Annotated in this window: 53 protein-coding genes and 1 other RNA gene (2 of these 54 running past the window's edge); 30 read left to right on the top strand and 24 right to left on the bottom strand. The window is 40.2% G+C overall.

All coding sequences use genetic code 11. The annotated features are described in order from the left end of the window. A protein-coding gene (locus R2Q80_RS17540) for a MoxR family ATPase (protein ID WP_316800851.1) crosses the window boundary here: on the bottom strand, positions 1–825 show its 5' portion. The gene continues 222 nt to the left of window position 1, outside the view; the window shows 825 of its 1,047 coding nt (coding positions 1–825); the start codon lies at positions 823–825; its stop codon lies beyond the left edge, outside the window. Positions 826–926: 101 nt separating this feature from the next. Between R2Q80_RS17540 and R2Q80_RS17545 the strand changes: the two genes are divergently transcribed. The 7 genes from R2Q80_RS17545 to R2Q80_RS17575 all read left to right on the top strand — a co-directional run bounded on the left by R2Q80_RS17545 (position 927) and on the right by R2Q80_RS17575 (position 11,826). After that, positions 927–1,556: a DUF4159 domain-containing protein gene (locus R2Q80_RS17545; RefSeq protein WP_316800852.1), complete on the top strand. Its 630-nt coding sequence runs from the start codon at positions 927–929 to the stop codon at positions 1,554–1,556. Positions 1,557–1,948: 392 nt separating this feature from the next. Further along, positions 1,949–2,551 carry an RNA polymerase sigma factor gene (locus tag R2Q80_RS17550; RefSeq protein ID WP_316800853.1) on the top strand — a complete coding sequence of 201 codons (603 nt, stop codon included), beginning with the start codon at positions 1,949–1,951 and terminating at the stop codon, positions 2,549–2,551. A 60-nt stretch (positions 2,552–2,611) separates the two neighbouring features. After that, entirely contained in the window at positions 2,612–3,757 is a 1,146-nt protein-coding gene (locus R2Q80_RS17555; protein WP_316800854.1) for a FecR family protein, read from the top strand. Positions 3,758–3,803: 46 nt separating this feature from the next. Continuing rightward, positions 3,804–7,409 carry a SusC/RagA family TonB-linked outer membrane protein gene (locus tag R2Q80_RS17560; RefSeq protein ID WP_316800855.1) on the top strand — a complete coding sequence of 1,202 codons (3,606 nt, stop codon included), beginning with the start codon at positions 3,804–3,806 and terminating at the stop codon, positions 7,407–7,409. 4 nt (positions 7,410–7,413) lie between these two features. Beyond that, on the top strand, positions 7,414–8,844 hold the full coding sequence (locus R2Q80_RS17565; protein ID WP_316800856.1) for a RagB/SusD family nutrient uptake outer membrane protein: 1,431 nt from the start codon (positions 7,414–7,416) through the stop codon (positions 8,842–8,844). A gap of 1 nt (position 8,845) precedes the next feature. Continuing rightward, the gene (locus R2Q80_RS17570) at positions 8,846–11,293 is read left to right on the top strand and encodes a zinc-dependent metalloprotease (RefSeq protein ID WP_316800857.1); all 2,448 of its coding nucleotides are present in this window, start codon (positions 8,846–8,848) and stop codon (positions 11,291–11,293) included. A gap of 2 nt (positions 11,294–11,295) precedes the next feature. Then, on the top strand, positions 11,296–11,826 hold the full coding sequence (locus R2Q80_RS17575) for a DUF3347 domain-containing protein (RefSeq protein WP_316800858.1): 531 nt from the start codon (positions 11,296–11,298) through the stop codon (positions 11,824–11,826). Positions 11,827–11,910: 84 nt separating this feature from the next. On the opposite strand, the gene R2Q80_RS17580 is transcribed toward R2Q80_RS17575, so the two are convergent. Further along, the gene (locus R2Q80_RS17580; RefSeq protein ID WP_316800859.1) at positions 11,911–12,984 is read right to left on the bottom strand and encodes an aminotransferase class V-fold PLP-dependent enzyme; all 1,074 of its coding nucleotides are present in this window, start codon (positions 12,982–12,984) and stop codon (positions 11,911–11,913) included. Between the two features lie 171 nt (positions 12,985–13,155). Here R2Q80_RS17580 and R2Q80_RS17585 point away from each other — a divergent pair, with 171 nt between their 5' ends. The 3 genes from R2Q80_RS17585 (at position 13,156) to R2Q80_RS17595 (ending at position 15,635) form a co-directional block, all read left to right on the top strand. Beyond that, positions 13,156–13,443, top strand: coding sequence for a hypothetical protein (locus R2Q80_RS17585; protein WP_316800860.1), 288 nt, complete (start codon positions 13,156–13,158; stop codon positions 13,441–13,443). Between the two features lie 350 nt (positions 13,444–13,793). Then, on the top strand, positions 13,794–14,438 hold the full coding sequence (locus R2Q80_RS17590) for a hypothetical protein (RefSeq protein WP_316800861.1): 645 nt from the start codon (positions 13,794–13,796) through the stop codon (positions 14,436–14,438). A gap of 933 nt (positions 14,439–15,371) precedes the next feature. Beyond that, positions 15,372–15,635, top strand: a complete 264-nt coding sequence (locus tag R2Q80_RS17595) for a helix-turn-helix domain-containing protein (RefSeq protein ID WP_316800862.1) — start codon at positions 15,372–15,374, stop codon at positions 15,633–15,635. Between the two features lie 111 nt (positions 15,636–15,746). Here R2Q80_RS17595 and R2Q80_RS17600 read toward each other — a convergent pair whose 3' ends face one another. Both R2Q80_RS17600 and R2Q80_RS17605 read right to left on the bottom strand, forming a co-directional pair. Next, positions 15,747–16,427 carry a DUF4397 domain-containing protein gene (locus tag R2Q80_RS17600; protein ID WP_316800863.1) on the bottom strand — a complete coding sequence of 227 codons (681 nt, stop codon included), beginning with the start codon at positions 16,425–16,427 and terminating at the stop codon, positions 15,747–15,749. A gap of 32 nt (positions 16,428–16,459) precedes the next feature. Then, positions 16,460–16,906, bottom strand: a complete 447-nt coding sequence (locus tag R2Q80_RS17605) for a DUF2141 domain-containing protein (RefSeq protein ID WP_316800864.1) — start codon at positions 16,904–16,906, stop codon at positions 16,460–16,462. A 254-nt stretch (positions 16,907–17,160) separates the two neighbouring features. On the opposite strand from R2Q80_RS17605, the gene R2Q80_RS17610 reads away from it, so the two are divergent. The 3 genes from R2Q80_RS17610 (at position 17,161) to R2Q80_RS17620 (ending at position 19,714) form a co-directional block, all read left to right on the top strand. Next, positions 17,161–18,219: a histidine kinase gene (locus R2Q80_RS17610; protein WP_316800865.1), complete on the top strand. Its 1,059-nt coding sequence runs from the start codon at positions 17,161–17,163 to the stop codon at positions 18,217–18,219. Further along, positions 18,200–18,964 carry a LytTR family DNA-binding domain-containing protein gene (locus tag R2Q80_RS17615; protein WP_316800866.1) on the top strand — a complete coding sequence of 255 codons (765 nt, stop codon included), beginning with the start codon at positions 18,200–18,202 and terminating at the stop codon, positions 18,962–18,964. Before R2Q80_RS17610 ends, R2Q80_RS17615 begins: the two co-directional genes overlap by 20 nt. 159 nt (positions 18,965–19,123) lie before the next feature. After that, positions 19,124–19,714, top strand: coding sequence for a porin family protein (locus tag R2Q80_RS17620; RefSeq protein ID WP_316800867.1), 591 nt, complete (start codon positions 19,124–19,126; stop codon positions 19,712–19,714). Positions 19,715–19,893: 179 nt separating this feature from the next. Here the strand turns inward: R2Q80_RS17620 and R2Q80_RS17625 are convergent, their stop codons facing one another. The 4 genes from R2Q80_RS17625 to R2Q80_RS17640 all read right to left on the bottom strand — a co-directional run bounded on the left by R2Q80_RS17625 (position 19,894) and on the right by R2Q80_RS17640 (position 21,938). Next, a complete protein-coding gene (locus tag R2Q80_RS17625; protein WP_316800868.1) occupies positions 19,894–20,601 on the bottom strand; it encodes a RibD family protein in 708 nt (235 codons plus the stop codon). 119 nt (positions 20,602–20,720) lie between these two features. Continuing rightward, positions 20,721–21,401, bottom strand: a complete 681-nt coding sequence (locus R2Q80_RS17630) for a type 1 glutamine amidotransferase domain-containing protein (protein WP_316800869.1) — start codon at positions 21,399–21,401, stop codon at positions 20,721–20,723. Between the two features lie 5 nt (positions 21,402–21,406). Next, the gene (locus R2Q80_RS17635) at positions 21,407–21,559 is read right to left on the bottom strand and encodes a hypothetical protein (protein WP_316800870.1); all 153 of its coding nucleotides are present in this window, start codon (positions 21,557–21,559) and stop codon (positions 21,407–21,409) included. A 190-nt stretch (positions 21,560–21,749) separates the two neighbouring features. After that, complete coding sequence (locus tag R2Q80_RS17640; protein ID WP_316800871.1) at positions 21,750–21,938, bottom strand: hypothetical protein; 189 nt, start codon at positions 21,936–21,938, stop codon at positions 21,750–21,752. 244 nt (positions 21,939–22,182) lie between these two features. Between R2Q80_RS17640 and R2Q80_RS17645 the strand changes: the two genes are divergently transcribed. From R2Q80_RS17645 to R2Q80_RS17660, 4 genes are all read left to right on the top strand, one after another. Next, on the top strand, positions 22,183–22,698 hold the full coding sequence (locus R2Q80_RS17645) for a glycoside hydrolase domain-containing protein (RefSeq protein WP_316800914.1): 516 nt from the start codon (positions 22,183–22,185) through the stop codon (positions 22,696–22,698). 28 nt (positions 22,699–22,726) lie between these two features. Beyond that, positions 22,727–22,882, top strand: coding sequence for a glycoside hydrolase domain-containing protein (locus tag R2Q80_RS17650; protein ID WP_316800872.1), 156 nt, complete (start codon positions 22,727–22,729; stop codon positions 22,880–22,882). Positions 22,883–23,173: 291 nt separating this feature from the next. Beyond that, positions 23,174–24,577, top strand: coding sequence for an MFS transporter (locus R2Q80_RS17655; RefSeq protein WP_316800873.1), 1,404 nt, complete (start codon positions 23,174–23,176; stop codon positions 24,575–24,577). A gap of 696 nt (positions 24,578–25,273) precedes the next feature. Beyond that, positions 25,274–25,852, top strand: coding sequence for a Crp/Fnr family transcriptional regulator (locus tag R2Q80_RS17660; RefSeq protein ID WP_316800874.1), 579 nt, complete (start codon positions 25,274–25,276; stop codon positions 25,850–25,852). Positions 25,853–25,988: 136 nt separating this feature from the next. Here R2Q80_RS17660 and R2Q80_RS17665 read toward each other — a convergent pair whose 3' ends face one another. Next, complete coding sequence (locus tag R2Q80_RS17665) at positions 25,989–27,416, bottom strand: amidase (protein WP_316800875.1); 1,428 nt, start codon at positions 27,414–27,416, stop codon at positions 25,989–25,991. Positions 27,417–27,812: 396 nt separating this feature from the next. Here R2Q80_RS17665 and R2Q80_RS17670 point away from each other — a divergent pair, with 396 nt between their 5' ends. The 7 genes from R2Q80_RS17670 to R2Q80_RS17700 all read left to right on the top strand — a co-directional run bounded on the left by R2Q80_RS17670 (position 27,813) and on the right by R2Q80_RS17700 (position 35,911). After that, a complete protein-coding gene (locus tag R2Q80_RS17670; RefSeq protein WP_316800876.1) occupies positions 27,813–28,325 on the top strand; it encodes a DUF2975 domain-containing protein in 513 nt (170 codons plus the stop codon). Positions 28,326–28,327: 2 nt separating this feature from the next. Next, a complete protein-coding gene (locus R2Q80_RS17675) occupies positions 28,328–28,534 on the top strand; it encodes a helix-turn-helix transcriptional regulator (protein WP_316800877.1) in 207 nt (68 codons plus the stop codon). A gap of 80 nt (positions 28,535–28,614) precedes the next feature. Further along, positions 28,615–29,490, top strand: coding sequence for an ABC transporter ATP-binding protein (locus tag R2Q80_RS17680; RefSeq protein WP_316800878.1), 876 nt, complete (start codon positions 28,615–28,617; stop codon positions 29,488–29,490). Between the two features lie 3 nt (positions 29,491–29,493). Further along, positions 29,494–32,664 (top strand): M1 family aminopeptidase, encoded by a 3,171-nt coding sequence (locus tag R2Q80_RS17685; RefSeq protein WP_316800879.1) that lies wholly within the window; start codon positions 29,494–29,496, stop codon positions 32,662–32,664. A 754-nt stretch (positions 32,665–33,418) separates the two neighbouring features. Continuing rightward, the gene (locus R2Q80_RS17690; RefSeq protein WP_316800880.1) at positions 33,419–33,988 is read left to right on the top strand and encodes a Crp/Fnr family transcriptional regulator; all 570 of its coding nucleotides are present in this window, start codon (positions 33,419–33,421) and stop codon (positions 33,986–33,988) included. A 77-nt stretch (positions 33,989–34,065) separates the two neighbouring features. Beyond that, on the top strand, positions 34,066–34,995 hold the full coding sequence (locus R2Q80_RS17695; RefSeq protein ID WP_316800881.1) for an alpha/beta hydrolase: 930 nt from the start codon (positions 34,066–34,068) through the stop codon (positions 34,993–34,995). A gap of 10 nt (positions 34,996–35,005) precedes the next feature. Then, complete coding sequence (locus tag R2Q80_RS17700; RefSeq protein ID WP_316800882.1) at positions 35,006–35,911, top strand: NmrA family NAD(P)-binding protein; 906 nt, start codon at positions 35,006–35,008, stop codon at positions 35,909–35,911. A gap of 60 nt (positions 35,912–35,971) precedes the next feature. On the opposite strand, the gene R2Q80_RS17705 is transcribed toward R2Q80_RS17700, so the two are convergent. The 3 genes from R2Q80_RS17705 to ssrA form a co-directional block, all read right to left on the bottom strand. Further along, the gene (locus tag R2Q80_RS17705) at positions 35,972–36,217 is read right to left on the bottom strand and encodes a phage integrase SAM-like domain-containing protein (RefSeq protein ID WP_316800883.1); all 246 of its coding nucleotides are present in this window, start codon (positions 36,215–36,217) and stop codon (positions 35,972–35,974) included. Further along, positions 36,214–36,705: an Arm DNA-binding domain-containing protein gene (locus tag R2Q80_RS17710; RefSeq protein WP_316800884.1), complete on the bottom strand. Its 492-nt coding sequence runs from the start codon at positions 36,703–36,705 to the stop codon at positions 36,214–36,216. The genes R2Q80_RS17705 and R2Q80_RS17710 overlap by 4 nt, the downstream gene beginning before the upstream one ends. Before the next feature lie 257 nt (positions 36,706–36,962). After that, positions 36,963–37,329: a transfer-messenger RNA gene (ssrA, locus tag R2Q80_RS17715) on the bottom strand. Between the two features lie 645 nt (positions 37,330–37,974). Here ssrA and R2Q80_RS17720 point away from each other — a divergent pair. Together R2Q80_RS17720 and R2Q80_RS17725 are read left to right on the top strand one after the other, a co-directional pair. Next, entirely contained in the window at positions 37,975–38,271 is a 297-nt protein-coding gene (locus R2Q80_RS17720; protein WP_316800885.1) for a metalloregulator ArsR/SmtB family transcription factor, read from the top strand. A gap of 31 nt (positions 38,272–38,302) precedes the next feature. Next, a complete protein-coding gene (locus R2Q80_RS17725; RefSeq protein WP_316800886.1) occupies positions 38,303–38,797 on the top strand; it encodes an SRPBCC domain-containing protein in 495 nt (164 codons plus the stop codon). A gap of 107 nt (positions 38,798–38,904) precedes the next feature. Here R2Q80_RS17725 and R2Q80_RS17730 read toward each other — a convergent pair whose 3' ends face one another. Continuing rightward, a complete protein-coding gene (locus R2Q80_RS17730; RefSeq protein ID WP_316800887.1) occupies positions 38,905–40,104 on the bottom strand; it encodes a pyridoxal phosphate-dependent aminotransferase in 1,200 nt (399 codons plus the stop codon). A gap of 62 nt (positions 40,105–40,166) precedes the next feature. Next, a complete protein-coding gene (locus tag R2Q80_RS17735) occupies positions 40,167–40,568 on the bottom strand; it encodes a DUF1573 domain-containing protein (protein WP_047799125.1) in 402 nt (133 codons plus the stop codon). A gap of 170 nt (positions 40,569–40,738) precedes the next feature. On the opposite strand from R2Q80_RS17735, the gene R2Q80_RS17740 reads away from it, so the two are divergent. Together R2Q80_RS17740 and R2Q80_RS17745 are read left to right on the top strand one after the other, a co-directional pair. Further along, positions 40,739–43,159: a thiamine pyrophosphate-dependent enzyme gene (locus tag R2Q80_RS17740; RefSeq protein ID WP_316800888.1), complete on the top strand. Its 2,421-nt coding sequence runs from the start codon at positions 40,739–40,741 to the stop codon at positions 43,157–43,159. A gap of 196 nt (positions 43,160–43,355) precedes the next feature. Next, positions 43,356–45,677, top strand: a complete 2,322-nt coding sequence (locus tag R2Q80_RS17745) for a tetratricopeptide repeat-containing sensor histidine kinase (protein ID WP_316800889.1) — start codon at positions 43,356–43,358, stop codon at positions 45,675–45,677. Here R2Q80_RS17745 and R2Q80_RS17750 read toward each other — a convergent pair whose 3' ends face one another. The 6 genes from R2Q80_RS17750 to R2Q80_RS17775 form a co-directional block, all read right to left on the bottom strand. Further along, complete coding sequence (locus R2Q80_RS17750; protein WP_316800890.1) at positions 45,678–46,430, bottom strand: LytTR family DNA-binding domain-containing protein; 753 nt, start codon at positions 46,428–46,430, stop codon at positions 45,678–45,680. Between the two features lie 116 nt (positions 46,431–46,546). After that, complete coding sequence (locus R2Q80_RS17755) at positions 46,547–47,155, bottom strand: DUF1684 domain-containing protein (RefSeq protein ID WP_316800891.1); 609 nt, start codon at positions 47,153–47,155, stop codon at positions 46,547–46,549. A 33-nt stretch (positions 47,156–47,188) separates the two neighbouring features. Next, complete coding sequence (aroC, locus tag R2Q80_RS17760; RefSeq protein WP_316800892.1) at positions 47,189–48,286, bottom strand: chorismate synthase; 1,098 nt, start codon at positions 48,284–48,286, stop codon at positions 47,189–47,191. A 62-nt stretch (positions 48,287–48,348) separates the two neighbouring features. Beyond that, positions 48,349–49,617, bottom strand: a complete 1,269-nt coding sequence (aroA, locus tag R2Q80_RS17765; protein ID WP_316800893.1) for a 3-phosphoshikimate 1-carboxyvinyltransferase — start codon at positions 49,615–49,617, stop codon at positions 48,349–48,351. A 72-nt stretch (positions 49,618–49,689) separates the two neighbouring features. Next, complete coding sequence (locus R2Q80_RS17770; RefSeq protein WP_316800894.1) at positions 49,690–50,829, bottom strand: chorismate mutase; 1,140 nt, start codon at positions 50,827–50,829, stop codon at positions 49,690–49,692. 30 nt (positions 50,830–50,859) lie between these two features. Beyond that, positions 50,860–51,693: a prephenate dehydratase gene (locus R2Q80_RS17775; RefSeq protein ID WP_316800895.1), complete on the bottom strand. Its 834-nt coding sequence runs from the start codon at positions 51,691–51,693 to the stop codon at positions 50,860–50,862. 518 nt (positions 51,694–52,211) lie between these two features. On the opposite strand from R2Q80_RS17775, the gene rplU reads away from it, so the two are divergent. Continuing rightward, positions 52,212–52,523, top strand: a complete 312-nt coding sequence (rplU, locus tag R2Q80_RS17780) for a 50S ribosomal protein L21 (protein WP_039476071.1) — start codon at positions 52,212–52,214, stop codon at positions 52,521–52,523. 54 nt (positions 52,524–52,577) lie between these two features. Beyond that, positions 52,578–52,991 carry a 50S ribosomal protein L27 gene (gene rpmA / locus R2Q80_RS17785; protein ID WP_316800896.1) on the top strand — a complete coding sequence of 138 codons (414 nt, stop codon included), beginning with the start codon at positions 52,578–52,580 and terminating at the stop codon, positions 52,989–52,991. A 326-nt stretch (positions 52,992–53,317) separates the two neighbouring features. Here the strand turns inward: rpmA and R2Q80_RS17790 are convergent, their stop codons facing one another. The 4 genes from R2Q80_RS17790 to R2Q80_RS17805 all read right to left on the bottom strand — a co-directional run. Continuing rightward, positions 53,318–54,292 (bottom strand): polyprenyl synthetase family protein, encoded by a 975-nt coding sequence (locus R2Q80_RS17790; protein WP_316800897.1) that lies wholly within the window; start codon positions 54,290–54,292, stop codon positions 53,318–53,320. Positions 54,293–54,336: 44 nt separating this feature from the next. Further along, positions 54,337–56,469, bottom strand: coding sequence for a ribonuclease R (gene rnr, locus R2Q80_RS17795; protein ID WP_316800898.1), 2,133 nt, complete (start codon positions 56,467–56,469; stop codon positions 54,337–54,339). Between the two features lie 96 nt (positions 56,470–56,565). After that, positions 56,566–57,438: a sialidase family protein gene (locus tag R2Q80_RS17800; RefSeq protein WP_316800899.1), complete on the bottom strand. Its 873-nt coding sequence runs from the start codon at positions 57,436–57,438 to the stop codon at positions 56,566–56,568. Between the two features lie 160 nt (positions 57,439–57,598). Further along, positions 57,599–57,671, bottom strand: the 3' end of a protein-coding gene (locus R2Q80_RS17805) for an ABC transporter ATP-binding protein (RefSeq protein WP_316800900.1). It continues 1,631 nt past the right edge of the window; 73 of the gene's 1,704 nt are visible here — the last part of the coding sequence; the start codon falls outside the window, past its right edge; the stop codon is at positions 57,599–57,601.

Raw genomic sequence — 57,671 nt, forward strand, 5'->3', positions numbered from 1 at the left:
TCCCCAACGCACCCACTCTTTAACAAAGGTTACAGCAGTGCTATCAGGCCTGGTGGCGCGGATCAGTTCACTGGTATAGCTAACCAGATCATCGCTGATGCTTACTTCTCTGGTTATGGCTTGTAATTCTTTTATTTCTTCAGCCCCGATAATGGGATTGATTACTGCTTTTTTACTTCCGGTTGTGCTGCTTAAAATTTGCGTTTCTTCGGCTGCCGTTGGATAGCCAATTTTAATATATAGCAGAAAACGGTCAAGCTGCGCTTCAGGCAAAGGATAGGTTCCAGCCTGCTCTATCGGGTTTTGGGTAGCCAGAATAAAGAATGGCCGGTCTAAGGGATATGTTTGTCCGCCATAGGTTACTTCAAACTCCTGCATTGCTTCCAGTAATGCCGACTGCGTTTTGGGGGGCGTTCTGTTTACCTCATCTGCCAGTACAATGTTTGCAAACAAAGGCCCTTTGTTAAATTTAAAGAACCGCTTGCCGGTAACATGGTCTTCTTCCAGAATTTCCGTACCCACAATGTCTGTAGGCATGAGGTCGGGTGTAAACTGGATTCTGCGGAACGATAAATCGAGCGCCTGCGACATGGTGCGTACCATTAAAGTTTTTGCCAAACCAGGTACGCCTTCCAGCAAACAGTGTCCACCGGCCATTAAGGCAATCAGCATTTCTTCAATAATTTCATCCTGCCCAACAATTACTTTCTGTATTTCGCTTTTTAACAGGGAGATTTTACCAATCAATAATTTTAAGTTACTTTCTGTACGCTCCAAAACTTTATTTTTTTTAATTGTGCGGTATTGTGCCTCAATATAGGTCATAAACACAACCTTTTTTTATCTTAATCTCAGAATATCAAAAAATTTACAAGATAATTCCTTCAAAAATCTGAATTAATAAAAATTGGCGGTAATTTAGAACAATGCAAAGAGCCAAGTTTACGTTTGCGAGATTGAAGTATAATTCAGGAGATTGGGATACCGACCAGCGTATGCCCTCCAATGTACTAAATTCACTTTTAGAATACACCACAATTCCTTTAGATGAGGAAGAGAAGATCATTGAGTTGAGCAGCCGCGATTTGTTTAAGTATCCGTTTTGTTATTTGAGCGGACATAAACTGGTTCAGTTTAGTCAGCAGGAGGCCGTAAATTTCAAAACTTACGTACATAACGGAGGTTTTGTTTTCGTTGATGATTGCAACCACGATATCGACGGTTTATTTGCCCGTTCTTTTGAAACACAAATGAGTAATTTATTCGGCGCTGCGGCTTTAAAAAAGATTCCCAACGATCATGGTCTTTACCATTCGTTTTTCAAGTTTGAAAAAGGCCCGCCCACTACATCTTTTGAATTGAATGGCTGGGGAGACGATCTGGTTCACGACTATTTAAAAGCAATCACCATCAACAACAGGATAGGGGTATTATATAGCAATAAAGATTACGGCTGTGAATGGGATTATGATTTTAGAAATAAACGTTTTCTGGCTGAAGATAATACGAAGTTCGCTGTGAACATCATTTTATATGCGATGGGTATCAATAGTTAATGACTCTACATGCTCATTATCAGGTTGATGAATGTGACGCTGTATCTGATTTCTTCCCTCGTCAATCTTCGGCTTAGTTAAATCTGTTCGTGATTATTCAGAAACTGTTCATTAAAACTTTTTTCTGTTCAGTTTATTCAACCCCCGAAAAATTAAAAGTCATTATATAGTTTTGTGACTCCTACTTATATAGGGATAGACGACTATAAAAAAGCCCTTTCAGGATTGAAGGGCTTTTTTACTTTTAAGCCGTAGAAAATGAAATTCTTCAGTTTCACCGCTGTTATCTATAGCGCTAAATCTGTTCTGTTTTTGGTCATTGACCAATCAAAAGCACTTCCGAGGCTGTTAAAATCTTCACTTTTAAGTGCTTAATTTGTAGCTTTGACAAAATGTCCCCTGACTACCCCAACCATAATGATGAATTGAAATTTCTTGAATACCTGAAAGATGGTAAGAGAGAAGGGTTCGATTTTATTTATGCGAAGTACAGTAAGTTGCTTCTGCCAAAAATGCAGCGCATGATTAAACTTACTGAAGTGGTAGATGAACTGATGCAGGACGTTTTTTTGAAGGTTTGGCTGAAGCGGGAAGAAATAGATACCTCACGATCATTCGCCGCCTGGATTTTTAAAATTGCGCAAAATACCATTTATGCCTACTACAGGCGCGTAGCCCTGGACGTAAAGATGCAGCGCTATCTGCTCGAAACGTTTGCTGAATTTTATGAACAAACTGAAGACTACCTTTTTAACAAAGAACGTGTCGAACTGCTCAATCAAGCCATCGAAAAGCTTCCTGCTCAGCGCAAGGAGATATTCAGGCTATGTAAAATAGAAGGTAAAAGTTATCAGGAAACTGCCGAAATCATGTCGCTCAGTGCTTCTACCGTAAGCAACCAACTGGTTAGCGCCACAAAGTACATCAAAAGGTATGTATTCTTCCATTCAAAGGAGTTTATTATGCTCTGCATAGCGGCCTATTTAAAAAAATAAAAAAAATTAAAGTGCGAATAGTGTGTTTGTCCATCTCGTGCATATTATATATTGACAACGATGGAAAAGAGACCTTTAAGAGAACAATTGTTTGAGCGATTTATTGCTAATGAAAGCAACGCTGATGAGCTGGAACGGCTTTTCAATTTCTTTGAGCATGCAGATCAATCTGAACTTGAAAGTTTAATTAAAGCAGAATTTGACAAGTCTGCCGCAGAATTTAACCAGGCGGATAGTCCACGGCTGGCCCTAATCCACAACGAATTAGCCCGTGAACTTTTTGCGAAACCTCAGCATCCGGTTTTAAAACTGATCAGAACAGCAAAATTCCTTAAAATTGCGGCCGCTATAGTGGTCGTGAGTACTGCTAGCCTGTGGTTTACCAAACTTTTATTGTCGGCGCCTCAGGTGATGCCTGGATCTGCCAGGGCATTTTTAAATGTGGGCGAAAAGCTGGACACACTGGGGGCTGAGAAGGCGAAGGTTATTTATCAGCATGGAGGGATAAGTGTAAGGACAATGCCCGACGGAACGATTGTTTACATGGCTGTAGATGCAGATTCGGCAAGTGCTTCGAAACTGAACACCATTACTACTCCAAGAGGTGGTGAGTACAAGGTTACGCTGAGCGACGGCTCAATGGTGATGCTTAATGCAGGTTCTAAACTTACCTTTCCCATGGGCTTCCGCGGAGCCGACAGGAGGGTGTATGTTGATGGTGAGGCTTTCTTCCGGGTAGCAAAAGATCCGCAGAAACCCTTTATTGTTACCGTAGGCGGCAACGAGGTGAAGGTGTTGGGTACGCAATTTAATGTGAGCAACTATCCTGAAAATGATGGAGTGGAAACAACCTTATTAGAGGGAAGTGTGAATTTCTCCAATGCCAGCGGCAAAGAGGTGTTTTTAAAGCCCAACCAGCAGGTACTTTCTGCCTATGGACACTTAACGTTAAAAGAAGTTTCAGCCGAAGATTTCAATGCCTGGACAAAAGGAGAGTTTCTTTTCAATGATGTGCCGGTTTCAGTAGTGATGCAGAAACTTGCGAGATGGTACAATGTAGATGTGGATCCTCAGGCAATGCCGAACAAAAACCTTTACATCAGGATATCCCGTAAGGCGGATATTGAGGAGGTGCTGGACGTGATTTCAAAGGCAACTGATCTGGAATTTGATTTAAAGGGAAACAAGATTGTTTTTAAAGAGTAAGCTTCTACCTGTCGTCGTCAATTAACAACCAACCAAACTTATTTTTATGACAAACCATTACTTTCGCTTCGTCCGGACGGGACGGAGTAATTTATTGAACTGGTCGGCATTAGGCTGTTTACTGTTATTTTTTTCGCTGAATGTCAAGGCGCAAAACAACCAGTACAAGTTTTTCCAGGCATCTCTCAATACGGTGATTGCTCAGATTTCTCAGAAAACATCGTATGAATTCGTTTATGATGCAGCACTTGTGAAAAAAGCCAAACCTATTACGATTACGTTAACTACACCCGACATTCGCATTTTAATGGATGCCGTGACCAAAGGCCAGGATTTTGCGTATGAAATCAGCAATGGACGGACAATCGTTTTGAAAGCAATTAGTGAGAAACAGGGGGAATACACATTGCATGGCATGGTGACTGACAGCTTAGGTGGTCCGCTTCCTGGGGCTTCGGTGAAATTAAAAGGAACCACACGGTATACGATGACGGATGGGAATGGCCACTTTAATATAAACTTAACCAATGAGTTTAATACGCTGGATGTTAATTATATTGGGTATTTAGCTCAACTCCAGAAAATTGATATAAACGATGCCCAGAATGTGGTTACTATCAAACTGAAAAGTAACGCCTCCCTGTTATCTGACGTGATCGTTAACGGGTATCAGTCCTTGCCCGCATCCAGGGGAGCTGGAGCTGCAATTACAATTGACAACAAAAAATTGAACGAGAACATCAATGTGGACATTTTAAGTGCCTTGGAAGGTCGTGTTGCTGGTTTAGTTTATAATAAAAATCCAAATGGAATTGGTGCCGATCGTCCGGTGTTAAGAGGTCAGGCAACTTTTTCTTTTGCCGATGTGACAAGAAACCCATTGGTAGTCATTGATGGATTGCCTTCAGAAATGGCTTTAGAAGATATTAACCCTTACGATATTGAATCGGTGACAGTTTTAAAGGATGGTGCTGCGGCATCAATTTATGGTTCGAGATCAGCCAATGGCGTAATTGTTTTAACAACAAAGAAAGGAAATAGTCCCTTAAAGATATCGCTGAATACTGACTTTTTTATTGATACGAAACCAACTTTCGGTAGTATGCACTATGCTTCAACTGCTGATATTGTAGATTTTGAAACTGATGTGTACAATCGTGAACGAGCTAGATATGCAAATACTGAAACGATGTTTGCAGCTTACGGAACTGTAGCAAATGGAAGTATTAAATATTATAGTCCTCTTTATCAGTTATTTCGCGATAAAGATGCCAATAAAATTACCACTGATCAGTTCAACCAGCAGCTGACTAATTTCAAAAATGCTGATTATTATGAGCAATACCGTGATAACGTTTGGCAGAATGCTTTCCGTCAACGTTACAACCTATCGTTAAGTTCAGCAAGTTCGAAATCTAATACGTTCGCTTCGGTTAATTATGATCGCTCTGCTGAACGCGTTATCGGCAACAACAATCAAAAGCTGACATTGTATTTTAAAAACACCTATAATATCAAAAAGTGGTTAACCTCTACTATTGGATTTAATGGTTCGTACTCAACTAATCGATCAACTGATTCTGACTATAATAATTATCTTACCATATCACCAAGATATGCCTCTATTGTTAATGCAGATGGTAGTTTAGTTTATGCTAAATATGTGAACCTTTCTGACGGCTTCGCGGGATCACCTATTAATGGCGCGGTTGCCGGAACATTGCAAAATACACCACAATATAAATCATATCGCTTCAATATTTTGGAGTCGCTAAATGAGGGAATTTCCAACGCCAATACAGTTTCATTAAGGGCATTTGCAGATATCAACGCGAAAATAATGGAGGGATTAAACTTTTCCAGTCAGGTGCAATATGAAATGGGTACGACCAAAACAGAACAAATTTATGATGTAAATTCTTATAAGATGCGTGCAGCATACAACGCATTAGTGGGCTATACTCCATCTACTAATGTATATACATTTGGTTTGCCAACTGGCGGAAGAATTAGCCAGGGTATGCAGCAACGTAATTCCTATACTTTTAGAAATCAGTTAAGCTACGATAAATCTTTTGGTGATAAGCACTCCATTGCGGCAATTGCGGGAACGGAGATGCGTCAGACTTTTTTGCCTATCGGAATGAGTGACATCAGATATGGATTTGATCCTGTTACGCTGACTTCGACGATTATTAATAATCAATCTGTTAGTCAAACGGGTTTGCCAAGTTATATTTTCGGCGGAAACAGAACGTTGGGTGTAGCAGGACGTTCATTTCAGGAAACCAAACATAGATATTTATCTTATTATTCAAATGCTTCGTACACCTATTCAAACCGTTATACTGCAACCGGAAGTTTTAGGGTTGACCAGGCAGATTTTTTCGGAGCAGATCCAGAATTTAAAAACCGGCCTTTATGGTCAATTGGTTTGGGCTGGAATGCAAGTAATGAGAAATTTATTCAATCATTAGGCTGGGTAAATATGCTTAAAATCCGTGCTACTTATGGTATCAATGGTAATCAAAATACAGATGCAACCAAATTTTTAACAGCCAGAAGAGTGAATGATAATTTATTTACTTCGCTTCAATATTTGAATATTGTAGGTTTACCTAATCCGAAATTAAGATGGGAGAAAACAGCGACCTATAATGTGGGATTAGATTTAGCAGTTTTAAATAATCGTTTAAGAGGTACCATAGATTTGTACAATAGAAACAGTACTGATTTAATGGTAACAACAGACCTCGATCCAACTGTGGGGACTGCATCGCTACTTATCAATAATGGTGTGTTGAAAAACAAAGGGATAGAATTTACTGTCAATGGTGATTGGCTAAAATCAGGAAATCTCTCCCTAAGTTCAACGTTTGTAATAGGATTTAACCGCAGTAAGATAGGAAAGGTAAACAGAACATTTGCTACTGCTTCAAACTACATCAGTTCGCCTGAAACATACTATACTGAAGGATCGGATTACAACACCTTATATGCTTATCGTTACGGAGGTATGATTAATGGTTATCCATACTTCTTAGATGAGAACGGTAAAGCTAACCTGGAATTTGATGCGAGCGGTAATCCGCTTGTTTCCACAAGCAAGGACATCAATAATTATGCTGCTTTGGTGAACATGGGAACGCTAATACCTACCTATAATGGATCTTTTTCTCAACGTATATCTTATAAGAATTTCGATTTAAACGCACTATTTGTTTTTTCTGGCGGTAACGTGATGAGAAAAGATGTTACCCCTTTGGGATCCAATGATATTTCTGATCTGGATATCACACAACGATATAAAAATGGGGTTACTCCGGAATTGCCAAGGCTATATGTTGATTATGCAGAGACGATGCTGAACAGAGCGTCTAACATCTCAACCATGTGGCAAAAAGCTGATGTGAATGTGGTGAAGGCTGATTATGTGAAACTTAGATCAATTTCATTAGGATATAATCTGCCGAAGCAGGTTCTGAAGCGATTGAACATTCCATCGGCTAAGTTTACCGCACAGGTTAACAATTTATGGTATGCAAGTGCTGCAGGTGATGATATTGATCCGGAATCTTATTCTTTGAATTCAGGCACACGGACCTTGCAAAATCCGAAATCATTTGTAATGGGTATCAATTTAACTTTTTAACATCATGAAAAAAAATATAGCAATCATTGCATCTTTTTTAATCGTATTTTCGATTTCGGGATGTAAAAAATTTACGGACATCACCCCCAGAGGATCTCAAATTGTAGAAACAGCCCAGGACTACTACGAGCTGGTTTCTTACCCAAACAGAGCATATCTCATTTCGAATTTCCAATATTTGGTGGACGATATGTGGATGAAGGAATCCAACTTTATAGGTATCACCCCCAACATCAATACGGTTCATTTCAGTTTCAATGAAAACATCGATCGTGTTTCAATGATCACTAGCTCTAATTTTTACGAACGTGCCTATGTTTATATTAACCGTTGGAATACCATTATCTCCTCTGTAGATGCGAGCAAAGGAGATGACAATGTTAAGGCTTTGGCTAAGGCTGAAGCTAAAGCTTTACGGGCTTTCGATCATTTTCTTTTGGTAAATGTTTACGCAAAAGCTTACAATCCGGCCACAGCTGCTACTGATGGAGGTATCTGCATTATGGATAAATATGATCTGGAGGCACAACCTACCAAATCAACCGTTGCTCAGGTATACGATTTTATACAAAAAGATATAGATGAGGCCATTCCTTATCTGCAGGAAAAGCCACTGGATCCGTATCATCCTTCCCTTGCTTTTGCATGGGCGCTGAAGGCGAAAATTCATTTATTTAAAAGAGAAATTGCACAAGCCAAAGCCGCTTGCGAAAAATCGCTTTCCTACAATAACCAGATTTTTGATCTGGTGAAATACACCACTACGCAGGGTGGACCAACAGTGACACCTATTATCGCTCCAAATAATCCTGAGGTGTTAAGCTACATGTATATGCAAGGTTACAATGAAACCAATTTCGGATATACCTGGTTGATTAGTCCTGAGCTTAGGGCATTGTTCGGAACAAACGACGCACGTTTCAATATGTTCTTCAATACCACGAGTGCAAGTTTTCTGGACATTGGATCAAATGCTGCTTATTACAGCATTGCGTATACACGTTTCTTTTATCCGACTGTTGGCTTAAAAACCACTGAAGTTTATTTAATGCAGGCCGAATGTTTAGCCCGCGAAAATGATTTAGCCGGTGCAATGGCTGTAGTTAATACGCTAAGACAGAAACGTATTCTTTCGGGCACCATTAATCTGCCTGTTCCTGCAACAAGAAAAGAGACCATGGAAATCATTATCAACGAGCGCAGAAAAGAGATGGTGCTTGGTTTTAACCGATTCTTTGATCTTAAGCGGTTAAATACAGAACCGGAATATGCAAAAACAGTAGTTCGTGTATATCCTGTAGTGAATAAAACCGTTCCACAGCAAACCTATACGCTGCTGCCTAATTCGAGGTTGTATGTGATTCCGTTTCCTTTAAATGTGCTTAAAAAGAATCCAAACCTAACCTTAAATACCGACGAAAAGCTACCATTTTAACATGACCATTAAACCCATTATTTTACCGGCCCTGATTGCGCTCTCATTCTCTGCATTCGGACAAAAGCCTGTTGCTAAAACTGACAGTGTGACTAAGAAAGTTCCTGTGGAGTATAGCAAAATAATCCCTGCAACTGCGCTGGCGCAAAAAGGATTGTTTAGCGTTACACAGGTTGACCAGAAGTGGTTTTTTGAAGTGCCTGATAGTTTACTAGGGCGTTACTTACTGGCTGTTACCAGATACGTAACTACGCCACAGGGTTTTGGTAATTTCGGCGGAGAGAAAGTAAATGAGCAAACCCTTTATTTTCAAAAAGGAAACAATAACAACCTCTTTTTGAAAGGGGTTGTTTATCGCCAGGAAACGAAAAATACAGATGCCCCGATTTATCAGGCGGTATTGCAGTCGGAGGAGAGTCCGATTATTGCCAGTTTCGATATTAAAGCAAAAAATCCGGCTACCGGAGCATCTGTTATTGATGTAACTGACTTTTTCAAAAAGGATAATCTTGTTGTTTCCATTCCAGCCGACGAAAAATCATCTAAAAAGCTGGGCGGACTTGCTGACGACCGCTCGTTTATCGAACGCATTTCCTGCTATCCGATTAATGCAGAGATTAAAACGACGAAAACCTATTCGACTTCCGGACCAGGTTTCACCGTCGGCGCATTGACCGGTGCAACTACGCTTCGCTTAAATACCTCCTTTGTATTGCTGCCTAAAATCCCAATGAGAAAGCGCTTATCTGACGAAAGGGTAGGCTTTTTCGCCAACAAATACATTTTGTTTGATGAAGATGCTCAGCGAACGCAAACCAAATACCTGGTGCAACGCTACCGTTTGGAGCCTAAAAAAGAGGACCTTGCCAAATACCGCAAGGGCATCCTGGTTGAGCCCCAACATCAGATCGTGTATTACCTTGATCCGGCGACGCCAAAAAAATGGCGTCCTTACTTAATTAAGGGTATAAACGACTGGCAAAAAGCTTTTGAGCAGGCAGGATTCAAAAATGCCATTATTGGCAAAGAATGGCCGGTAGGAGATACAACCATGAGTCTGGAAGATGCCCGTTTCTCTGTCATCCGCTATTATGCATCCGAAACGCCTAATGCTTATGGCCCGAGAATCAGCGATCCGAGGAGTGGAGAAATTATCGAAAGCCACGTAGGCTGGTACCACAATGTGATGAAGCTGGTGCATAACTGGTACATGGTACAAGCCGGTCCGCTTGATGAAAGGGCACGTAAAATGCAGTTTGATGATGAGCTGATGGGGCAGTTGATTCGCTTTGTTTCTTCACACGAAATCGGCCATACGCTTGGCTTGAGGCATAATATGGGCGCCAGCAGTCAAACCCCTGTTGAAAAGTTGAGAGACAAGGCATGGGTGGAAAAGAACGGTCATACCATTTCCATTATGGATTATGCGCGTTTCAACTATGTGGCCCAGCCGGAGGATCATATTTCACCTGCAGGAATTTATGCCAGGATTGGTGCCTATGATAAATGGGCAATAAACTGGGGCTACCGGTACTTTGATGGCGGGAAAGATGAATTTGAAGAAGCCCGCATATTGAATAAAATTACAACCGACACTTTAACTAAAAACCCAAGATTGTGGTTTGGCGGGGAAGGCAAGGATGAAGATCCAAGAAGTCAGTCGGAAGACCTGGGCGATGATGCTGTTGCGGCGAGTGACTATGGAATTAAAAACCTGAAGAGGGTGGTAGCGCACCTGATTGAGTGGACAAATGAACCTGGCGACCAGTACGATAATCTCGATGAATTGCATAAAGATGTGGTTAAGCAATACGTCCGATATCTTTATCATGTGATGAAGAATATAGGTAACCGCTATGTAACGAAAAGAAGTGTGGAAGAGAAGGGTGTAGTTTATGCAGAAGTTCCAAAGCAAAAAGTAAAAAGTGTGGTGGGCTACGTTGGTCGCCAGTTATTTGAACCACCGCTGTGGTTGTATCCGAGCCAGATTTCGAAACTGATTGATTTAAAGCCAATGGAGCAGATTTCAGATCAGCAAACGCAGATTCTGAATATGTTTTTAAGTTCTGGTTTGTTATTCAACCTAAGTCAGAAAGCACTCACCTCGGCTGATCCTTACCCGGTAAGTGAGTTTTTGAACGACGTTTTGCCAACGGTGTGGAAAAAGCCTGCTGCAGACCCAATGCAGGCTACGTATCTCAGAAGCCTTCAGCGTTCCTATCTTGAAAAAGTTGGTATGCTCATTAATCCGAAAGATGTTGCAGATGGAAAAGCCATGAACAGTGCACAGCGCAGCGATGTAAGACTGGAAGCGATTGCTCACATCCAATCCATCAGAAGAAAGGTAGAAGAAATTTTACCTCAAACCACTGGGATCGATGAAGTACATTTTAAAGATATCCGTACAGAAATTGATAAAATTCTTAAAAAGACAACCCTTAATCCATAAATATGAAACATTATGCATTGGCCATTTTATTGGCCGCATCTGCTATTGCGGTTGATGCGCAGGTAAAAACATCGGCACAGGAAGTAGCGACCCCGGAACTTGCTCAAAAGCGGGAAGCGCTAAAAAATCTGATCGTGACTAATTATCTGGGAATGAAAAACAGTCTGGTTATTTCAGATGCGAAGAAAACATCAGCTTATGCCGCAGGCTTTGCAGATGCCCTTTCGAAATTCAAGTTTAAAAAATTAACCCTTGAGGAAATGAATGCATCCACTGTAACAAGAGAAAGCCTAAAGTCGCTGGCAAAGCATATTGCTGAGTCAGCTTCTTTAAATGAGCAGAGAAAAGATATGGAAACCTTATCCGCACAATTATGGACGATCATTGATAAGGTAAAACCTGAAAATACAATACTTTATCAGCAAAAATGTCCCATGATGGGTACCACCTGGGTAAGTAACGATAAAAAGATTGAGAATCCTTATTATCCCAAAAACATGCTTACCTGCGGTGAAGTGATTGCGGAAAAGTAGAAGAATTTAATTTAAGTTAGTTAATGATCGCTGCAGGATAACGGATGTTTCCTGCAGCTTCTTTTTTTTAAATATAGACAGCTATTATTTGTCAATCACTTCGAGTAGCTTATCAAGATCGTTTTCAGTGTTGTAGAAGTGAAAGGAAAACCTGGTCCCTGCGCCCCTTGCAGAGCAGAGGATTTTTGCTTCTTCGAGCCTCGAAACGGTTTCGGTACTCAAGGCCAGACTAATTATAGTAGATTGAAATTCCCTGTTGTACAACGCATCGGAGATAAGACCACGTTGGTGCAGGGCCAGCCGCGCCTGATCACTTATCTTTTTCGCCTCATCTGATATTACCTGCAAACCAATGCTGTTGATGTATTTTAAACTTTGATTTAATGATCCAAAATTTAAAGTATCCTGATGACCAGGTTCAAAGGTGAGTAAAAAATGATCCTTACCCGCCAGAAATGGTGAATCAGGCAGGTAATTGTTCTTTTTATGGTTAAACAATGCCTCCTTCATTTGAGTAGATAGTAAAGCGTACCCATTCCCAAATCCTGCCATGAGCCATTTGTATCCGCTACCTAGCACGGCATCAAAACCAGAACTGCTAAAGTCGAATACTGTTGTGCCCATAAACTGGGTGGCATCACCTATAATCAGCAGATCCGGAAAATCAGTTTTGAGCTTTTTGATGAACGAAGGGCTGATCCTGATTCCGCTGATGTATTGAACTATACTAAACGCAAATACAGTTGGTTTGAATTCTTTAATACGGGTTAACAGCTGCTCTTCCAGCTGTTCATCGATAGAAACTTCAGTAAACTCAAAGCCACTGCTTTTGATGGGGTAATTAACGGAGGGATAATCTTCTTTTAGTAACAGGAATCGATGTGTTTTATCCAGCCCATTTAAAAGCGTATTAAATCCTATAGAAAAATTTTGTACCAGATAGGTATTGGCGAGATCAGATCCAAAGAGCTGTGCAACTTCCTTTCGGGTTTCGTCTAACACCAGATAATGCTCCAGTCTGAAATTGCTTCCCATCTCTACAAACTGCTGATCGTGGTTTCTTCGCCACGCCGCCAGTTCAGTAGAAAGTAAACCGGCATAAGCCGTATTCAAATAAGTGCAGTTATTCAGTATCGGGAATTGTGATGTAAAGTCCATTTTCAAAATTAAAATATTTAAACTATTTAAGATAAAATGTCTTTCTTATTTATGTCAGAATGTGGTTGATTCCAGGAAGCGTAAAGTGTAAAAATTTTGTTCATTAAACTGCGGCACTAGGGGAAAAGTTGAAAATTGTTTACATTTAATTGTACCTAAAACTTTATGAATATGGAAAAGAATGAAGAATACGTAAAGATTCCTAATTTCCTTAACCGCATTAAATCGGAGTGGCCAGGAAAAATTGATCATTTTGAGTTTAAAACCCCAACAGTGATCTATGTTTATTTAAAAGAAGGTATTTCAAGCATGGATTTTTTAGGGAGCTTATCCAGGAAAATCGAGCGGTATATCGACTTTACAATTCCCATTATCCTTTACCATATAGAAAGGGATGGTTTGAATCTTCGCTCACATCCAATCAATTGGTATTCTACTTTACAAGGGTCTGCTGAATAATTTATTGCTGAAATAATTTAAACTCCGTCCTTACAAAAATTGAGGATGCAGGTTTTGCTATACCTTGTTTTTTACATGCAAATCAACCTGACCTTTACCATTAATCTCCTGATCCGTTACAGCAGCATTCGTGGAGTGTAGCATCTCAGTGTTTAGAAAATATTAAGCTATCGTTAAGCGATATATCCTAGTGTAAATCAGTTTTAGTTTAATGTTGTATGTGTAATTATACATATTGTTGATTTTTATCAATAGTTATTTTTCAAAATCGTCCGTATTTTGTAATATTAGATAGACATTTAGTTTTCTGTTAGTTGTATTCTCCATACCTTTGTCGAAAATTAATAAACATGAAAGCTGCTACATTTTTTTCGTTCTTGTCGGTCTCTATTCTCACGCTCACTTCGTTATCAACCGTTCATGCTCAAATCGGTAAATCGAAACGTACTGACCTTCATCTTAACCTTAATGTCGACAAAATTAATGGTGCTGAAATGATTGAAAGTTTAGCAAGTCGCAGGAGTGAATTTAATAAGACAAGTTCAAAAAGTGGCTTCAGCTTATCGCAGATGCCAAAAGCAGAATATATTTTTGACCACAGCAATACCGTAAATTTTACATTTGATGGTCTGGATTTTTCTATCTGTAATAACAAGGTGATCGCGATCAAAGGATTTCAGTTATCTGATGAGGTTTTATCACAGATCACAGAAAAATTAGTTTACCTGGATAAAGCACAGTTTCTGTTTTCTGAAAAAGCCAATTATGCGCTTTTAAATGGCGAGTCTAATGCAGCAGAGCTTAAAACCATAGAACGCAGGTTTTTTAGCTCCCTTAAAATTTTAACAACCACGCTTAAAGATATCTCATCAATAACCAGGAAGAACGACAATTCTGCGTTAGTTGCTGCTAACCTGGCCAAATTGCCAATGCCGAATATTGATATGCCCGAGAATACTTCTAACACTCAGTCTTTGGTGCAACGGACTAAGTAAAATATATATAACAGGTATTGATTAAGTCTCGCTAAAAGCGGGACTTTTTTGTTTACCAGGGATGGCAATCTTGATCACTTCCTCATATTCGTCTGGGATATCTTCAAAAGCTGGCTTGACTACCTTTAGCGGTCGATAAAAAATGTTTTCCAGGTTATATTGTTGTCGCAGATAATTTAAATATCCTCCTATTGGTTTGGTTTCATTTTGTTTTCCTTCGACCTGGGTTCGACCACGAACTATAACTCGTACATGGTCATAACTAGTTTTAAACTAAGCAGCAACGTGTCGGGAACTATTAAAGACGTAGCAGACACGTTCCAGACACGTTCGAGACACGTACAAAGTACCGTCTAGTTATACGGAGTTATCCTTGTAATCTGTTCGTAATACAGGTCTATACTACCTTTAGCAGGTAATTTTGGAAGCGTGACTGTTTTAGAAAAAAATCTTATCAAATGGAAATCTCCTGAACAATCGAGGCCGCCTCATTTGTTTTAAGGCAGCCTGATTTTGAACAAATTATAATTTATTTTCCCCGAATACAGTTTCCGAGATGGGCATGTTTAATTTAATCAGTCTTTCTGCCGACCAGCCCAAATGGATTACTTGTATAATCCAATGGTGAAGATCATTATCACTACAAAAATGATGAATGGAATAGTATTGATTTTTTTGTTTTCAAGTTCCAGTGTATCTAGTTATGGAATGGTCTTGCCTCCACGATTATGAAATGGCCAATACGTTCCTTTATCAGCCATTTGCCGTTTTGGAACACATATTTGTCATCATATCTTACACTGTAATCGGTAATATTATCCTTTCCTTCAGCTTCTCTTACCATTTCGATTTAAGTAAATGAAGTACCTGTCGCAGTATTACCATCAATATTTACGGTATGTTGGCCATTCAAAGTGAAGTATCATTATCGCCATGGCCCGTGGTAACAGTAGGTTTACCGAACTTCAAAAGCAGGTTACCGGCATTTCGGCCAGGGTTCTTTCCAGTGAACTGAAAGATCTTGAAGCCAATGGATTTATTGTAAAGAAAGTTACAGCCGGATATCATGTAACGATAGAATACGAGCTTTTACCTTATAGCCAGACATTGGAAGAACTTGTCGAGGCAATGACCAGATGGGGCGTGCAGCACCGTGAGAAGATCAAGAACGAAAGGCATGGAGCGGTTGGATTTTGAGTTAAAGCATGATTGAATTTAAATTTAGCGCATGCACTAAAGAGAACACTAAGGTATGAAAATTTGTAAGGCCAGCCTGACAAACGTTTGGCTGGCCTTTTCAGTCGGCAATTAATTGTGCAGAACCTGATTGATGACGAGTCTTCCGTCAGCAGCATCTGTAAAGTACAAGTCGTAAATTTTTCCGGACTGGAGGCCGGCAATGTTGTAAGCTCCAAGCGAATCACCTGAAGAGGTGCTGCTCAATTGGATAGACAATGTACCCGGGTCGACAAATTTATATCCCGTGTCTTCGTTTCTGGTGATGTTGTTTTGCAATTCTGCTCCACCTGAATCCTTAATTCTGATATTGGCAGGCGCATTGTCACTAAAATGGATGAATTTTATCTTTACTTTTCCTGAATTGGGCGTGCTCAGGTTGTCCGTGAAATACTTGATTCTTGCTTTGTTACCCTGACCAACCAAATAAACTGTTTGGGATATGGTATTCGCAGTAAATATTTCCCCCGAAGCATATACCGATCCATTTGCATTCTTAAACTCAGCAACCAGTCTCGTTCCTGACGGACTGCTAATGTAATCAGTTGCATCCTGATATTTTAATCCGCCCGGTACCAGGATATTTCCTGCGAGGGTAAAACTCTGTGGCGTGGATGTGGCCGAAGCATTTACAACTTTAAGATTAAATTGCCCTGTGTCATCTATGTTGTTTTTTTTACAAGAATAGAATGTAGCGGAAAATAATACTGTGATGGCTATAACCGATCGATGTGTGATTTTTGATGTTTTCATATTTATATTTTTTATAAGTGGTCAAACCCATGCTACAGATATTTTACTTTAATACCGATGTTTTTGGTTTTATTAACTTTAATCTGAAATTGACTGAAGTTTGGTTTCTTTAGTTTTTCCATAAAAAAGTTTGAAAAACCAAAACCCTCTTTTGGCATCCCGATGAAATTTTTATCAATCCTTCCGTTGCCATTTTCATCATCCACTAAAGTAAAACCATATACACCTGATTCTATTGAAAACTTAACCCTGGTAGATCCACTCTCAATTTGGTCTTTTATGAAGATGAGCTGTTTGTAGGGCTGTTCGTTTTCATAAGACAGTTCATCCCTATAGATTTGGATAATCAGATTTCCTTTGGTACTTCTGATGCCGCTCACATTCATGACAGCTTCAACGGGAACGGCATTGTTGGATGAAAAGGAAAGGAGGGCAAGGCCAAGTAAGATATTGAGCCCAAGAATAATTTCTCTGTTCATAATTTAAGATTTTAAGTGTTTAATTATGAACCAAAGGTATTGGGGACTGTAATTCCAGGAAAGGCAAATGTCGGCGTGGCGGACATAATTGCCCTTAAACGGTCCTATTCAGGAGATGAGGGTTAAGTATGAGATCCCATTATGGATTTTTTATAAGTCGATTGTTTCGCGCTGGATCGGGTGATTTCAGTCGCATTGTCCTCTTTGGCTTCGATTTTGTCCTCTTCAGCTCTTTTGAATTGTAATGGTTGCCAATGATTATTAAGTTTGTAGCTATGGTGCTAAAACTGAACGTTAAACGCCTTAACCGGCTAAGCTGGCTGCTGGCAGCCATTATCGGGTTGATATTTTATGTGATTTATTTTAACAATGGCCCAAGGACATCTTTATATCCATACACATTGCTTTCCTTCCTGGCAATTGCCCTGATAGGACATGTAGATGTATCGGTAATGGTATTTTTGGGTAGAAGTTTTTCGATAAAATCAAGGCTTTTTACCCTTTACAGGGTTTTGGTGACTTATCCGGTCAGCATTTTGGTCTATCTCCTGCTGTGGCCATTATGCGCTTATCTGGCCCACTATCAAAAGGAAATCTGGAGCATTAATTTGTTTTTTGCATTCGTTGCTTCCGGAATTTTAATGAACTCAATGGTCTTGATCATGCACGATTCAGTCTTTCTTTATGAACATCGCCTTCAGGCAGATCTGGAGGTAGAGAAGCTTCGTGCCTCGAACGCAGAAGCCAAGAACCTGCTCCTGAAACAGCAAATACAACCACACTTTCTCTTTAATGCCCTCAATACACTCAAAGCGCTCTACCACAAGGATCCTTTAAGCGCAGATGATTACATTGTACATATGGCTTCTTTCCTCAGGACCGCTATCACTAAGCAATACACTAACCTTTCTACTTTGAACCAGGAACTGGAATTTCTGAACGGCTATCTTGAAATGCAGCGAATCCGTTTTGGGCAGGCGCTAAAATGCACCATCGAGATTGATGAGCAAGATAAGGACCACTTTTTTTTACCTTCACTTTCCCTTCAACCCTTATTAGAAAACGCTTTAAAACATAATAATTTCACAACATCCAGTCCACTGATTGTACATATAAAAAAAGCAGGTGATTGGCTGGTTATCAGCAATAATCTGCAAAAGAAGTGCCTTAATGTTTCATCAACAAATTCTGGTTTGGCGAACCTTGCTGAGCGTTACCAGCTTTATTCGGGAGATGAAATCCTGATTAAAAATGATGGTGGAGTATTTTCAGTAAGTATTAAACTCTTAAAAAATGAAGATAGTCATAATTGAAGATGAGCTTTTAGTTGCGGAAGATCTGGAAAAAAGCTTACAGCTACTGCTGCCTGGGCCGGTCGATATCGATAAGATTGGGTCGGTAAAAGATGGAATAGCCTATTTTTCAAACTTTCCTTCCCCTGATCTCATCTTCAGCGATATTCAGTTAGGTGATGGATTGAGTTTCGAAATATTTATCGCCTGTGAAACAGACGTGCCGGTGATCTTCTGTACCGCATATGATGAGTATGCACTGGATGCTTTTAAGGCTAATGGAATAGATTATATCCTAAAGCCTTTCTCATCCAATACCCTGACTACAGCATTGCAAAAATATAATCAGCTTAAGCAACGTTTTTCATCTGCACAGACTCCCCAGATGGAAGCGCTTCTTCAGCTGATGTCCAGTTCTGCAGCTCAACAGAGTTCTTCAGTGCTGGTCTATCATCAGGATAAAATTATTCCCATAGCAATCGAAGAAATTGCCCTTTTTTATCTTTCGCATGAGATTTTGCATTTGCTTACTTTTTCAGGAAAAATTTACTATCCCAACAAAACCCTTGACGAGATGGAAAAAGCTTGTGGTCATACTTTTTTTCGGGCTAATCGTCAATTTCTTGTTTGTAGGAAGGCCATTCTCGATGTGTCCAGTTTCTTTACCAGAAAACTTTCAATTAATCTGAGGGTAGCTTTAGATGAACGCATATACGTAAGTAAAGTTAAGGCTCCGCTTTTTTTGAAATGGCTGGCTAATGAGTAATCTTAATGGATTTTTTCGATCCTACATACGTACATTTCCCGTTTAATTTTGTCCGCTTCACTGGGTTTTTCCTTTTCTAATCTTGTTTTAACCAACACATTTGTGTCAAATAAACAACAGGGGCATTCAACCCCAATAATTAGATTAGAAAAACAACTTATGAAAAAGCTATTATTACTAGCAGCATTTTGCGTCTTACTATCCAGCAAAGGATTTAGCCAGGGTTTCATGAAAAAACTATCTCAGAAACTTGAATTTGGGATAAAGGCGGGTGGAAATTACAGTGACTTTGGGGATGCCGGTTTTAGCACTGATCCCCTTGCAGGCTTCCATGCCGGAGCAACCATTGCTTTCAAAGTGACCAATAATTTTCTGATTCAGGAAGAATTCCTTTATTCACAGCAAGGTGCAAAAGTGCTCGCAGGTCCGTTGGGTTCGCAGGAGATAAAACTTTCTTATGTAAACGTACCCATCCTTCTAAAATACAGGACCAATTTCGGGCTGTTTGTAGAAGCAGGTCCTCAGGTGAGTATAAAGGTCAATGAGGATATTGCAGGTTTCCAAGATGCCGATTTCGCAAAGAAGATTGATTTCGGAGTAGCCGGTGGTATCGGTTTTCAGTCGAAGATGGGACTAGGCATAGGCGCCCGGTATATTTACGGAATTGAAAAGGTGATGGAGAACCCAAGTGCGGTATTGGGGGAGTTTAAAAACAATAATATTCAGGCAAGTATTTTTTACAGATTTTAATTTATTCCAAACCCCAGTTAATTACAATTTGAATCCCGCTTGCTGTTTGCATCGGGATTTTTTTAGTATTAGAGATTTTATCTCACGCGGCTAAAACATCGCGTGCTAACAATAAAAAAGCAGCGTCGGCCGGCGCTGCTTTTTTAGCTAAAAATAACTTCTTATCGCGAAAAGTATTTTTACTTCTTAATCGTATACTTTATCCAAAGCACATCATGTTCAATCTTTTTGACTTGAGTGAGCTTGAACAAAGTGGATTTGGCTTTCTTCACTTTTTCGTCTATCTCAAATACTGAAGAATTTTCGGTGCTACCGTCCGCAAGGGGCAGGAGCAACTGATGGAATTCATCGATCAGCCCTTCATTTAAAAAGCTGCCGTTGAGGTGGCCGCCACCTTCCAGCATAAGCTTTTTGATGCCGAACAGGCTTCGCAGTTTCTCCAGAGCAGTCTCCAGGTCAACCTGCTTCTTCCCGGCAAAAATATAAGATACGCCGATTTTCTGTAACTGTGCAAGATAGCCATCTTTGACCTGTTCGGTCAGGATCGTAATGACATGATCGCCCTGCATCTCCGGTTTTCTCCAGCCTAGCTTCCCCTTTCCGTCCAGGGCAATGGCAAAGGTCTTAGCGTTTTTGCGCACCACAAAATCGGTCCTGGGAATACTTTCCTTGGTTTTGCGGATCACCGGCCTGGCGTAATTTGTAAAATCCTTTTCCATGGTTTTGCGTCCCACTATCCATGCGCCGATACCGATGCGCTCATGTACCTTTTCAAAACTTTCTTTCAGCAGTTCCACGGGTTTGCTTTTGCCCCATTTCTCTCCCAGTATCTTTCCATCCAAAGAGGTCATCATCAGGCAGATAACTTTTGGTCTTTTATTCTTCATCTTTTTTAATCTTATTTCTATTCATTTATCTGTTACCTAGCATAACAGATGCTGGAGGCACACTTTATGCCTATAAGATGCTTATTCTCAACTTCTTTTCGAATCATATGGTATTGCCTTCAGGCAAGCAGTTCAATCAGCGCTTTGGCTGCGGGACCTGCCGACAGCGGGTTTTGTCCGGTCACCAGCAAGCCATCCACTTCTACATTGGAGAGAAAGGGTACCAGTGCGGTGTTAACCTCCGCCCCAAGCTGACCTAGGGTTTCCTCCAACATATAAGGCACATTGCCTGACCTGCCCACCAGCTTTTCTTCGAGGTTACTAAAAGCCGAAATGCGTTTCCCTCTCAAAAAACCTGGCCGCTGGCCTTCCACGCTGATCAGTGCCGCAGGCCCGTGGCATACCAGTGCAACCGGTTTTGCCGAATCGAGAAATTCCAGGATCAAAAGGCCGCTGTTATTGTCCTTTGCCAAATCCCAGATCGGACCATGTCCGCCGGGATAAAAGGCCGCGTCATAGGCAGAGGCGGAGACCTGGTTAAGCGGCATGGTATGCGCAAAGGCATCTTTTGCAGCTCCATCCTCACTAAATCGTCGGTTAGCACCCGTAATGTGCTCAGTCAGCTCACTCATCGGATCCACGGGTGGCTGGCCACCTTTTGGGCTGGTTAAGGAAACCGAATAGCCAGCATCTATAAATTCATAGTAGGGTTCGGTGAATTCACCAAGCCATACGCCTGTTTTGCCATCTGTATTTTCCAGCTCACTGTGAGAGGAAAGTACCATCAATATCTTCTTCATCACTGCTATTTTATATCATCCGGACTGATTTCATTACCTTCCTCATCGATCTGTTGATGGGGGTTCCAGTTGCCATGGTTTGCCGAGTCTTCAGTTGGCTCGTTTTCTTTATTTTCTCCCCACTCATTGGGCTGTTTATCTTTTGGATCGTTCATCATATTGTTTTTATCCTTGGACAACAATTCAAAACGCCAATGGTTCTATTGACCTAACTTGTTCTCTACAATATGACTGTACTTAAGGTTCTGAATTTCTTCCCTTAAGTACAATACCTATGATCCGACCTATTTAGCGTTTACACAAAATTCAATACACTACCTTTTAGTGATCAGTGAAATGTAACTCAGGTCACAATTCAATCTGCACCGTGTTCTTTAGAATCTCTTTCAGAATCTTTTCAGCAGCCTTTTTGTCTTTTTCTTTGAATTCAATCAGGCCTGTCATTTTTCCAAACGATTTTGTGTAATCAGTGAAAAACGTAGTGAGTTCATCACTTTTTCTTTTGCTTCTTACAACAAGATATCTTATTTGACCCACAGTGATTATCTCAGATTTATATATCTTACTGCTTAGGCCTCTTTTACGATTGAGAATTTCCTTTTGTTGTCGTTCTAAAGATTGACGAAGTGGTCTTAATGCCTCTCTGTGTTCTTCAATTGAGATTAAAATGTACAGGCTGATGCGGCAAAATGCATTCGATTTGCCAGAAAAACGTACCGATTATGTTGAATGATAGGGAAGACGGGCACTTGATAGTTACCTTAAACACAAATGTATTCCACTGGAGGATAGTGGTCAGGATGCTTTTCATCAGAAGGAGCAGATTAGCAGGGTTCTCGAATATGCTTATGACGATTTTGCACTTGCTCAAATGGCGAAAAAGCTTGGTAAAAATGCAGATTATGACATCCTTTTGGAACATTCTGGTTATTACAAAAATGTTTTCGACCGAAAGGTGGGCTTAGTTCGTGGCCGTTATGCGAATGGTACCTGGATAAAGGATTTCCGCCCAGACGGAAGGGAAGCCTATATTAACGAAGGTACCCCAAGGCAATATACTTTTTATGTACCTCATGATGTTGGGGGGCTATCAAATTTGATGGGTGGACGCCAAAACCTGGAAAAGGCCTTGGACTCGTTATTTGCGAAAAATGAGTATTGGCATCGTAATGAACCAGGACATCAAACTCCTTTCATGTACAATTATACCCCAACGCCATGGAAAACACAATTACAGGTTAGGAAAATATTGACAGAAAAGTACTCTGACGGACCGGGTTGGACTAAGTGGAAATGATGATGCCGGACAGATGTCCGCGTGGTATATGTTTGCTTCAATGGGCTTTTACCCGGTGAATCCAGTGTCGGGCGCATATCTTTTGTGCTCGCCGATTTTTGATGATGTATCCCTTAAATTGTCTAACGATAAGCATTTTACAACACTGAGAATGATCAAAAAAGTATTCAGGAACAACACTTGAATGTCTTACGCCTGATGTAGCACTTAAACGCATTACATCTGAATATTTTTTTCCTATGGTCAGGTGTTCACTTATAAAAAAATGGGTCTACACAAAGAATGGTTTCTAATTTGAAAGTTAAACTGTTCTTACCTATGTCATTATTTATTTTAATTTGGGCAATTTTGCGCTGCAGGATGACCATGGATTTAATACACGACGTAGAAGGATTGGCCCCGGTCAAGGAATAAATAAATATTAACGCTGAATTTTGTTTTGATTCGGCTGAATGAAAATTGAATAAGTTTATAAATGAATAGTAACAACCCACAAAAAAAAAATGTGGAAGGAACGAAACGGATACTGCCGATAATACTAGCAACGGCTATTTTTATGCAGATGCTCGATTCTACGATATTGAATACCTCGCTGCCGGCAATAGCCCGGGATCTTAACCAGTCACCATTGAATATGCAAAATGCAATTATTGGCTATGTGTTGACCCTTGCTGTTTTCATGCCGGTGAGTGGCTTTCTGTCTGATAAATTTGGCACCAAAAAAGTATTCATCTTCGCATTGATAATTTTTACGCTAGGTTCGCTTTTTTGTGCGTTATCTGGAAATCTGAACCAGCTTGTTTTATCCAGGATTTTACAAGGGATCGGCGGAAGTTTGATGACGCCAGTGGGAAAATTAGCATTAGTAAAAACCTTCCCCAAAAAGGATTTGCTAAAAGCGATGAATTTTGCAATAATACCTGCATTAATCGGTCCGGTATTAGGTCCCCTGGTCGGCGGATATATGGTCGATTTTTTATCCTGGCACTGGATTTTTTTAATCAATATTCCAATGGGCTTAATGGGTATCGCCCTTAGCCTCCGGTATATGCCAGACTACCGCTCAACAGTGATCGATTTTGATTTAAGAGGTTTTTTGATCTTTGCCAGCGGATCCTTACTACTTTCGGTTTCACTTGAACTTTTTGGCGACGTCGTTTATATAACCCCTGCGCTAGTTATAATGTTACTCGGTGTGACCATGCTCTATTTTTACTACCGTCATGCGAAAAGCGATGATAATCCGATTTTTCCATTAAACCTTTTTAAAGTCCGGACATTCCGAGTAGGAATACTCGGTAATCTAGCCACACGTCTGGGCATTAGCTCAATACCGCTATTATTGCCGATGATGATTCAAATTGCTTATGATCAATCTGCGGTTGTTTCGGGATGGATTATAGCGCCAATGGCGTTGACGGCTATAATCGCTAAATCTCTGGTCATAAAAATCCTGAACAGATTCGGCTACAGGAACACTTTAATGGCGAATACTTTTATCATTGGATTGCTGATTTGTTGTATGGCTTTTCCTGCCATCGGAGCTTCAATTTATTATTACATACCCATCATTGCCGTTTTGGGGTTTTTCAACTCCATCCAATTTACTGCCATGAATACCATTTCAATTGCTGACCTAAGAGGATACCACACCAGCAGTGGTAATTCGCTCATTTCAGTCAACCAGCAACTTGCCATCGGTTTTGGGGTTGCGTTTGGATTGATTGTGCTGAAAGTATTTAAGGGGGATATTAAACTTATCAATGATGATATTCACAATGCTTTCCGCTACACTTTCCTCGTCGTAGGCCTACTGACTATTTTATCCGGTCTTGTATTCAGACGACTTCACTTTAAGGATGGTGATAATTTGAAATAGCAATATTTTGTTAGTCGAAACTGTAATGTTATGCCTGTTTACTAGTAAGTATATGGAATATGCTTATCTTCAAACGCGTCAAAGACAGAGGATAACCTGTCTCGGTAATTTATTTAAAATGGTTTCTGAAGGTCTCTGCAATTTTTAATACCCTTTTAAAAAACAATTTGGATGAGCACGAAATAAAGCTGCGACATCATCAAAAAAACTGCCTTGCTGTTGGACAGTTTTAGTTTAATCCATTAACCATTGCTAAAGCGATTGCGAAGATGGAAAATCTACGGGAATTTGTATATTGGTAAAAACATCATTGGTAGAATTTCTTAGTATCGTAAATAATAAGAACTTCTGGGTAATTTATTTGAAGGGTATTATTCCTAGAGGTCTTGCACTTTGAATGTTTACATAGTAAGAATACTTAAGTTTTTAGGCATCCTTGTTAAGTGAATATTTCGAGGGAGTGTCAATGACTTATTATCATACCAGTTGAAGCAATTTATAGTTTACCTAATTGTAATGACATACAAACCGATGTAAAATATTTAATATTGAGCAGATTAATCGGTAGCCGATTAATGGGTTATGAAAAATTTAAATTTTAGATTTTTATAAAAATTCTGGGCCCAGTATTTCTCACTGTCATCATGCAATTTATATGGGATTTCGAATCACCACAAATTGTTTACCTTTGGCTTGATGTTTGAAATATTCGACAAATACCTACTTGAGTTAGCGGATATCACCGAAGACGAACTTGCAGCTATTCACGCAAGTGCTAATGTCAAGAATTTTCGCAAATGGCAATCTCTGCTACATGATGGCGAAGTACTGCAAAACATGTGCTTTATTACAAGTGGCTGTTTTCGGCTTTTTCGTTACGATAAGTCCGGTAACGATCATACTGTCAGGTTCGGCGTTGAAAACTGGTGGATGAACGAGCCCGAAAGTTTCAATAACGGTACGCAAAGCAAATATAATATTGAGGCTTTGTCTGCAAGCACGGTCATCATCTGGCATAAAGATGATTTGCTAAAATTGCAGGCAGCTATTCCTGCCTTTAAACATTTTTTTGAGTGCCTGAATTCAAGAGCGCTCGAGGCAGCTCACGAGCGGATATTCAACTTAATCAGCGCCAGTGCTGAAGAAAGATATGTCCAGTTTCAGAAAACCTACCCAAAAGTATTTAACAGTGTTCCGCTTCATATGGTTGCATCCTATCTTGGAGTTTCGAGGGAAACCCTCAGCAGGATAAGAAGAGATTATTTACATAAATAATACTTGCCGAGGCAAATGCAGTCTGTTATATGCCGAAGTTATTTTACAGATCAGGGGAAATCTATGAAAGTATAGTTCCCCAACTTCCAATCATTGCCACAAATGGAGGCGGGGAACTATAAAACAAGTACAATTTCTAAAGTTCAGGAAAAAGTCCTTGAACAGGAGATAGTTCTTCTAACAAGGATGCAACATGTAGAATGGTAGCTTCTGCAAGCCAGCTTCCAACTATCTGTATATTGATAGGCATTCCCTCCGAACTTGTTCCAAATCTCATTGAGATACCTGGAAGACCAGTAAGGTTCAAAGGAACGGTAGCACCCTGCAAGTAGGTTGCATCAACTTTTTGTCCATCTATCACAAATTCAGAAATACCATGTTTATGGGCTGGAATAGGTAACACATGGGTGATCAATGCATCGTATTTCTGGAAATACTGGGCATATCCGTCACGAATACGCTCAACTGCCTGTTCTGCGTCAATAAAGTCAACCATAGAAGTGTCAGGTAGAGATAACATGGTTTTAGCCATTTTATAAAGCATATTATCAGGTTGACCTTTTGTAGATTCAAGAAAAGCAGGCTTCATCTCCATTACATGAAGGCGGTTGAAGACATCCAGTGCAAAATCTTTCTCCAGCGCCGGGATACCTACGGGCTCCACTGATATGCCAAAACTTTGTAATGCTTCGGCTGCAGCTTTAACGGTTGCAACCACTTCAGAATCTACAGGACCAAAACCCGGTCCCACCATCCATCCGATGCGTAGCGGACGCGAAGAAGACTGACTAAGGCCTGCGTCAAATGCTACTGTGCTAGTCGAGAAAGCATCCAGTCCATCAGGGCCTGCCAATTGTGAAAATGCCAGCGATAAATCTCTGATACTTCGTGCCATTGGACCTACATGCCAGAATCGGCGTGGCGCTCTTGGCCAGATTCCAGTCATAGGAACTCTGCCGTGGGTTGCTTTCAACGATACAATTCCGGTTTGTGCAGCTGGTCCGCGAACTGAGATTGCAAGGTCTGTACCTAAACCGATAGGTGACATTCCTGCTGCAATAGCAGCTGATTCACCGCCGCTAGAACCACCGGGAGTTCGGGTAAGATCCCATGGATTGTTAGATCTTCCACTCAGTAGATTATCACTTTCAATCCAGTAGGAAAATTCGGGCAAATTGGTTTTTGCCAATAAAATACCACCAGCATTTTTCATGCGCTGAACGCTCGTGGCATCGGCATCCGGTACACGGCCTTTAAATATTGGTGATCCGCGTTGTGTTAGGATTTTCTCAGTGTCAATAGAATCTTTAACTGTAAAGGGTACACCGTGGAGTGGTCCAAGCTTGTCACCTCTCAGAACTTCCGCTTCTGCTTTTTTGGCGGCTTCCATTGCTGTATCTGCTACAGTAACTATTGCATTTACTGACGGGTTAAATTCGCTTATACGGTCAAGATGAGCTTTTACCACCTCAACTGGTGATATCTCTTTTGTGCGGATAAGTTCTGCTAATGCTGTTGCATCTTTATAAAAGATTGAATCTTTGCTTTCTAATTGCGTTTTCATATTTCTCGCTTTTTAGTATATACACCTTTCTTTTAAGTGCATACACAAAGATATATCGGGAATTCCTCGCAAAACGAAGTGATATGGCACAATTTAAACGTGACATTTGTCACTTATATTTCCAAATCGCCTTATCCATAAATTATTGTTCCACCCAGCGCATTTTAATACCTATTAAAGTTGTTTTGTGTGTTTTCAATATACGTTTCCCTCAGATTATTCTCATCCTCTAAATTAACTGCCATATAGCTGAATCAGGTTTCTTGTTTCGATGCATCTAAAGAAATAATTATCCTATTAAATCGATTATATTATAAATTAATTCACAACATAATTTTGAATAATTATTGTTTTACGATAATTATTTGTATTATTGCAGTAATAATTGTCAATTGTATGAAAACTGTCCAATTTATTGCAAGACTACTTTTAGCATTGACCAGGGTTTTGGCTGCTGGCTATGCGCTATCTTTTCTGCTTTCCTCATTGGCTTTATCTACCGGCTGGTCAATGCAGCTCATCGATGGAGGTCGTCGTTTTGAGATTTTTTATCCTTTTACCAGTGTGCCCTATTTATTGGGTGAATACAGTAGTGGTTATATCCTGATGTTTCTGCTATTGCTGGGACTTTACACGATGTTCTTTTTTCTGGTAGGTAATGTCTTTAAGGTATTTACCCAGTCTAAGCTCTTTACCAGTTTTGGGATCCGCCAGCTCAGGTGGTTTTATGTAGGTAATCTTGTACTCCCGGTAGCGGCCGCGATGATTGTTGTAGTATTTTATGGCTTTGATGCTGCCATGATCATACTCGTTATTCTCCATATGATCCTGGGGGTGTTTACTTATTTCATGGCGGCTATTTTTCAGCAAGGCCTGGTGTTGCAAAACGAAAACGACCTGATCCTTTAATTATGGCAATTATTGTAAATGTTGATGTGATGCTGGCCAAAAGGAAGATGCAGAGCAAGGAACTCGCGGAGATCCTGGGCATGACCCAGGCGAATATGTCAGTACTTAAAACGGGAAAAGCGAAAGGGATTCGCTTTGATACGCTCCAGGCAATTTGTAAGGCGCTTGACTGCCAGCCTGGTGATGTGCTGGAATATGTAGCAGACTAACTGATTTTTTCTTAATCTATCAATTTTTAAACCCTCAAAATGGTGGGAGGGCTACTGCTTTGTCTAAAAATTAATTTGATATGAATACACTTATTATCAATGAGCTTTCCAAGACCTATAAAAATGGGGTCAAAGCGCTGGATTGTCTGTCGCTGGAAATCAGTAATGGAATGTTCGGGCTACTTGGCCCGAACGGGGCGGGGAAATCTTCGCTCATGAAAACCCTTGCAGGCTTGCAGAAAGCCGACCATGGAGAAGTACGGTTTAACGGCCAGGACATTTTAAAGGATTCCCGCTCAGTGAAGCATCAGTTAGGTTTTTTGCCGCAGGACTTTGGTGTATATCCGAAAGTTTCTGCATATGATCTGTTGACTCATATTGCAACGCTGAAAGGTGTATCGAACGCCTCGGAGCGAAAGGAGCAGGTGCTGGCGCTTTTGCAGCAAACTAATCTGTATACGCAGCGGAACAAAGAAGTTCACACCTTTTCAGGCGGCATGCGTCAGCGTTTTGGTGTGGCGCAGGCATTGCTTGGAGATCCTAAGCTGATTATCGTAGATGAACCCACAGCAGGTCTTGATCCTGAGGAACGCAACCGTTTCAATAACCTCCTCAGTGAGATAGGTGAAGAGAAGATCGTAATTCTCTCTACCCATCTGGTGGAAGATGTAAAAAACCTATGTACCCAAATGGCGGTAATGAAAAAAGGAAGGATCATTGCCCGGGGCAAGCCGGCAGATTTTATCTCATCGATGAAAGGTCAGCTTTGGGAAAAAACAATATCGAGAGTGGAAAGAAAAAAGTATGAACAAGATTTTAACATCATTTCTGCTCATTTGAATATGGGGTCGCTATTGCTCCATGCCTATGCCATTGAGGATCCGAGTCACGGATTCAAACCCATTCAACCAAGTTTGGAAGATGTTTATTTTCATTTGCTTCATGCTAAAAACTAAGTTATGAGCGCACTATTGAAATTTGAACTCGGCGCCTTTTTAAAGCGCCCGGGGATATATATTGTTTTTTTTCTGCTATTGGCAATGGGTTTTTTCATTGGATTGAAATTATCATTCAGCCCCGGCAATGAAATTCACCGAAATTCCCCTTACGCAATTGCCAATATGGTAGGTCTGCTGAGTTTGTGCAACATCTTCATCATCACTGTATTAGCTTCGCAGATGTTGCTAAGGGAGCGCGACACTGGTTTTAGTCTGATCCTTTATGCCACACCGGTCAGTAAAACCGCTTACCTGATTAGCCGTTTCACCGCGTTACTGATGCTGAGCCTGCTCTGTTTCGGACTACTCATTTTGGGTTACCTCTTGGGGCATTTAGCTGATCCCGATAGGGGCACTTATGGCCCTTTTATACTCTGGCATTATTTCCAGCCCTTTTTATTATTAGGCCTGCCCAATCTGTTGCTTTGCGCTGTAATGGTCAGTTCAGTTGCCTGGATATCTCAAAGCAAACTGTATGTGTATTTAACAGGGTTATTTATTTATATCATTTACCTGGTCTTATTGACTTATTCGGGATCCCCGATGATGGCCGGTGCTTTGCCGCAATCCGCACAGGCGTTGAGGCTGTCGGCGCAGGTGGATCCCTTTGGTCTCTCCGCTTTTTATGAGCAGACCAACCTTTGGGAGGTGGCAAAGAAAAACAGTGATACCTTGAATTTAACCGGGAATGTTTTACTCAACCGGTTAGGCTATTTGATATTTTCCTTATTGATTCTCCTGATCGCATTTTTAAGGTTTAAATTTGTTTTACAAGAAGACAGCAAAAGAAAAAGGAAAACCAAAGATGATAAAGGACCGCTAATTGAAAGATCATATCAGCCAATTGAAGTCCGGCCGGTTGGGTGGAACTATTCTATTCAAAGCCTTTGGAGTTTAGTAGGGCTTGAGCTTAAGGTGCTCATCAAAAGTATTCCTTTTTTTCTGATTGCACTCAGCCTGGTTTTTTACCTGTCTATGGAATTTTATGGAAGCATCGATCAGGGCATTCGTCTGCCCCAGCAATACGCCTCCAGCGCTTTGATGGTAAACCGCATCTTGTATAATTTACCTGGACTTTTGATGATCATAGTACTTTTTTATGTGCATGAACTTTACTGGAGGAGCAAGGACAGCAGGTTTGATCTGATTGAAGGCAGCACGCCAGCGGCGCCCATATTTTTCGTAGCTTCCAAATGGATCTCACTCTCTATTGTCCTGATCTTACTCACCACCATTGTTATTTGTACGGGCATTGGCTTTCAAATTTTATTTGATTATAGCTTAATTGAATGGAAAGTCTATCTTACTTTGTACTGGCTCATTTGTGCGCCGCTGATGGTGGGTTTAGGCGCAGTTTTACTACTGCAAAGGATGATCAATCATAAATGGGTAGGCTTGTTGGTGAGCAGTTTCTTTATTGTTTTGCTGAGTACCTCCTTTGGCAAGTCTCTTGGAATCACAAGTCCCTTACTTCGCTTTCCGGCGTCATACGCTGCCCGCTACAGTGAGATGAACGGGTGGGACGACTACCTGCGTGCTTTTTCATGGAGAATGGTTTTTGGCATAAGCCTGCTTTCATCGCTATCCATGGCAATGGCCTACGGGTTCAGAAGATTATCGCCCAAAAAAGGTTTTGCCCTTGCAGGGACTTTTTTAGTGATGATTTTTAGCGGAACTTATATCTTCAATATGCAAGATAAGAAGCCGAGTGCCGCCGAAGCGTTAGATCGGTTAGCCTGTTATGAACAGCGTTATAGAAAATTCCAAGATTTTACTCAACCAGTAGTGACGAGCGTAAAGACTACAGTTGATTTAGAACCAGCTCAACATGCGTACCACGTTTCAGGAACCTATACCATTATCAATAAAGGGAGGCAGCCCATCACAGAGTTGCTGGTTAATTTTCATGATGCGCTTGAAGTGGGACAGGTGATCTATCAGGCTGGAAGTATAAGGGAGCGTTTAGGGTCTGAGACAGGACTTTATCGGTTGAAAAATGCACTCTTGCCTGGAGATGGTGCGGTTTTAACTTTTTCTTTCTCCTATCAATGGAACGGATTCACCGGTCATGAACCCTTTAATGCCATTGTGGATAATGGTAGTTTCCTGCGTATCAGCAATTATTTTCCCAGTTTTGGTTATCAGGCAGACCTAGAGATAGCTAACCTTTCAGAGCGTCGAAAAAGGCATCTGGGAGATACCTCACCCCTAAAGAAACTCCAAGCGCCACGAGGAAGAAATGACTTTATTGATTTGGACATGACAGTGTCTATACCAAAAGGACAAAGGATAATAGGGGTTGGCAGGCTGGAAAGAGCCTGGGATTTGAAAGAGCGCAGCTATTTTCATTATCTCTCCGATTCTCCCATCCCTTTTCGGTTCGGCCTTTCTGCCGCCGCTTATAAACTTAAAAGGCTTCGTTTTAAGGGCGTGGATATCGAAGTGTATTTTGAGGGAAGGCACTATGAAAATGTAGACCGGTTGCTTAAAAACGCAGCGCGCACAATTAAATATTGTGAGCGGAATTTTGGTCCTTATCCCTATAAGACGCTGCGATTTGCAGAAATTTCTTCTTTTACCGATGGCTTTGCAGGTACGGCCTATCCGGCCACCATATTTATGACCGAACAGTTTATTTTTCATAATAATCTGCGTGCTGACCGGAATCAGGATGTAATCAATGAACTTGCGGCCCATGAGGTATCCCATCAGTGGTGGGGAAATGCGCAGCTCTCGCCCGATGAGCGGGAGGGATCCAAAGTGTTGACCGAGACCATGGCCATGTATACCGAGCTCATGCTCGCAGAACATTTTTTAGGCAGCGATGCAGCAAAAGATAAAGTCAGCATCCATAACCAGATTTACCTCAATGAACGCGGGTTCGGTAAAGAGGTACCGCTTTACCTTGCAAGGCCACAGGACACCCATTTGTATTATTCAAAAGGATTGGTTGTGATGTGGCAATTGAAACAATTGATAGGAGAGAAAACCATCAACCGGGCCTTGCGTAACCTATTAAAGAAACATCGTTATCCTGCTCCATCACCGGTATCCGGCGATTTGTTAATTGAGCTTCATCAGGTAAGCGATACTTCGCTTCATCAAAAAATAGATAGCTTGTTTGTTCGATAGCATTATAGCTGATCACAGGCTTTTTTGGGGCATTTGTGATGAAAATTCTTAGTTTTGGTGCTCCCTGCCAAAGGCAATGGAAAAGTAGCTAAAGTGACTAATTTAAATATTACATCGCATGCTTTATATAAGTTATTGTTTTTGTTCAGCAGGCCAAATACGGAATACTAATTGCCTCGGTTTTGGCTGGACTTGGCGGATACCTATTTTAAGACGTGTTGGGAAGGGGTGATGAAAATTTCTTTTGATGAGGTTGTATCTCGATATCAGTTATATACATGGGAGTTGCAATTGTTTTAATAAATTTTTAAGGTGAAACTTTTGAATCTATTCATTGTTGCTTTGTCAAGAACACATGGGGAAAGAAGTTTTGAGAACAGGGATAATAATCTGCATTGGCGGTAATACATGAAAAGGATTGATCAGGGATGCTAATGGTGAAGAAATAAGTTTTCAATCAGGAAAAGATATACTCATTCTCACTAAGAGCATCCGTGTGATTTTTGAAAATTTAATGGGAGCTGACAGTCTTTACGCCTTGTTGAATTCAGATTTTTAGCCTGCTTATTGTCACTATAGATAACTAAATCCATTGTCAGCGACACGATTACAATAAATTTTTTCTCATTGAAAAATAAACTGACAGTCAATTATAAAACCTGGTCTTGGAATTCACTTTTCTATAATTCTTGCTTCTACTTTAACTAATTTTGTGCGATTCGGTATTGATTTTACAGCCGAATGAATTAAATAAATGGGGATCGATCAGTTTGTTAGATTTGTTAAAGGTATAGTGTCCATCGATGAACAGGATTTGCAATTGGTACAATCAAAATGCAGGCAAAAAGTGGTACCTAAGGGCAAGCTTTTGTTGAAGTGCGGACAGGTTGCCAATCAATACTACTTTATTTTATCTGGCGGACTTCGGTTTTACGATGCGTCGGGTGAACAAGAAAATACGACTTGGGTTTGTTTTAAAGATGAGTTTTTTACCGAAATATCCAGCCTTCATCCGCAAAAACCTACCCGGTTCAATATTGAGGCCATCGAGGAAACTGAGTTAATCGTTATTGATAAAAAAGATATGGACTTTCTATATGCCCACTTAAGCACCTGGGAAGAATTCGGGCGTAAAATCTGGGAGGCTACAACGGCCAGAATGGTCGATCAGTTATTGAATTTCCAGACGTTAACTGCAGAAGAACGATATCTTAAATTTCTTAAAAATAGAGAGTTGGGACAGAAAATTCCGGTAAAACAACTCGCTGCTATATTGGGTATAACACCCAATGCATTGAGCCGTATAAGAAAAAACATCAGGTAATTCATTTTCTACCTTTTGGTAGTTTTACCGAAGGTTCATTGCCGTACATTTGATTCATCAATTTAAAGAGAAATCAAATGACAACAGCTAGCGGAACAGCACAGCAAAAATTTTCAGATGAACTACTTATTCAGGATTTTCCCGGATTTTGCAATGATTATGTAGAGGTTAACGGAGTACGATTACACTACATTGATGGGGGCTCCGGTGAAGCGATAATCTGTCTGCCGGGATGGCCGCAGACCTGGTATTCTTACCGAAACATTGCTTTAGAATTTTTAAAAACTCATCGGGTTATTGTCGTGGATATTAGGGGGATGGGTACTTCCAATAAGCCTGAAAGCGGTTATGATAAAAAGACAATGGCGCAAGACATCAATCAATTAATACATTTGCTGGGTTTAAAAAAAGTAACCATAATTGGTCATGATATTGGTGGAATGGTTGCGATGAGCCTGGCTTTCAATCACCCGGAAATTGTTGATAAACTGGTTATAGCAGACGGGTTGCATCCTAATGAGGGAATGCTCCAGATGCCGCTACTACCTGTACCCGGAACTTTTGGTCAAAAAATGAACACCAATATGCCCTATGCCTGGTGGATGGGCTTTAATCAGGTAAAAAGTTTGCCTGAAAAAATTCTGGAAGGGCGTTTCCGGTTTCTGTTAGATTATGTTTTTGATTATGTAATGATTGACGAAACCAAAATGACTGAAAAGGAGCGCGGTATCTACGCTGAAGCTTATAACGATGCAGACAGTATCAGGGCTTCCAATGCGTGGTATCAGGCATTTGGCCAGGATATCGAAGATTCGAAAAACTATCAACAACTTCAAATGCCTGTTTTAGGGATTGGCAGCAATGTCAGTCATCAGTTTATGCAGATGGCGATGACTTATGTTTGCCAAAACAGCCATTTAGTGGCTCTTTCTGGCGGCGGCCATTATATGTTTGAAGAAACCCCGGAGCAGGTGGTCGAAGCCGTTTATAATTTTTTAAAATCATAAACAAATTACAATGAAGAAAAATATTTTGGTAGCAGGTGCTACTGGTCATCTGGGGTCAATGATTTGTAAAGCTTTGACTGGACAGGGGGCTAATGTCATTGCCCTGGTAAGAAAAGAAAGTGATGCAGGAAAGATAGAATCGCTTGCGAAAGCAGGTGCCACGGTGGTTGGAGTAGATTTTAATAAGAATGTTGAAATCGCAAAAGCCTGTGAGGGAATAGACTGCGTGGTTTCTGCGCTAGCTGGACTTGCCGAGGTGATCATTGATACGCAGAGCGCACTTCTGGACGGTGCTATTTCTGCTGGAGTAAAGCGGTTTATTCCATCTGATTTTTGTACTGATTATCAGCCATTAACACCGGGAGAAAACAGAAACTTTGATCTTCGGAGAACTTTTAAAGGTTATATTGATGAAAAGGACATTCAAGCCACCTCCATTTTTAACGGTGCCTTTGCTGATATTCTAAAATACAATACGCCGATTTTAAACCTAAAAAATAGGTCTATTGCTTATTGGGGTGATAAAGCTGATTGGAAACTTGATTTCACGACAATGGAAAACACCGCGGCATTTACTGCTGCTGTAGCTCTTGAGGATGAAAGTCCAAGAGATTTGCACATTGCCAGTTTTCAAATCAGCCCGAATATGATGAAAGAAAGCATAAAAGTGATTACCGAACAGGATTTTAACTTGCAAAAGCTTTCGGATCTGGACGAATTTTCAGCAAACATCAAAAAACAAAGGTTAGAAAATCCCTCGGGTGAGCAGGAATTATATGCCAAATGGCAACAGGCGCAATACATATACTCAATGTTTACTACGCAACATCCATTGCTAGACAATCACCACCATAATGAAATAGTATGGACTTCTGCAGACGAATATTTGAGATCTTTTTTAAAGCAAGTTGAGTAAAAGAATTGTTAAAACTAAAATTCGAAAGTTAAGTTTAAGGTATAATTTTCATGGTTAGATTTAGAAAAAAACACCAACTGCCTCTCCTGATATCTCTTTTGAATTGAGATCTGGTATTTGATTGGCAACAATTGTTATCTTCAATTTTTCTTTTACAGTCGCTTTGAAATTTGCAAATGGATCATTTATAATCCAGCCGTCGGCAAGACAAATTTTAACTATCTTCTTTAGGTTTTTAATATATTTAACCGCAGAATTATTTGAACATTTCCTTACAGATCTAAGGAAAAAATCGTAGTCTGTCAAAAATTTATGGTCGGTTTTTTGATATCTATATCAGAGATATTGTACTTCTTTCTCATGAACTGTTCGATATGCCTAAGTGCTGTTTGATAGCGTAACAATGTCATTTTAGAAAAATCTTTTCCTACAAGCATAGCCATTTCATGATTATGATCTTCAAAGACCTCCTTTAACATCCTTCTTCTTTCTGTTTTACCAAGATACTCATTCATCAGTGAGTCAGCAGTAACTTTAATACCTAATGTCAAAAGAATACGGTGAGCATCATGTACTTGTAATTCTAGTTGTTTTAAATAGGCGTTTAGCGTTTTAGATTTCAATGAGTTACCTTTAAGTTGTCCATTGCTCCATTCATTTTCCAAACATTTTTTCCCTGTAGCAGTTTCTGCTCTTTTCTTAGAAACTGTTATCCGTAAATAAATTGATAATCCGTCAATTTGAGTGTCATTTCTCTTTTTTAGGAAAAAGATTAAATTGAAATTTCTTTTCATAAAATTGCTCTTAAAACGTGAATAAATTTAAGATTTGCAATAAAAAAAGTCAAGATGCTCAATGATTTAACTAGCTATATATCAATTTATTACATAAAAAAAGTTCCTCCTTTTTATGATTTCACTGAGGAACCTTTTTGGCCACCTCACATATTTAATATTTTAGCAAAAACACTACTAAATCGTAAAAACAAAAACCCTGCAAATCGCTGATTTGCAGGGTTCTAGGGTTTTTTGGTGAATTTTGTTACTAATTCCAGTGGAGCCGAAGGGAGTCGAACCCTTGTCCAGTTGTGAGATAAATTATACCTTCTACATGCTTATTTTTCAATTGATTTTCGGGAAATAAACGGGCTGAAAACCGACCTTATTTAAATCCTTAGGTACTTTATCTCACTTCAAACCGTACCTTTTTGAAGCCAGCGCTGTTGTTTCGATGCCCCGGATTCTAACCCAACAATGCAGCGGTTAGAGGGACAAAAGCTAAGCTAGTTCTAAACTAGGCAGCTAAGGCGTAAGTATTTTCGCCAACTAAAATGTGAACGTTCACTTTAAGTGCTCTCCGTACAACGCACTGCATGCTAACATAACCTTCGCCACCCCGTCAAATCCAAGAACGGCCCCAGTATAATTTTCAATTTCAGTTTTAAACTTTTTGCTCTTTTAAATCTGAACAACAAATATACAACTTTTTTGATTAATTTTATCTTTAAACATAGCCGATAGCGTCAGGGTAATAAAATGTCCGTTAACACTTCAAGTGCTTCCATCGCTTCTCGGATTAGATAAAATTCTATCTATTTGCAGGAAGCTGATGCACACGGTTAATTGCCCGATATCCGATATATGAAATGAGGCCAATGGTTACCCCAACGATTATTGCTGCTTTAAATGGTGACATAGTAATATAACGCTTATAAAAACATTTTGTTTCGCCGGAATTTTAATACATGCTGAATAATGTTGGTATTTTGAAGAGGTAACTACCCTTTAGGTTTTCCGGTAGGTTGGTACTATCGTCGCGGATAACACCCATGCATATTCCTTGCACATTGTATGCACATTCCTTGCACATTGTTTGGGTAAATGCAGTGAAAACGCAGTCTAAAGCCATTTAAACCCGCTTTTTGCTATTTAAATCCCTTTAAACCCACCGCCAGGCCACTTTTGGAAATCTACAAGTTATTATTCGATGCGAAAATCAATTGCAAATTAAATTGCTAAATAACTTGCGAAACCGAATGGTTGCATATCTTAGATAAAAAAACAATGAGGCGCGATATATTCCAGGCCATAGCTGATCAGACAAGGCGTGCTATCATGACATTGATTGCGTTACAGGCGATGACGCCGAATGCTATAGCCGAGAACTTTAATTCCACACGACAGGCTATCTCGAAACATTTGCGCATCCTTACGGAATGCGAAATTGTTAAACAGGAGCAACAGGGCAGAGAAATTTATTATTCCCTTGAAGTAGAAAAGATAAAGGAGATCGACAAATGGCTGGAACAGTTCAGGTCCATCTGGGAAACTAACTTTAATCAACTGGATGAATTGTTATAAACATGAAAAAACAATCTAAAAAATAAAACATTTGAAAACCGATTTATTATTTGATTTTACCGTTGATAAGGCCACAAAAACGGTATCCATCACAAGAGAGTTTGCAGCAGAACTTCCTTTGGTATGGGATGCATTTACAAAAAAAAAATTGCTGGATCAGTGGCAGGCACCTAAACCCTGGTCGGCCAGAACCAAATACATGGACTTCAAATTAGGTGGAAAAAGATTCTACGCCATGGTGAGTCCGGAAGGAATGGAGCGTTGGGCACTTCAGGAGTATACATCCATTAGTCCTAAAACAAATTTCAGGCTGTATAATGCCTTTGCAGATGCAAACGAAAATCCCGAATTGCCAGGTTCTGACTGGGATCATACTTTTAGCGAAGAAGACGGGGTTACTAAAGTAACGATCATTATTGTAAATGAATCGCTGGAGCGTTTGGAAAAAATGATTGAAATGGGCTTTGAAACAGGATTCAAAATGAGCATCGACAACCTGGAAAAGTTACTGGCTTCATTATCTTAATGGTGTCTCAGTCTGTTCAATAAAAAACCCCACATCCTCAAAGATGTGGGGTTTCTGTAAGATTTGTTATTGTTGATAAACAATTCTAAAAACGACCGTTCTCCGAATTAATCAACTCTTCCAGGATACGCCTTCAACGCAATTTCCAGGCAATCCATCGCGCTATTTAAATCGTCGGTATTCAATACGTAAGCCATGCGTACTTCATTTTTTCCTGATCCTGGCGTAGAATAAAATCCGGTAGCCGGTGCCATCATTACGGTTTGGTTGTTATAATCGAACTCTTCCAGGATCCACTGGCAAAATTTATCTGCATCATCAATCGGGAATTTAGCCACCACATAAAAAGCACCTCCAGGGTTTGGACAAAACACACCTTCGATGTTATTTAACCTTCCTACCAGCGTATCGCGGCGTAATGTATATTCAGTATTTACCTTTTCGAAATAGCTATCCGGGGTATCTACTGCAGCAGCTCCGGCAATCTGTTCAACCATTCCAGGGCTTAACCTGGCCTGTGCAAACTTCAAACCTGAAGCTATTACTGCCTTATTCTTGGTAATTAAACAGCCTAAACGGGCTCCACATGCACTATAGCGTTTGGAAACCGTATCCATAATCACTACATTTTCATCTAAGCCATCCAAATGCATGGGTGAAATAAATTCACGGCCATCATAACAAAATTCACGGTAAGCTTCATCTGAAAAAAGGAAAAGATCGTACTTTAAACATAAACTTTTCAGGGCATCCAGTTCCTCTTTTGAATACAAATATCCTGTTGGGTTATTAGGGTTACAGATAATAATTGCCTTTGTTTTTTCTGTAATCAGTTTCTCGAATTCAGCAATAGGAGGTAGGGCAAAGCCATTCTCAATATAAGAAAGAATAGGTTTTACTACGACATTACTCATACAGGCAAAACCATTATAATTGGCGTAAAATGGTTCAGGGATGATAATTTCATCACCTTCGTTTACACAAGTCTGCATGGCGATGGTGATCGCTTCAGAACCACCAACGGTAACCAAAATGTTTTCAGGTGTAATGTTGTAACCTAGCTTATTGTAATATTCTGTAAGCTTTAGTCTATAAGCCAGTGTGCCTTCGGATGGGGTGTAAGCCCAAACATTGAAATCAATGTTTCTAATGGCATCGAGCATTACTTCGGGTGTTTCTATATCGGGTTGACCAATGTTTAAGTGAAAAACCTTTTTTCCTTCCTGTTTAGCTTTGTCGGCAAAGGGAGTGAGTTTTCTGATTGGCGAAGCAGGCATCTGCAGGCCTTTTTGTGAAATTTGTGGCATGGTGCAAAAATAAAAAAGTCCCGATGAAAATCGGGACTTTTTAAATATTGTTGTTTAAAAAATTACTTTGATGACGAAGCAGGAGCTGAAACTGTTTCACCTTTAATGTAAAGCACTTTAATTGGTGTTTTAGCATTTGAAGAAATGGTTACTGCTTTTGAGAAAGTAGACGGACCAGCGGCCGCGTTGAACGTTACTGATATCACACCAGTTTCTCCTTTTTTAAGTGGAGTAGAGGTATATTTCGGAACTGTACAACCACAGCTTGCTTCTGCTTTGCTGATGATTAATGGCTCATCGCCAATGTTGGTGTATTTAAAATCGAAAGTTACAGGTTTGTTTAAAACAATTTTACCGAAATCGTGAGTTTCAGCCTCAAACTTAAATTCAGCTGGTTTAGTTTGCGCATTTACCGCAACGCTTAAACCCAGTACAAAAGCGAATAATACTAAGATCTTTTTCATATCCTGTGATGGTTATTTTATTTAAAATTATTAAAACAAATTTATTGTTTTATCATTTAAAACAAAAACTATTCCATTAATATTTTACAAGTCCATATATAATTTTACAAAGCATCATAAAGGCAAACTTTTAATTTTATATATATTTGCCAAAACCAATATTGATTACGATGCAGAATGAAAAAATAGTTACCAACGCCATTGATGCTTCTGAATTAAGTTTTAACGACTTTAAATCTATTGTACTAAACGACTATAAAATAGCGTATGAGAGTAGACAGGCAAGTATTTTAGGGCGTAGGGAAGTATTAACGGGGAAGGCAAAATTTGGAATTTTTGGTGATGGTAAAGAGGTTCCTCAGATCGCCATGGCCAAAGCATTCAAAGCTGGTGACTGGCGTTCTGGATATTATCGTGATCAAACATTTGCCTTTGCAACGGGCATCTCCACTATTAAAGAATTTTTTGCTCAACTATATGCCAATCCAACTGAAGGGGCAGATCCTTTTTCAGGCGGACGGCAGATGAACTGCCACTTCGCTACCAAATCGGTAAATGAAGACGGTAGCTGGAATGACCTTACCAAAATCAAAAACTGTTCTTCAGATATATCACCAACCGGAGGTCAGATGGCACGCCTCGTTGGACTTGCTTATGCCTCAAAACTATATCGCGAAAATAAGGAGTTAGGATACTTAAAACACTTCTCTGTTGAGGGTAACGAAGTGGCCTTTGGTACAATTGGTAATGCATCCACTTCGGAGGGGGTATTTTTTGAAGCCATCAACGCAGCTGGTGTTTTACAGATTCCTATGGCTATCTCTATTTGGGATGATGCTTATGGCATTTCTGTTCCGGCAAAATATCAGACCACTAAAGAGGATATCTCTGAGGTGTTAAAAGGATTTCAGCGTGATGAAAAGAATGCCGGATATGAAATATACAAAGTAAAAGGCTGGGATTATCCGGCTTTATGCGAAGTTTATGAGAAGGCAATACAGGTTTGCCGGGAAGAACATGTGCCAGTACTGATTCATGTTACCGAACTCACTCAGCCGCAGGGGCACTCCACTTCCGGATCACACGAGCGCTACAAATCTAAAGACCGCTTAACCTGGGAAACCGATCACGACTGTATCGTAAAAATGCGTGAGTGGATGCTGGAATCGGCAATTGCAACCGAGGATGAAATCACTGAGGCGGAAAAGAATGCCAAAGTGTTTGTTCGTAATGCCCAGAAGGAAGCCTGGAATGAATTTTTAGAAAGCATAAAACCGGAGCAAAAACAAGTTGTGGATTTTATTAAGGCAATGACTGCACAACAGCCTGAACTCGCTAAAATAGCGGCAGGTTTAGCCTCCACAGCTGATGCGCAAAGAAAGGACGTAATTGTTGCGGCACGTAAGGCCATTCGTATATCTGCAAAATTTGCAACGCCAGAAAGAGCAGCACTTCTGAATTGGTACAAGGATCAGCAGGAGCTGAATCATGAACGGTACAGCTCAAAATTGCATACCGATGGTGATGAAAGTCCGGCAATGATTCCTGTAGTGGACGCTATTTACGACGATCAGTCGAAAATGATTGATGGAAGGGAAGTGTTAAATGCCTGTTTTAATGAAAATTTCTCCAGAGATCTGCGCTTAGTGGCATTTGGAGAAGATTTAGGGAATATTGGCGACGTAAATCAGGGTTTTGCCGGTTTACAGGCAAAATTTGGCGAACTTAGAATAACCGATACCGGAATTCGAGAAATGACCATTATGGGACAAGGAATAGGTCTCGCACTTCGTGGTTTAAAGCCAATTGCCGAAATTCAGTATCTTGATTACCTGATATTCGCGCTGAACGTATTGAGTGATGATCTTGCATCATTGGCTTACCGTACAAAAGGGATCCAGAAAGCACCAGTAATTGTGCGTACGCGTGGACACCGCCTAGAAGGCATATGGCATTCTGGTTCGCCAATTGCAATGCTGCTGGGATCGCTCAGGGGGATGCATTTATGTGTACCAAGAAATATGACTCAGGCTGCCGGCATGTACAATACGCTGTTTAGGGCAGATGAACCTGCCGTGGTAATAGAATGTTTAAATGGTTACCGTTTAAAAGAAAAACTGCCAACAAATGTAGGTGAGTTCACCGTTCCCCTCGGCATAGCCGAGGTTGTGGAAGAAGGAACTGATATCACTGTGGTTTCTTACGGATCGACCTTAAGAGTGGTTCAGGAAGCTGCGGAGGAACTGTTACTGATGGGGATTTCAGTAGAAATCGTTGACCCGCAAACACTGTTACCATTTGATACCACGGCAGTTTGTGTGGCCTCACTGGCCAAAACCAATAAACTACTCGTGGTAGATGAAGATGTTCCGGGAGGTGCTTCCGCCTATATCCTGCAAAAGATTCTTGAAGAACAAAAGGGATATTTTCATCTTGACGGGCAGCCGAAAACATTATCAGCAAAAGCCCACAGGCCACCATTTGGTTCTGATGGCGATTATTTCAGCAAACCTTCTGTTGATGATATCATCGAAACCGTTTATCAGATGATGCATGACGCAAACCCAGCCAAATATCCGCCCATCTTTTAAATTTCGTGCCTTAATGCCATTTTCAATCAGGTAAGAATACGGTTACTTTGTAATCGAAATTTTATATACATTTATACTTTGTCCCTAATGTGTATATGAAGTTTGAATTTTACCGGATTTGGATAGTTTCCAGTCCAGAAGTGCTGCATCGTCGATTTTTTTTGGATGATACTCGAAAGTATTTGATTTTTTAATCATGAAATGCCTGTTTTTAGGCTGCAGCGTAACAAGTCTTTTGTTATCTGACAGGCGGTACTTTCTGTTATTGTTAATTGTTTTTTCTTTCAAGGTTTCCCTTGCTCAGCAACGCTATGCCGTATCTCAGGCAAAGCTGGATAGTGCATTGCGACTGGATAAAAAGTATCTGAAGCGCGATTCTGTTAAACTAAAAATTCTGGAAACGATTTACCGCCAGTATCTCGGGTTAAAGAAACGAGATGCTGCAGATCTGTACATCGATAAAGTAATTGAATTAGCACACGAGAAAAAATTAAATAAATTTTCTGCATATGCTTTTTACAGGCGTGCACTCGGATATCATGGCCGGTCAAATGTTTTAAAAGCGGAAGAAAATTACAATAAAGCTTTAGCAGACTTCTCCGCCACTGGAAACCTTGACATGGTCGGCGGTATCTATCTCAATCTTGGGGCACTGTATTCAAGTATTCCCGACTACGTTAAATCGTTAGAGGTGAACCAGAAAGCCATTGCCATTTATGAAAAGTTAGGCAATGAGGAAGATATGGCCAGTTGTTACACAAATGTTTCAAGCGTGTATCAGAATATGGGCGATCAGAGTCAGGCTGTTTATTACCTTAATAAAGCATTAAGGGTTTTTCAGAAGGATGGGGATAATCCACGTGGAGTTTCGGTCGTGTATGAAGCAATAGGTACCAACTATTTCCATGCCTCGGATAAGGAACTTGCCGAAATGAATATTGTGCCAGCGCAAAAGAACAAGCTGGCACTCGACTATTTTACAAAAGCATTGCGGGTAGCTGAAGATATAAATGACCAGGGTTTAATAGCAACGTGCAAAAGTGATATTGGTGATCTCTACCGATCGCTAGGGAAGAAAGAGGATGCCTTTAAGGCTTATAAACAATCGGTAGCGATAAATAAGGATCGTGAAGATCAGCAGGCCTATGCCTCGAGTTTATATGCACTTGGGGATTTTTACCAGGAAGAAAACGATACCAACAATGCGGTTAAACTACTTGCTGAAAGTTTGCGGATTGCCGAAGATAATAGCTTGCTGGATAATGAGAAACTGGCCGCTTTAAGTCTGAGCCATGTGTATGAAAAGCTGAAAGACTATAATCGCTCCTTGATTTATTTCAGGCAATATGTAACAGTTCGTGATAAAATTGTCGATCAGGATAAAAAAAGAGAGATTATTAAACGTCAGTTAGAACTGGATTTCAGTGTGAAGGAGAACGACTACCTGATGAGACAGCGTATTTCAGAAAGTGAGCTGAAAAGACAAAAGCAGCAACTGGAATTGCGCCGGCAACAACTGGTTTTAGCCGATAAAGAAAAAGCGCTCGATCTGCTGTCGTTTCAGAAAGCAAAGTTAGCTTTAGACTTGCAGCACCTGGCACAAGAAAATAAACTACAAAAGGAAACCAACCAGGCTCGGTTGGCAGCTTCGGAAAAAGACAAAAAAATCCTTTCTCAAAATCAGCAGATAAAAATCGATTGGAAGATCAAGGTTTTTTTAACAACAGCCGCTACGCTAATCTTTATCATTGCCTTATTAATTTACCTCAGTCAGCGGAAAACAAACAGATTAAACAAAATCATCAACAACCAGAAAAGAGAACTTGAACAGCTTAGTAAGGTAAAAGACAGGATATTCAGTGTAGTGAGCCACGATATGCGCACACCCGTGAATTCCCTGATCGCTTTCATTCAGCTTCTGGAAGAAGGGGATATAGAGAGAGAAAATTTAAGGCGTTATGCTGCCACCCTTAAAAATACACTGAGTTATACATCCTCCATGATGGAGAATCTGCTGAATTGGGCCGCAAGCCAGATGCAGGGCTTTAATCCCTATCTGGAGCAACTGGATCTGCATGAACTTACGACAGAAGTAAGTAATACCTTGCTGGCCACTGCAAATGATAAAAATATCAGTCTTGTTAATGCGGTGCCTCAACATACTTTTTGCAAGGCAGACCTCAATATGCTTGCCCTCGTGATTAGAAATCTGATTACCAATGCCATTAAGTTTACGCCAAACGGAGGAGTAGTAGAGATTAGCGTACAAAATGTGGCCAGGCAAATTAAACTAAAGATAGCGGATACTGGTATAGGATTAACAGAAGAGCAGATTGCACATTTTAATAAGCCAGGCTACCTGAGTGCAGGTGTAAGTACACCGGGCACCAATAAGGAAAAAGGTACGGGTTTAGGTTTACTGTTATGCCGTACTTTTGTTGGCCTGATGGAAGGGAAAGTATCGGCCCATTTAAATGATGGTGTTGGAAGTAATTTTGTTATCGAGCTTAAAAAATAACTACTTCATAAATCTCGACAATATCTTTTTATCAATAGATTTCTCTAAGAGTTCTTGCCGGTTTGCCGCACTGATAGGTACTACAAAGTTATAATTCAGGTGCACCTCATGGTTGGTAAGGGTGGAAATATGATTGACATTGATGATATACTGCTTGTGGACGCGGGAAAAAAGGGTAGAGGGTAGCTGTTTTTCAAGGTTTTTTAAGCTTACCAGAATGATGTGCTTATCATCCTGAGTGAACAATTTTGAGAAATCGCCCATGCTTTCAATATAAATCACATCATCATACCTGAGCTTGGTAATTCCCTTTGTTTCCCTGAAGAAAAAGTAGTCGTCTTTCAGCTTGTAGTCGCCATTTGATTTCCCAGCGCTTCTTTCTGCATTCTTTTTAAGCTCAATATATTCTATCGCTTTATTGGTAGCCTTTAAAATCCGGTCAAAAGATGCTGGTTTAACAATAAAATCTATTGCATCGAGATTAAAACCCTCCACTGCATATTCGCTGTATGAAGTGATAAAAATAAACTGAGGTTTGTTTTTGAGACTTTTGAGTAAATCCATTCCTGATAAGTCTGGCATGTCAATGTCTGAAAAAACTATGTCAATTGCTGTTGTAGATAGTACCTGAGAAGCTTCGATGCCATTGGCACAGTTGGCTACAATGTTTAAGGATGGAATTTTCTTTAGCTGGAACTCGATTAAGTCTCTTTCTATTTCATTATCATCGACGATCAGGCAATTGTAGCTCATTTTTAAAAAACAAATATTTGGAACTCCCAAATGTAATATTAAAACGTCACTTAGTATGTGTCAGCAAGACAAATCTTTAAAAATTACCCGTTTTATTTACTGAGAAAAAGCATAAACTATTTTTTATGCTTTTTCTCGCCGGTATAAAGCTGCTCTCCCGCTTTTATTTCCAGTCGCAGATCATTTTCCTCGGGCGGAACAGGACAGCGGTAGCCTTCACTATACGCGCAATATGGGTTATAGGCTTTATTGAAATCTACTTCAATTTTATTGTCTGCTATTTCCTTTGAGCTGAGGTCAATATACCTTCCACCACCGTAGGTTTCTTTATTATTAGTTTCATCTGTAAAAGGTAGAAATAGTAAGTCTTTATAAGTTGGGTTAGCAGACAAGGCTACATTTTTATAAAGGGTCATGCTTACAGAATTGCCATTTAGGTTAAAACTGATCCTGGCATAGCGATAGAATTCTTTGCTTGTTCCATCATAGGTAGGCATTTTAAAAACCTTTTCATTTTTTAAAATTTCCACATTAGCCATTATCCTGTAAGTACTGTCTGCGGGGTAGAAGTGCAGATTTTGAAGATCTTTCTCCTTTAAAGGCGCATAGCTGTCTTTAACAAAATCCTGTTTATAATTTTCCCGGTGTTTCGAAATCTGATGGGTATAAGACTGTGCAAAGGAATTTAAACTACAGAAAAGAAGTAGCGCGGAAAGAATTTTCATATAACATTAATTCATTTTATCAACAACTTGATATCAGATAACACTTGCTTTATTCCTTAAAAACTGGTCTGCCAAAACTAAGGCAGCCATGGCTTCAACAATTACCACCGCTCTGGGTACCACACAAGGATCATGGCGTCCTTTACCTTTAATTTCTGCAGCTTCACCGGCAGCATTAATCGTTTGCTGATTGTGCATAATGGTTGCAACGGGTTTAAAAGCCACTTTAAAGGTAATATCCATCCCGTTGGAAATGCCTCCTAAAATACCACCTGCAAAATTGGTAGTGGTTTTAAAAGTATTGGCGCCGCTGGCTTTTGGCAATGGAATATCATTGTGCTGTGAACCTCTCAACTCACTGCCGGCAAATCCCGAACCATACTCAAAGCCGTGCACCGCATTGATGCTTAACATGGCTTTACCCAGGTCGGCATGTAACTTATCGAAAACAGGTTCGCCCAAACCTGCCGGACAGCCTTTAATGACGCAACTCACTTTTCCACCCACCGTATCGCCATCTTTTCTCACCGAATCAATAAATTCAATCATTTCATTTGCCGTTGCCGGATCGGCACAACGAACAATATTTTCCTCTCTGATATTCAGGAGTGAGGATAAATCATTGCTTTCGAGATTCGGAGCTTCTATTGTTCCAACAGCGGTAACATGGGCAAAAATTTCAATGCCTTGCTGTTTTAAAAAAAGCTTGGCAACTGCCCCTGCAGCAACGCGTGCTGCGGTTTCACGAGCCGAGGAGCGGCCACCACCACGGTGATCGCGAATGCCGTATTTTGCATCGTAAACATAATCTGCATGACTCGGGCGATAAACATCAACATTATGTCCATAGTCCTTAGAACGCTGGTCTTCATTCGGAATTAAAAGTGCGATCGGTGTCCCGGTACTTTTGCCTTCAAATACACCGGATAATACCTGAACGGTATCACTTTCTTTTCGTTGAGTGGTTATTTTCGATTGACCAGGTTTACGTTTATCCAGTTCGGACTGGATAAAATCCATATCGATATCGAGCTGCGCCGGGCAACCATCAATAATTACCCCAATGGCTACGCCATGAGATTCGCCAAAGGTGGTAATGCGAAATAGTTGTCCGAATGAGTTGCCTGCCATATATTTAATGAATGAGTGTTAGATTGATTGAATAATTAAATGATCCGTTATCTTGATACCTGCTAGTTGATACTGATATCAAATCCTGCTTTCTTTAAATCTTCCCAGAAATGAGGATAAGATTTTTCAACCACCTGCATTTCTTCAATCTCGACTTCATCGATTAATAGTGCAAGTGGGGCGAAAGCCATCGCCATGCGGTGGTCCTCATAAGTTGCGATGGTGATTTTCTCAGGGAAATGAAGCTCATCCGTATTTAGCGTATATACCAGGTTGTCTTCAGTTAAAGTTACTCCGATTTTCGCCAGTTCATTTTGTAACGCAGCAATACGGTCAGTTTCTTTAATTTTTAGGGTTTCTAAACCTGTAAAGGCCATATTTTTGCCAAGGGCTGCAGCAATTACAATAATCGTTTGTGCCAGATCAGGACAGCTTTTTAAATCAAGTACCTGATTGGTTTCGAGTGACAAGCCTAAATTACTGATGACGATTCCTTTATCGGTTTTATCCGTAGCAATTCCAAAAATCTTCATGATTTTCTGAATCCGGCTATCGCCCTGCAGGCTCTTTTCTTTTAAAGCCGGTAAGCTGATTTCAGCTTCATCGGCTAGGGCTGCAATGCTGTACCAATAGGATGCTGCACTCCAGTCGGGCTCGACAATGAGCGTACCTGACTTAAATGCCTGAGGCGCGATTGAAATGGCATTACCATTCCATTGGTGCGCAATGCCTACCTCAGCAAGCATATCAAGCGTCATATCAACATAAGGCCTAGAGGTAAGCTCCCCCTCAATTTCAAGTGTTAATCCCTGGGGTAATATAGGTGCAATCATGAGCAGGGCAGAGATATACTGACTGCTCACATCGCCTTTTATTTTTATTTCAGAGGTTTTCTGATCAAAAGGTCCGCTAATGTTTAAAGGAGGGAAGCCATCACTCTCTGCATAGGAGATATTGGCCCCAATTTTTTTAAGCGCATCAGTAAGAATCCCGATCGGGCGCTGTTTCATGCGTTCGGTACCTGTTAACAGGAAGTTTCCGTTTTTTGCCGAAAGATATGCCGAAAGGAAACGCATGGCAGTTCCGGCCGGACCAACATCCACCAGCTGAGAGTCCTGAGCAGGGGCTTCGGCCTCATCTTTCAAAGAATTTAAAATTCCATCGAGTGTAACCGTATCAGCTGCATTCGACAGGTTTTCAACTTTAACCAGTTTTTTACTCAGCGCACTGATAATTAATGCCCTGTTACACTCACTTTTTGACCCTGTTAATTGGATTTCCGTCTTAATATTCTTGTCGCCTTTAAAGGAGACTAAGGCATTTTTTGCCATTTTATTCTGTGTTTATGCGCTAAATGTAATGCCGGTTGAGAGAACCGGCATTACATATAATTTATTTCAAGTCTATTTGCCAACTTCAGTATGTTGTTCTGCAGCAATGCCTTTTTCTGCTTTTCCTGCATTCATAATTTCAGTTTGCTTGCGAATAGATTCACCGTGTACCAATTCTAAGAATTTCTCTGTAAAGTTCAGGTCTAATTTTAAAGCTTTTGCAAAAGCATGACCTTTTTTAATAATCGCGTCCCAACGGTTAACTTGTAAAATAGTCACCTGATTATCGCGTTTGTATTCGCCGATTTTCTCTACGATAGACATACGCTCACCTAATTTCTGTAATAAGATGTCATCGATTTTATCAATCGACTTACGCAAGTCAGCCAGTTTATCAGCAAAAGCTTCGTTTGGAGCTTCTGGCTCACGAACAGTCAGGCGGTCAACAAGTTCTGCCAAAGCAGCCGGAGTAACCTGTTGTTTAGCATCTGTCCAGGCAACTGAAGGATCTACGTGCGATTCGATCATTAAACCTTGCATATCTAAATCCAAAGCTTTTTGAGAAATATATGGAATCAATTCACGGTTACCACAGATATGGCTTGGATCGTTGATAATCGGAAGTTCAGGACAAAGTGTTTTTAACTGGATGGCCATTTCCCACATCGGTTCGTTACGGAAAGAGCTCTTCTCGAAAGATGAGAAACCACGGTGGATGGCACCAATTTTAGTGATTCCGGCACCATTGATGCGCTCTATAGCACCAATCCATAGTTGCAAATCAGGATTTACAGGGTTTTTAATTAATACCGGAACATCATGACCTTTTAAAGCATCGGCAATTTCCTGAACAGTGAAAGGGTTTACCGTTGAACGTGCACCAATCCAGAGGATATCTACACCTGCAGCTAGAGCTTCTTCAACGTGTTTTGCATTTGCAACCTCAACTGCTGTAGGCAAACCAGTTTCTGCTTTTGCACGTTTCAACCACTCTAAACCAATACTTCCGATACCTTCAAATTCTCCCGGACGTGTACGTGGTTTCCAGATGCCAGCTCTTAAAACCGATACTTTACCAGTAGCAGCCAGTAAATGTGCTGTAGTTAATAATTGCTCTTCAGTTTCTGCACTGCAAGGGCCCGAGATAATTAATGGTTCGTTGTTAACGTTTAACCAGGTGTTCAGTGGTTGGATGTTTAAATTAAGTTTCATGATTATGGAATTGTAGTATTTTTAATGTTGTTAAACTTTGTCGTTCTTTTGATATTCACCAAGGATGTTGAAGTTGGTGGTGTATTTTAATGCTTTGCGGATGGCCTTGTCGTACTTCTCTGTGCTCGGCCACTCCAGATCAACGTAAAAATAATATTCGTTTCTTTTTCCAAGCACCGGCATAGATTGTATTTTTGTTAAGCTTACTTCCTGTTCAGCAAATACGTTTAATACCGTAGCCAATGATCCGGCTTTGTGCCCAACCTGAAAGCAAATCGAAGCTTTATTGATTTTTTTCCCCTCGTCAGTTTTCTCTTTTTTGAGGATCAGAAAACGGGTGTAGTTTTTTTTGTTGGATTCGACGCGACGCTCCAGTATGTTCAATCCGTACAACTCAGCAGCTAAGCTGTTGGCTATAGCCATGGTATCGGTAAGTTGCTCTTCCTGGATGCGTTTAGCACAGGCAGCGGTATCGTTACTTTCCACGATTTTAATATGCGGGTAATCATAAAAGAAATCAATACACTGGCGGATGGCGATCGGGTGTGAGGTTACCACTTTAATATCCTCAAATTTTACCCCGGGCAAAGCCATCAGATGTAACTGAATAGGTAGGTAAACTTCACCAACAACCGAGAAACCATAATCGCGGATGAGCGTGTAGTTCGGAAGTAAGCTTCCTGCAATGGAGTTTTCTATGGCCATTACTACGAAATCAGCCTCGTTTTTTTCCAGCTTATCGCAGGTTTCTTTAAAGGAATTACATTCAACAGTTTCGATATCCTTTCCGAAGAACTTGTATGCTGCCTCTTCGTGAAAAGACGCCTTGATGCCCTGAATTGCTACTCGTTTTGTCGTTTCCATTTTTGTGTAAAACAAAAAAGTCCCGGCTGTTTGCCGGGACTTTTTATACATTTAATATTTTTATATATCTTTTTGCATATTAGCCCCGGCTCTTACTAAAAAAGTAAAAGTAACCAAAGTAATATGTGTTGAATAATTTCATTTTCTGTTTTTGAATGAGCCAAATGTAGTAACAAAATTTAATTTGTCAATAGGAAAATGAAAATATTTTAATTTTTTTTCATTTATACTGTTTTGGGTCTCGGTATAGATTATGAATACGCGGCGTGTGGAGGGTTTATTTTAATAGTCAATCTGTATAATAAATGCAGGCATTGATTCTATTTGGGTTTGATATTAGAGCTATATGTATATATAACGTGTGACAATTAAAAGGACGGTTAAACTGACGGATTAAAGCACAATGCCCCGCAGGTGAAAATTACATAAAATAATTTTGATATGTGTTTGTGTGTTAATTGAATTTGTTCTATATTTGCACCTCGTTAAATAAAAATTAAAAAACTAATATTTAAACAATGTACGCAATAGTAAATATAGCAGGGCAGCAATTTAAAGTTGCTAAAGACCAGCACCTTTTTGTACACAGATTGCAAGGAGATGAAGGCGCTAGTATTGAATTTGATAATGTATTGTTGGTTGATAATGGTGGTGCTATCACTGTAGGTGCTCCTGCAGTTAAAGGTGCTAAAGTTTCAGCTAAGATCGTATCTCATTTAAAAGGTGATAAAGTAATCGTTTTCCACAAAAAACGTAGAAAAGGTTATAAAAAGAAAAATGGTCACCGCCAGTTTTTCACTAAGATTCAGATCTCTGATATCACGTTATAATTAATTGTTAACCCAATAATTCGCTTTTTTTAGCGAGTTACAAAATATAAAATCATGGCACACAAAAAAGGAGCCGGTAGTTCGAAGAACGGACGTGAATCGCATAGTAAACGTTTAGGTATTAAAGTTTTCGGTGGTCAGTTAGCTATCGCAGGAAACATCATAGTACGTCAACGTGGTACAAAACACCACCCTGATAAAGGTGTTGGTATTGGTAAAGATCATACTTTATTCGCATTGGTTGATGGAACAGTTGTTTTCAGAAAGAAAGCTGATAACAAATCTTACGTTTCTATTCTTCCTTATGTTGAAACTGAAGTTGTAGCTGAGCCAGTTAAAAAAGCACCAGTTGCAAAACAAGAAACTGAAGCTGTAGATGTTGCTGCTGAAGCACCTGCTAAAAAAGCACCAGCAAAAAAAGCTGCTAAAAAAGACGAAGCTACTGAAGAAGCTGCAGTTGCAGAATAATTAGTTCTCCATAATTACTGAAAAGGGTATTCATTTATTTGGATACCCTTTTTTGTTTTTAAATGAATGCGAGCAAACTTTAACGTACCGATGATAAAATGATCATTTCGAAGGCTTTCTCATCACGTTTTGGTCAGGAGTAAGTGTCATGAATCTGTCTGATATCCGAAGAATATCCGAAGGGGATGTGTTTCACAATAAATATTTCTGATTTCTGGATGACATGTACACTCAGAAAAGCTTAACCCAAAAATGAATAAACAAAAAGACTGCCTCGAAAGGGACAGTCCTTTATTTTGTAGTAGTATTGATATCCAGATGAGATTTTAATATTCCCTGGCCATTAACTGGTTGGTCAGGTTAAGCAGGTTTGATTTTCTTTCATCGCTTACGGAAATCTGCTCAAAAAGATTTAAGGCTTTGTCCAGGTAACGGTTCATGCTTTCTCTTGCGATATTCTGGATATCCAGGGTATCGTAAACGTTCCTCACCGTTGCTACCTTTTCTTTGACATCGAAATCTTTATAGGTGGTCCAGGTATCAAGTGATTCTTTTACATCACCTTCTGCCAGCTCGAATGCCTTTAACAATAAAAATGTTTTCTTGTTGGCAATGATGTCTCCACCTACCTGTTTTCCGAATTTTTCCGGATCAGCATATACATCCAGAATATCATCCTGTAACTGGAACGCAATTCCTATATTTTCTCCAAACTGATAGATCAAATCGGCTTCTTTTTCCGACGCACCGGCTATAATGGCGCCGAGTTTTAGTGCGCCGCCAAGCAGAACTGCCGTTTTTAAGCGGATCATGTTAATATATTCCTCAATACTCACATCATCACGATGCTCAAATTCCATATCCAGTTGCTGACCTTCGCATACACCCTGTGCCGTAGCATTGAATGTATCCAATACATCCTTCAGGAAAACAGGATTAACTTTGGCGAGGTTCTTATTGGCTTCTACCATCATCACATCGCCACTTAAAATGGCTGTGTTAATGCTCCATTTCTCATGTACCGTTTGTTTTCCCCTGCGTAATGGTGCATTGTCCATAATGTCATCATGAACAAGGGTGAAGTTATGAAAAACTTCAATGGCCATTGCTGCATGGACGGCTTCATTGGCATCTTTACCAAACAGCTCGGTAGCCATCAACACCAGCAGCGGACGAACACGTTTCCCTCCGAGATTAATGATGTAGGTAATCGGATCATAGAGTTGTTTGGGATGATCGGGAAACTTTAAGTTTTGTGTTGCTGTATCTAAGATCTGTTGTAGTTGTTCCGTTGTGTGCATGCGTTGCTTAAACATTGTGAATTCGGGCACAAATGTCTTAATTTTTAATCAGGAATTAGTGTAAAATCAATTTGACGTTTAGAAAGATCAACTTTTTTTACGCGAATCATCACTTCATCGCCCAGTTGATATTTCTTTTTCTTTCTTTGACCTACGATGCAATAGTTTTTCTCATCCAATACATAAAAGTCGTCAGATATATCGCGCAGGCGAATCATGCCTTCACACTTATTTTCTTCAATTTCTACATACATTCCCCATTCGGTTACACCCGAAATAATTCCTTTGTATTCGGTTCCGATGTTGTTTTCAAGATATTCGGCCTGTTTATATTTAATTGAGGCCCTTTCAGCATCGGCAGCCCTTTTCTCCATAGCCGATGAATGTACGCAAGCCACTTCGAAGAACTCAGCGTCAGCTGATTTTTCGCCGTTTAAGTAGCTCTGCAACAGACGGTGCGCCATTACATCCGGGTACCGGCGGATAGGAGAAGTGAAATGGGTGTAATATTCGAAGGCTAGGCCATAATGGCTTGTTTTTTTTGTAGAGTAAATTGCTTTTGCCATGGAGCGGATAGCCAGCGAGGTAAGGATATTTTGTTCCTTTTTGCCTTCAACATCTGCCATTAAATAGTTAAGGGATTTGGCAATCTCCTTATCTGATTTAGTATTGATTTTATAGCCAAAGCGGGAGGCAAATGTAGCAAAGGTGTTTAAGGTTTCCATGTTAGGAGAATCATGCACCCGGTAAACAAAGGTGAGTTTATTTTTTCCTTTAACCTTTGTAGCAATAAATTCTGCCACTTTTCGGTTAGCTAAAAGCATGTAGTCTTCAATAAGTTTATGGGCGTCTTTACGCTCCTTAACATATACACCGATGGGTTTTCCTGCTTCATCGAGTTTGAATTTTACTTCGGTGCTTTCAAAGCTGATGGCACCATTCTGGAATTTTCGGTCGCGCAGGATATAGGCCAGTTCATTTAGCTTCAATATTTCAGTTGCATAGTCGCCTGCCTTATTTTCAATTACTTCCTGTGCCTCTTCGTAGCTAAACCGCCTGTCTGAGTGAATAACTGTGCGGCCATACCACTCATTTTTGATGTTTGCCTGCTCATCCAGCTCAAACACAGCTGCAAAACAAAGTTTGTCTTCATGAGGGCGGAGAGAACATACTCCGTTGCTTAAGCGCTCGGGAAGCATGGGGATTACCCGGTCGACCAGGTATACTGATGTCGCCCTGCTGTAAGCTTCTTTATCGAGTTCTGTTCCCTGAATCACATAATGCGAAACATCGGCGATATGAACTCCAATTTCGTGGTTGCCATTCGGGAGTTTCTGGTACGAAATGGCATCATCAAAGTCTTTTGCATCGGCCGGGTCGATGGTAAAAGTAAGTACCTTTCTAAAATCTTTTCTTTTGGCTATCTCCGCTGCAGGTATCTCCTCAGGAATGGCGTTTGCTTCTTTTTCTACCTGCGCAGGAAACTCTAATGGAAAGCCATATTGCGCAAGGATTGCATTCATCTCTGTGTTATTCTCGCCCTGGTTTCCTAAAACATGTTTTACGATACCAATAGGATTTTTAACACCTTCAGGCCAATCGGTTAATGATACCAATACCCGTTGGCCGCTTTTTGCTCCATGCGTGTCGGCAAGCGGCACGAAGATATCGTGCATCATTTTTTTATCATCAGCGATTACGAAAGCGAAGCGATCGGATATTTTGATCACACCCGTAAAGTCGGACTTTGCGCGTTTGATAATTTCTACCACTTCACCATCATTTTTGCGGCCGCTTTTCTTTGCAAAAACATAGGCTTTGACGGTGTCGCCATGAAGCGCATTTTTAAGCTTTCTTGGGGCAACAAATATGTCTTTTTCAAACTCATCCTGAGGCACAATGTAGGCAGATCCGTCTGCTGTCATATCAACCGTTCCAATGATGAAGTTTTGAAGCTCTTTCAATCTGAATTTGCCTTTTTCAGGCTCAAGGAAAATACCGTTGCCTTTTCCTTCTTTTAATATTTCGAGAATAGTTTCTCTCGACTCCTGGTCATTTAAGTTTAACTTGGCCGAAACCTGCTTATAATTTAAAGGCTGGTTGTTATTCTTCTCAAAAACATCACTAACCAATTGATTAAGAACTAATTTTATATTCGCCGATTTCTTCTTTGCCATACGCTAAAACTGAATTTACCGAAGATACAGAAAAGATGGGGAGATTAGGTAAAATGAAGAATGGAAAATATGTGATGGAAAATGCAGAAGACTGTTTTATTGGAGTGTAAAGCTCAGGTATTTGATCTTTTTTCTGATAGAAGTATAGCTAAGGTGGATGACTCCTTTACCATCTTGAATGATCGCCGGATAACTATACTCACCTTTATCGTGGTTTTCAAGCGTATAGATATCGGTCCAGTTTTCACCATCATTTGAAATGGCCAACTTCAACACAGAACGGCCTTCCCACCAGTTTTTACCAGCAGATAGCGGATTGTAAATCAGCAGTTGCCGCCCATCCTGCAAGGTAACCGCATCGCTTCCAGAATTGGGATTGGGTAGTTTTGTTGCTTTAAGCTTCGACCAGGTTTCACCGTCATCTGCAGACCAGCTTTCTACAATTACATTTTGTCTGCTTCTGCACAACAACTGCAACCTGCCACCCGGATGGCTAAGAATTGAAGGTTGGATCACACCAAAGGTATCGCAATCAATTGTGATCTTCTTCCAGTTCTTTGTTTTTCCATCTGTTTTTTCAATGTGGATATTCCAGATTTTTTCATCCTGACTTTCGGTGCTTGAGGGATAGAGTATATCGCCGTTGCGGAGTTGTATCGGTTTATTTTTTATCGGGCCCAAAAAACCGTCCGGTAGTTTAACAGCCTTCGACCAGCTTTTTCCTTTATCAATAGATGTTTTGTATGCAGCCCACCAATTTCGTGGATTGGGACCAATTTTATAGTGCAGATACAGGATGCCGTTTTTTGTTTTGAACAGTACAGGATTCCATGTGGGTAAACGCAAACTATCATTTTGTATGCCATTGGCAATTTCTACAGGGGTGCTCCATTTTCCTTTGCGGAATAGGGATGACCATATGGAAACATCATTGCTACCCTCATGCTTACCGCCAAACCAGGCTGCCATGATCGTTTGATTATCAAGTGCCACCAGAGTTGATGCGTGACAAGCCTCAAAGGGGGCCTGTTCAAAAATATAATTATCTGATATAATTTGTAGCTTGTTTTGGGCTTCAGACCTAAAATAAGTAAATAGCATTAGTGCGGTAAATAGTATTGTAAAGTTTCTAGCTGGCGGGAATGGCATCGATCAGTTTTTTAGTGTAAGCAGCTTTGGGTGCATAGAATATTTGTTCCGGA

Origin of the sequence: Pedobacter frigidisoli (genome assembly GCF_032678525.1) — a bacterium.
GTDB classification, from domain to species: Bacteria; Bacteroidota; Bacteroidia; order Sphingobacteriales; family Sphingobacteriaceae; genus Pedobacter; species Pedobacter frigidisoli_A.

Excerpts from the sequence above, each read along its gene's own strand:
- R2Q80_RS17565 (WP_316800856.1), top strand. The coding sequence starts at position 7,414 with ATGAAAAAAAATATAGCAATCATTGCATCTTTTTTAATCGTATTTTCG.
- R2Q80_RS17790 (WP_316800897.1), bottom strand. The coding sequence starts at position 54,292 with ATGCACACAACGGAACAACTACAACAGATCTTAGATACAGCAACACAA.
- R2Q80_RS17665 (WP_316800875.1), bottom strand. The coding sequence starts at position 27,416 with ATGAAAACGCAATTAGAAAGCAAAGATTCAATCTTTTATAAAGATGCA.
- R2Q80_RS17635 (WP_316800870.1), bottom strand. The coding sequence starts at position 21,559 with ATGATGAACGATCCAAAAGATAAACAGCCCAATGAGTGGGGAGAAAAT.
- R2Q80_RS17545 (WP_316800852.1), top strand. The coding sequence starts at position 927 with ATGCAAAGAGCCAAGTTTACGTTTGCGAGATTGAAGTATAATTCAGGA.
- R2Q80_RS17735 (WP_047799125.1), bottom strand. The coding sequence starts at position 40,568 with ATGAAAAAGATCTTAGTATTATTCGCTTTTGTACTGGGTTTAAGCGTT.
- aroA (WP_316800893.1), bottom strand. The coding sequence starts at position 49,617 with ATGGCAAAAAATGCCTTAGTCTCCTTTAAAGGCGACAAGAATATTAAG.
- R2Q80_RS17690 (WP_316800880.1), top strand. The coding sequence starts at position 33,419 with ATGGGGATCGATCAGTTTGTTAGATTTGTTAAAGGTATAGTGTCCATC.
- R2Q80_RS17600 (WP_316800863.1), bottom strand. The coding sequence starts at position 16,427 with ATGAAAACATCAAAAATCACACATCGATCGGTTATAGCCATCACAGTA.
- R2Q80_RS17720 (WP_316800885.1), top strand. The coding sequence starts at position 37,975 with ATGAGGCGCGATATATTCCAGGCCATAGCTGATCAGACAAGGCGTGCT.
- R2Q80_RS17625 (WP_316800868.1), bottom strand. The coding sequence starts at position 20,601 with ATGAAGAATAAAAGACCAAAAGTTATCTGCCTGATGATGACCTCTTTG.
- R2Q80_RS17630 (WP_316800869.1), bottom strand. The coding sequence starts at position 21,401 with ATGAAGAAGATATTGATGGTACTTTCCTCTCACAGTGAGCTGGAAAAT.
- R2Q80_RS17750 (WP_316800890.1), bottom strand. The coding sequence starts at position 46,430 with ATGAGCTACAATTGCCTGATCGTCGATGATAATGAAATAGAAAGAGAC.
- R2Q80_RS17575 (WP_316800858.1), top strand. The coding sequence starts at position 11,296 with ATGAAACATTATGCATTGGCCATTTTATTGGCCGCATCTGCTATTGCG.
- R2Q80_RS17585 (WP_316800860.1), top strand. The coding sequence starts at position 13,156 with ATGGAAAAGAATGAAGAATACGTAAAGATTCCTAATTTCCTTAACCGC.
- R2Q80_RS17560 (WP_316800855.1), top strand. The coding sequence starts at position 3,804 with ATGACAAACCATTACTTTCGCTTCGTCCGGACGGGACGGAGTAATTTA.
- R2Q80_RS17650 (WP_316800872.1), top strand. The coding sequence starts at position 22,727 with ATGTTTGCTTCAATGGGCTTTTACCCGGTGAATCCAGTGTCGGGCGCA.
- R2Q80_RS17610 (WP_316800865.1), top strand. The coding sequence starts at position 17,161 with ATGATTATTAAGTTTGTAGCTATGGTGCTAAAACTGAACGTTAAACGC.
- R2Q80_RS17605 (WP_316800864.1), bottom strand. The coding sequence starts at position 16,906 with ATGAACAGAGAAATTATTCTTGGGCTCAATATCTTACTTGGCCTTGCC.
- R2Q80_RS17700 (WP_316800882.1), top strand. The coding sequence starts at position 35,006 with ATGAAGAAAAATATTTTGGTAGCAGGTGCTACTGGTCATCTGGGGTCA.
- R2Q80_RS17555 (WP_316800854.1), top strand. The coding sequence starts at position 2,612 with ATGGAAAAGAGACCTTTAAGAGAACAATTGTTTGAGCGATTTATTGCT.
- R2Q80_RS17755 (WP_316800891.1), bottom strand. The coding sequence starts at position 47,155 with ATGAAAATTCTTTCCGCGCTACTTCTTTTCTGTAGTTTAAATTCCTTT.
- R2Q80_RS17770 (WP_316800894.1), bottom strand. The coding sequence starts at position 50,829 with ATGAAACTTAATTTAAACATCCAACCACTGAACACCTGGTTAAACGTT.
- R2Q80_RS17670 (WP_316800876.1), top strand. The coding sequence starts at position 27,813 with ATGAAAACTGTCCAATTTATTGCAAGACTACTTTTAGCATTGACCAGG.
- R2Q80_RS17620 (WP_316800867.1), top strand. The coding sequence starts at position 19,124 with ATGAAAAAGCTATTATTACTAGCAGCATTTTGCGTCTTACTATCCAGC.
- R2Q80_RS17775 (WP_316800895.1), bottom strand. The coding sequence starts at position 51,693 with ATGGAAACGACAAAACGAGTAGCAATTCAGGGCATCAAGGCGTCTTTT.
- R2Q80_RS17680 (WP_316800878.1), top strand. The coding sequence starts at position 28,615 with ATGAATACACTTATTATCAATGAGCTTTCCAAGACCTATAAAAATGGG.
- rplU (WP_039476071.1), top strand. The coding sequence starts at position 52,212 with ATGTACGCAATAGTAAATATAGCAGGGCAGCAATTTAAAGTTGCTAAA.
- aroC (WP_316800892.1), bottom strand. The coding sequence starts at position 48,286 with ATGGCAGGCAACTCATTCGGACAACTATTTCGCATTACCACCTTTGGC.
- R2Q80_RS17590 (WP_316800861.1), top strand. The coding sequence starts at position 13,794 with ATGAAAGCTGCTACATTTTTTTCGTTCTTGTCGGTCTCTATTCTCACG.
- rpmA (WP_316800896.1), top strand. The coding sequence starts at position 52,578 with ATGGCACACAAAAAAGGAGCCGGTAGTTCGAAGAACGGACGTGAATCG.
- R2Q80_RS17695 (WP_316800881.1), top strand. The coding sequence starts at position 34,066 with ATGACAACAGCTAGCGGAACAGCACAGCAAAAATTTTCAGATGAACTA.
- R2Q80_RS17730 (WP_316800887.1), bottom strand. The coding sequence starts at position 40,104 with ATGCCACAAATTTCACAAAAAGGCCTGCAGATGCCTGCTTCGCCAATC.
- R2Q80_RS17595 (WP_316800862.1), top strand. The coding sequence starts at position 15,372 with ATGGCCCGTGGTAACAGTAGGTTTACCGAACTTCAAAAGCAGGTTACC.
- R2Q80_RS17675 (WP_316800877.1), top strand. The coding sequence starts at position 28,328 with ATGGCAATTATTGTAAATGTTGATGTGATGCTGGCCAAAAGGAAGATG.
- R2Q80_RS17580 (WP_316800859.1), bottom strand. The coding sequence starts at position 12,984 with ATGGACTTTACATCACAATTCCCGATACTGAATAACTGCACTTATTTG.
- R2Q80_RS17745 (WP_316800889.1), top strand. The coding sequence starts at position 43,356 with ATGAAATGCCTGTTTTTAGGCTGCAGCGTAACAAGTCTTTTGTTATCT.
- R2Q80_RS17550 (WP_316800853.1), top strand. The coding sequence starts at position 1,949 with ATGTCCCCTGACTACCCCAACCATAATGATGAATTGAAATTTCTTGAA.
- R2Q80_RS17685 (WP_316800879.1), top strand. The coding sequence starts at position 29,494 with ATGAGCGCACTATTGAAATTTGAACTCGGCGCCTTTTTAAAGCGCCCG.
- R2Q80_RS17655 (WP_316800873.1), top strand. The coding sequence starts at position 23,174 with ATGAATAGTAACAACCCACAAAAAAAAAATGTGGAAGGAACGAAACGG.
- R2Q80_RS17660 (WP_316800874.1), top strand. The coding sequence starts at position 25,274 with ATGTTTGAAATATTCGACAAATACCTACTTGAGTTAGCGGATATCACC.
- R2Q80_RS17615 (WP_316800866.1), top strand. The coding sequence starts at position 18,200 with ATGAAGATAGTCATAATTGAAGATGAGCTTTTAGTTGCGGAAGATCTG.
- R2Q80_RS17800 (WP_316800899.1), bottom strand. The coding sequence starts at position 57,438 with ATGGCAGCCTGGTTTGGCGGTAAGCATGAGGGTAGCAATGATGTTTCC.
- rnr (WP_316800898.1), bottom strand. The coding sequence starts at position 56,469 with ATGGCAAAGAAGAAATCGGCGAATATAAAATTAGTTCTTAATCAATTG.
- R2Q80_RS17740 (WP_316800888.1), top strand. The coding sequence starts at position 40,739 with ATGCAGAATGAAAAAATAGTTACCAACGCCATTGATGCTTCTGAATTA.
- R2Q80_RS17570 (WP_316800857.1), top strand. The coding sequence starts at position 8,846 with ATGACCATTAAACCCATTATTTTACCGGCCCTGATTGCGCTCTCATTC.
- R2Q80_RS17710 (WP_316800884.1), bottom strand. The coding sequence starts at position 36,705 with ATGAAAAGAAATTTCAATTTAATCTTTTTCCTAAAAAAGAGAAATGAC.